Source organism: Bacillus sp. NS1 (genome assembly GCF_058248265.1).
This window is the reverse complement of sequence record NZ_JBZAZF010000002.1, coordinates 856,298-913,968: the sequence shown is the minus strand read 5'-3', so window position 1 is coordinate 913,968 and position 57,671 is coordinate 856,298. Positions and strand designations below refer to the sequence as shown.

Here is a 57,671-nt window from a genome sequence, read left to right as displayed (position 1 = left end):
AGAAATGATAAAAAGCCCTGGCAGTATAAACTGATGCGGAATAATGCTCAAAGCAAGGTTGACGGTTGAATTTACCGCTCCCATCGCCTCAGCTGCAGAAGCAAAAGCCCCTGCTATTATAAAAATGATAACCATAATAATAATATCAGGTTGTCCCGCACCGGAAGCAAACCATTCTATTTTCTGATTGAGCGATTGCTTTTGGTTAAATAAAAGCGCGAAAGCTGATGCTATAATAGCCGCAATCAGTATCGGCAATTTATAGAAATCTCCAGTCATTACACCAGAGCCGACAAAAAGACCTACAAATAAAAATAGCGGCAATAGCGCCCAGGGATTTCCATTTTGTTTCATCTAAGTAGCCACCTCTAATTTCAGTATCAAAGTCGTTAAACATAGTCTAAGCAACATTCCATACTTTAAAAGGCTACAGTAAAAAAGTCAAGCGGAAAAAATAGTCTAGTAATTATTAAATTAATAACAGAAAAGAAAGAAGAATTTTTCAAGGAGAGAAAAAATACTCTCATTATTTGGAAGGTTACATATTCAAATAACACTGTTTGATGAATGTGTTTAAGTGGGAATAACCAAAAAAAATTAAAATTTATTTTATTAAACTTCGACAGTGAAATTTCAGAGAAACGAGAATCATTTACAAAAAATACCTTTCAAATGCTAGTTTCACATTCTATCAAATCAAAAAATCCCTTGACACCAATAGTGACAAGGGATTGAAAGATTAATATTGAGACATATACTGTTCGCGCTCCCAAGGATGAACTTGTGTGCGGAACATATCCCATTCGATTTCTTTTGCTTCGATGAAGTGTTCGAATAGGTGCTCGCCTAGCGCTTTGACCATGACTTCGTTTGATTTGAATTCTTCTAGCGCTTCCGCAAGTGTTGCTGGAAGGTCAACGATTCCGTTTTCCATGCGCTCTTCTTTGCTCATGACGTAGATGTTGCGGTCGATTGGAGCTGGCGCTTCTAGTTTGTTTTTGATTCCGTCTAAGCCTGCAGCAAGCAATACGCTAAGTGCAAGGTACGGGTTAGCAGCTGGATCTACGCTCCGTACTTCAACACGTGTGCTGATGCCGCGGGAAGCCGGGATACGGATAAGCGGGCTTCTGTTTTGCGCACTCCATGCTACGTAGCAAGGTGCTTCATAGCCAGGAACAAGACGTTTGTAAGAGTTTACTGTCGGGTTTGTTACTGCTGTAAAGCTTGTTGCGTGTTTCACGATACCTGCAATGAAATGCTTCGCTGTTTCACTTAACTGAAGATCTGCGTTTTGGTCATAGAATGAGTTAACGCCATCTTTGAAGAGTGATAGATTGCAGTGCATACCGGAACCGTTCACACCGAACAACGGTTTTGGCATAAATGTCGCATGCAGACCGTGTTTGCGGGCAATTGTTTTGACAACCAGTTTAAACGTTTGGATGTCGTCACAAGAGCGGACCGCGCCAGCATATTTAAAGTCGATTTCGTGCTGGCCAGGCGCTACTTCGTGGTGAGACGCTTCGATTTCAAAGCCCATCTCTTCAAGCTCAAGAACGATATCACGGCGGCAGTTTTCTCCCAAGTCAGTTGGAGCTAAGTCGAAATATCCGCCTTTGTCGTTTAGTTCAAGCGTCGGCTCGCCTTTTTCGTCTAATTTGAATAAGAAGAATTCAGGCTCAGGCCCAAGGTTGAAATCACTGAAGCCGAGGTCTTCCATTTCTTTCAGAATCCGTTTTAAGTTGTTTCGCGGGTCACCTTCGAAAGGTGTGCCATCCGGATTGTAGATATCACAGATGAAACGTGCTACTTTACCTTTTTCAGCTGTCCATGGGAAGATAACAAATGTATTCAGATCTGGATACAGGTACATGTCTGACTCTTCGATGCGAACGAATCCTTCAATAGAAGAACCGTCAAACATGACTTTATTATCAAGCGCTTTTTCAAGCTGGCTTACAGGAATTTCAACATTCTTGATTGTTCCAAGAATGTCGGTAAATTGAAGACGGATATACTTCACGTTTTCTTCTTTTACTAATTTTACGATATCTTCTCTAGTGTACTTTGCCATTTCGTAAAACTCCTCCTCTAAAAGGTAAATGTATATAGCAAAACAGTTGCTAACGGATTAATGAAAGAAGCGGGACATATCGCCTTGACGGAATGTATTCCCTCTTTGAAAACGGCCGGCTTGCATGAGCTCGTTTTTCAGGAGCTGTCTCAGTTCGTCATCGGACAGATCATGTTTCATTGGTTTTTTCGTCTTCTCGTTTTGTTTTTGCTCCGGCTCGGCTTCCGCTTTCGCCAGAATTTGTTTAATTCCTGCCATGTTTACACCTTGTTCTATCAGGTGCTTGATTTCTAACAGTTTATCTACATCATGAAATGAAAATAATCGTCTATTCCCTTCGCTTCTGGCTGGAAATATCAGTCCATTCTCCTCATAATATCGAATTTGTCTTGCTGATAACTCAGTTAACTGCATGACAATTCCTATTGGAAATAAAGGCATTGAGCGGCGAATATTATCACTCATCTCAATTTCCTCCTTTTCTTAACTTAGTTTCATTATAGGTGATGTTATATTTTGTGTCAATACGATGTAAGGATTCTTAACATCAAATTCAGTGAAATTTTTAAAAAATTTAAATTAATTGCTTTTCCATTAGTAAATTCACCGCACTGCATATGGCATTCTTCACATGCGAATAGGTTAATCCACCTTGAACATACGCTACGTATGGTGGACGGATAGGGCCATCTGCTGATAATTCGATGCTTGCTCCTTGAATAAATGTGCCAGCCGCCATAATGACATCGTCTTCGTATCCCGGCATATAGGCCGGATAAGGCGTCACGTGCGCATTGATCGGCGATGCATATTGAATGGCCTGGCAAAAGGCAATCATCTTTTCCCTGTCAGAAAACTCAACGGATTGGATCAAATCTGTTCTTTTCGCATCCCATTTCGGGTTTGAAGTAAAGCCCAGTTTTTCAAGGAATCTTGCGGTAAACACCGCTCCTTTTAAGCTTTGTGACACAACGTGAGGCGCCAAAAAGAAGCCTTGATACATTTCTTGGAGCGAGTAAAGAGATGCTCCTGCTTCTCTGCCGATGCCAGGTGACGTCATACGATATGAGCAAGCTTCAATCCATTTCGCTTTTCCGACGAGATAGCCTCCTGTTTTCGCAAGACCGCCGCCGGGATTTTTAATGAGAGATCCCGCCATCAGATCGGCTCCGACATGGCAAGGTTCCAGCTCCTCCACAAATTCTCCGTAACAGTTGTCCACAAAGACGATCAGGTTTTCATTGATTTCTTTTACAAAACGGATCATTTCTTTTATTTCACTAATTAAGAAAGAAGGACGATTCGCATATCCTTTTGAGCGCTGAATGCCGATTACTTTCGTCTTCGGATTGATCGCAGCAGCGACTGCATCATAGTCTATTTTTCCGTCTTCCGTCAGATCAACCGCATTGTAGCCGATTTGAAAATCCTTTAATGATCCAGCGTTTTCTCCGCCTCTGACGCCTACAATTTCTTCTAGCGTATCGTATGGCTTGCCCGTTATATAAAGAAGCTCGTCCCCCGGTCTGAGTACACCGAACAAGGCAATCGAGATGGCATGCGTTCCTGAGATAATTTGCGGCCTTACAAGCCCCGCTTCTCCGCCAAACACATCCGCATAAATACTTTCAAGCGTATCTCTTCCGATATCATCATAGCCGTATCCTGTAGACGGCGTGAAATGAGTGTCGCTTACTTTGTGTTTTCTATAGCTTTCAAGCACTCTCCATTCATTGCGTTCGCTGGTTTCTTCTATTTGTTTATGAACGCCGGCAATGTCCGCTTCCACTTCCATTGCCGTTTTTTTCAATAATTCTCCGTGTGTTAATGTGTCAAACATGCTTTATATTTCCTTCCTACATATACTTCTTTAATTCACCGATGATGCTTTGCTCTTCTTGTACATAACCTGATATGTCGTACCGTTCATTTTCTTCATTAAAATAGAATCGGTCAACCATCGTTTCCGATTTGATTCTGGAAAGGAGCTTTCCTTCACTTGCCGGCACATGCGCTTCAAAAGACGTTAACAGCTCTTGGCGCAGATAGCGCTGAATCGCTTCTTTAAACGTATTAGCGTCTTCCTCAAATTTCGCACTGACCATGATGTGATCCCTTCCGGCGGACGGAATAAAATCAGGCAGCTTTTGATCACGCTTGTTGTAAGCCGTGAGCATCGGGATATCATCAGCTTCAAGCTCCTCTAGCAGCCGAAGCACCGTTTTTTCGTGTCCAGGGTAATCCTCATTTGAGGAATCAATCAAATGCAGGATCAAATCCGCTTCTTTTACTTCCTCAAGCGTTGATCGGAATGCAGCAATCAATGTCGTCGGAAGGTCCTGAATAAACCCTACTGTATCTGACAGGAGCACGCTGTAACCACTTGGCAGGACCATTTTTCTGGTCATTGGGTCCAGTGTGGCAAACAGGAGGTCTTCTTCATAGCTGTCAGCACTTGTCAGGCGGTTGAACCATGTTGATTTCCCCGCGTTTGTATATCCGACAAGCGCAATTTGAAGCACACCGTTTTTCTTTCGTCTTTCACGGTACCGGCTTCTATGGCGGATAACGGTTGAAAGCTGTGTGTTGATTTCGTGAATGCGATTTCTGATATGGCGGCGGTCGGTTTCCAGTTTCGTTTCCCCGGGACCTCTCGCCCCAATTCCTCCGCCTTGCCGGGAAAGATTGATCCCTTGTCCAGTTAGACGCGGAAGTGCATATTGCAGCTGAGCCAGCTCAATCTGAAGTTTGCCTTCTCTCGTTCTCGCCCGCTTTGCGAAAATATCTAATATCAATTGCGTGCGGTCAATCATCTTTACTTCAATCGCTGTTGCCAATGACTTCAGCTGACTTGGCGACAGCTCATCATTAAAGATAAGGAGATCAGCTTCAAGTTCTTCCACCAGTGCCTTTAGCTCCTCTACCTTCCCTTTTCCTATATATGTAGCGGCGTCAGCCCTGTTCCTTTTTTGTGTGACGCTGGTCAATACTTTTCCGTCTGCTGTTTTTGTCAGAGATGCAAGCTCTTCCATAGAATTTTCAAAATGCTCATCCGTGATATGCGGCAGCTGACATCCGACTAAAATAGCTTTTTCTTGTCTTGTTTCTTGTTCGTTCAAATGGATGTTCCTTTCTTTTGCATATTGGGCAGTAGTATTATCATACCAAACCCTGCATGTGTATACCACAAATCGATTGCTTTGAAAAGTAAGAAATACAAGCAAAAAACAGACCTCTCGAAAACTGAGAGGTCTATACAGAACCAGACGCTTCTTCTTTAATGGAAAGATCTTGGCTTTTAATGGTCATCAAATCGTTTTTTAAGTATTGATCGCCCATTAAAAGCCTCATGGCTTGCGCTCTGATCGATTTTTCGATCACATTCCTGACAAAACGGCCATTGCTGAATTTAATGGGACTTGTCGTGCTTTTGACTGTCATTAAGTAATCTTTCAATTTCCATTCCGCTTCTTGACTGAGCTGGTATTCCCTATCAGCGATCATGCGTTTCGCAATCTCCATGAGCTGGGTGACAGAATAATCCGGAAAATCAATGGAAATGGGAAATCTTGATTGGAGACCGGGATTTAATGAGAGAAAATGATCCATTTCCCGAGAATACCCGGCAAGGATCAAAATAAACTCATGCTGTTTGTCTTCCATATGCTTTACAAGTGTGTCGATCGCTTCTTTTCCAAAGTCCTTTTCGCCGCCTCTTGCCAGCGAGTAGGCTTCGTCTATAAACAAAATGCCGCCTAATGACTTTTTAATTAAATCTCTCGTCTTTTGGGCGGTGTGGCCGATATATTCGCCGACCAGATCAGCCCGCTCCGCTTCTATCAAGTGGCCTTTAGACAGGACATTCATTTCAAAGAACAGCCTGCCGATCAGCCGCGCAACCGTCGTTTTTCCTGTTCCCGGATTTCCTTTAAACATCATGTGCAGCGCTTGCTTTCCCACCTTCAAGCCTTGCTCCGCGCGTTTTTGGTTCACAAAAATCCAGGCGTATATTTCCTTGATGTTGCGTTTCATTTCCTCCATCCCAACCAGTGCGCTCATCTCTTTTTCGATTTCCTTCAAAATGCCGTGCTTTGCTTCGTTTTTTTGCAATGCAGCCTGATATTCCGCCTCTGCCTCAGCATTCGTCAGCACCTGCTTTTGCCCGTTAAGAATAATGTTGATCTGTCCGTTGTTTTTATATGTCACAGCGCGCTCCAACATTTTCACCTCTCTGTTCTCTCTATATGATATTCAAGCGGTTGCCGTTTGTGACAAACGCCTATCATGTGTCGAAACAATTGCTTTTTTCGGGAATGATAAGGAATCTTGCGCTTTCCCGAGAAATACTTTATTTCTTATTGTATTCAAGGACATGGTGTGGACAAACCAAGAGATTTTATTTTTAACAATTTTGTAAGGAACACTGGAGCTATGCCTTTGACATATAAACCTCATTATTACTATTATCTCAATATCAGAGTTCTATAATCCATTGACCACACTTCCTATATCGCTTTTAATAGCTTAAACGAATCTCTCAGCGGAAGATCCCACCCGAAGCTGTGTTCTTTGTCCGTTGCCCCCTGTTTGATATGATGCTTTCGGCTTCAAACAGGAATCAGCTGACGGTCACTCCCGCCAGCATATTGACCACGGTCATTCGTTTAAAGATACATTTCTTTTTCTTCTATTATTAAGGAGATGTCTTCAACGACACGTTTCCCTTGCCTTTTATTTCTCAGCATATGAAAGGAGCTAAACGTATTAATTTACGTTCCAAATGCCTGACACAGAGCCGAAGACCTGACGGAATCAGTGGTGGAAATAGGGCCGAACCCGTAATATTCACATACAAATGACATATTCACATTTTTATTTCAGATAGAATCTGCTGTCGCTTCATGTTGAATTGTGCGCTTTCCCGAGAAATAATTTCCGTATATGAAAGGGTTATTTCCTCATTTTTCAGACGAATGATAATCGTACAAGCAGGAGCCGTGTTTTTTCATATCCTGTAATGAGGTGATGAAGAATGGTTAAGATTTTTATTGATCCTGGGCATGGCGGGTCTGATCCAGGCGCCGTAGGAAATGGACTTCAAGAAAAAACGTTAACCCTGCAAATCGCTTTAGCTTTGCGTACGATATTGACAAACGAGTATGAAGGGGTTTCTTTGCTGCTGAGCCGGACAAGCGACCAATATGTCAGCTTAAGCGACCGGACAAACGCGGCTAACAACTGGGGAGCAGATTTCTTTTTGTCCATTCACGTTAATTCCGGGGGTGGGACAGGTTTTGAAAGCTATATTTACCCGGGTGTGGGAGCCCCGACGACGACTTACCAATCGGCAATTCACTCTAATGTGATACAAGCTGTCGACTTTGCAGACCGCGGCAGAAAAACAGCAAACTTCCACGTCCTAAGGGAGTCGGCAATGCCTGCCTTATTGACCGAGAACGGCTTCATTGATACCGTTGCGGATGCAAATAAGCTGAAAACAAACAGCTTTATTCAAAGCTTAGCGAGAGGCCATGCAAACGGGGTGGAGCAAGCCTTTAGCCTTAAAAAGACATCCAACTCAGGGTTATATAAGGTTCAGATCGGCGCATTTAAAGTGAAAGCGAATGCGGACTCACTCGCAGGCAGCGCCGAAGCGAAAGGCTTTGACACGGTTGTCCTTTTAAAGGATGGATTATACAAAGTACAGATTGGCGCATTTTCATCCAAAGACAATGCAGACGCTCTTGCTGCCAGAGCGAGAAATGCCGGCTTTGACGCTATTGTGATTCTCGAATCATAGTCTAGACGTGGACGAGCGTCTTATAAAAAACCCGGCTCCTCATCACGAGAAACCGGGTTTTTTTATTCAAGAATATCAACAACAAATTGTGACCATGTTTCCAGACGGTTATAGATGTCGTCCTGTTTTAATTCAGAGACTTTCATCCATTTTCCAGCAATTTGTTCTTTCTCCTTCACTTCCACTTCTGAGCCTGGCTTTAATTGAAGCGCAGAAAGTATACCGATATGTACTTTACCGACACTGTTTTCATCATCATTGATGAGTCCCAGTGTGACAATCGCTTGTTTATCTTCTTCATTTATTTGCAGTTCTTCGTCAAGCTCACGGTCTGTGTTCAGCTTTAAGACTTCAGCAAATGAGGCTGCTCCTTCAATCGAGTTCATATGGCCTCCAAAGCCGAGAGAAAGCTTATTGTGCAGACGTGATTCTCCGCCGCCAGCCAGCCGCTCGTAAAGGAAAACTTCATCTTCGCGCTTAATGACGACATAAGGAATCGGCTGCTTGAAATGCGGATCTTCTTCTGCGTCCCCCCTTCTCATTTCATGATAGCCCGCTTCGATTTGAGCCATGATTTCTGTTACTCTGCTATCTTCACTGCTCACACCCTGGAAGGTTAAGCTTTCTTTCTTAAACACGTCATCGCGCGGGGCGACCAAAATCATTTCGTCCATTTTTCCCATTGCTACTGCGTCCTCCTCATTTGAACCTTCAAGCCGAAAAGAGCAGATATTACATCTGCTCTTTTTCATCTCCAAAATAAAAGTCATCGTCTTTGAGCGGCTCAACTGTCGCCTTTTTATAACCGTTCCCCTTCATAGAGAAGAAGTCATGTGATTTTGTTTTTGTATTTAATCCATTTAAAACGATCGGATTAATATCTTCCTCTTCAAAGTATGGATCAAATCCAAGGTTCATCAGCGCTTTATTGGCATTGTAGCGGATGAATTTCTTTACATCGTGTGAGAGTCCGACTTGATCGTACAAGTCTTCTGTATACTCAAGCTCATTTTCATATAACTCATTCAGAAGGTCGATCGCAAATTCGCGAAGCTCTGCTTTTTTCTCTTCTGTCTGTTTATTGTAAATTTCCTGAGCAAGGAGACCCACATAAACGCCGTGAATCGCTTCATCACGAAGGATCAGGTTAATGATTTCACCGCTTTGCATCAGTTTTCCTTGTCCGTAGAAATATAATGGGTAATAGAAACCGCTGTAGAAAAGGAAGCTTTCCAGATAGACGGAAGCAACCATCGCCTTGAACAGTGAAATCTCGTCATCTTTTTGAATGGCTTTGTAAAGCCCGACGATGATTTGCGCTTTTTTCTGCAAATATTTATTTTGTTTCACCCATTCGAATACTTCATTAATCGTTTCAGTCGGTGCCAGGGTCATGAAAATATTAGAGTACGACTTCGCATGGACAGCGTTCTCCATCATCGCCATAAAGTTCAGCACCGCTTTCCGCTGGTGGCCTTCTACGTGTTCAGCCACGATCGGCATCCCCGTATTCCCTTGCTCTGTATCAAGAAGAGTCAGTCCGGCGAGTACCTTCATATAAGTGTCCTGCTCATTTTTTCCGAGATACTTCCATGTGAGGAGATCGCCGTTTAAAGCAATCTCTTCCGGAAGCCAGAACTGTTTCACATTTTGGTTATAGAACATTTGAGTAAAATCGTCTTCATGCTTTGACCAGTTTGCTGCGTCATAAATTTTTGTCACTATAAACTCTCCTTTAATCAAACAACACAAGAAAGGCAGCTGTCTTGCCCAGTATCTTTCGTTCTTGCATAGTAAATGGTTTTAATTCCTCTGTGATGTGCATACAGATCGATTCGGTTTAAATCACGAGTCGTCATTGTGTCTTTTAAGAACAATGTGAAGCTGATTCCCTGATCAATGTGCTGTTGGATAGTCGCGATCATATCTACAACCTTGAACATGTCCATATCGTAGGCTTCTTTATAGAAGAACCAGTTGTTAGATGCAAGCCCAGGCATTGGGTAGTACGTTTTTGAGTTGCCGTATGTTCTTTCTTCAATTCGTTCCATAATCGGCATAACAGACGCCGTGCTAGATTGAACGTATGAGATAGAGCCTGTCGGTGCAATGCATAATCTGTAGCTGTGATACATGCCGTGTTCAGCTACAAATGCTTTTAGCTTTTCCCAGTCCTCTGTCGTCGGGATATGCATGCCTTCAAACAAGTTAGCGATTTTTTCGTATTTCGGTGAGAAATCAGTTGAAACGTATTTGTCGAAGTATTCACCTGTCGCATAGGTTGATCCTTCATATTGATCAAATGTTTCGCCCTTCTCTTTTGCGATTTCCGCAGAACGCTGGATGGAGTAGAAGTTCACCATCATAAAGAACGTGTTTGCAAAGTCACGGGCTTCCGGACTTTCATACGCAATGCCGTTTTGCGCAAGGTAGCCGTGAAGGTTCATAGCGCCGAGACCGATTGATTTCATCGCTTTGTTTGCCCGTCTTACAGCAGGCGCATTGCGGATATCAGTCGTTTCAGACACGTGTGTTAAAGAGTCTGTCGCAAGCTTAACTGTCTTTTCGATTGATTTATGTTCCATGACGTTGAGAATGTTAAGCGAGCCTAGGTTGCAGGAAATATCCAAACCGATTTCATCTGCTTCATCATAGTCCGTGTATGAAGAAACCTGAGATGCCTGCAGGACTTCAGAGCAAAGGTTAGAAAATTTCACCTTGGAAATATGGTTATTCGCATGCACTTTATTCACGTTATCTTGGAACATGATGTATGGATAGCCTGATTCAGAACGAAGCATCGCCAGTTTTTCAAGCAATTTCCGAGGGTTGATTTTTTCCTTTTTCACCCGAGGGTTGTCGACAAACTTGTCGTACATTTCATTCATGTCCATCTCATCCATGTGCTGGCCGTACTCTTTATAAATCGTGTGCGGATAAAATACATAAGCCGCTTTGTCCTCTCGCGCCAACTCAACGAACTTATCCGGAATGACAACACCGATAGACAGCGTTTTGACGCGCACATCTTCATCGGCAGAAATCTTTTTCGTATCGAGAAAATCATTGATATCGCGGTGGAAAATGTTTAAGTACGCCGCACCAGATCCTTGTCTTTGTCCCATTTGGTCAGCGTAACGGAACGCGTTATCAAGAAGCTTCATCACGCCTACAACGCCTTTTGTGGCATTTTCAACATCTTTAATGGCTTCACCTTTCGCGCGAAGCTTGGACAGGTTAAGAGAAACCCCGCCGCCCAGTTTAGAAAGCTGCATGGAGATATCGATCGCTCTTGAAATGTCGTTTAAAGAATCATTGACTTCGAGCAAGAAGCAGCTTACAAGCTCACCGCGGCGTTTTCTGCCAGCGTTCAAAAATGTCGGTGTGCTCGGCTGATATTCCTGATTGATCATCAGGCGCACATATTCTTTTGCTTTTTCAGTGTCGCCGTTTGCGAAGAACAGCGCAACAATTGAGATCCGGTCCTCATAACGCTCGAGGATTTTTTTCTTGTCATTCGTTTTCAAAGCATAGTCATTATAGAATTTAAACGCACTCATGAAGGAAGGAAAACGAAACTTCTTAGCGTAAGCTGTCTTAAACACTTCTTTAATGTCTTCAAAAGAATAAAGGCTTAAGAATTCCTCTTCGTAGTATTGGTTTTCTATCAAATAATCCAGCTTCTCTTTTAAATCGTGAAAGAAAACTGTGTTTTGATTGATATAATCTACAAAATAGCTATGTACAGCCTCTTTATCCTTATCAAACTGGAATTTTCCATCTTTTTGGATCATGATTTCGTTATTTAACTGGATCCATTTTGGCACTTGATTTTGTGACAACTCTTTCTACCTCCTGAGTAAACAATTCAACGTCTTTAGATGTGCCGCTGAGTTCAAATTTGTGCAAGATCGGCACCTGATATTGTCTTGAAATGGTATCGGCGCTTTTTGCAAAGTTATCGCCCCATACTTTATTGCCGCTCGCAGCGACTCCTAATAAAAGATGGGCGTATTTTTCGAGAAATGATTGTGTTGATGCCGGTACCTGACCGAAGTTTGTCGTGTAGGTGACCAAAACAAACGGAGTGTCCAGGTGGTCAATTTCGTCCACCTTGCGTATCTGCTGAAAGCCTATTTTATTCACAAACCGCTGAACATTCCCTGTTTTCGAATCAAATATGATTTGTACCACGTTTTATCACGACCTATCAAAAAATATGAATCTCTCATCACTAACACTATATATAGTATACTATCCTCTGACAAAAACACAATATATAGATTTGTTTTTGTGAAAAATTCATATTTTGATCAAATCAGGCATATGGGCAGACTCATAAGGGCCCAAAAAAGAGAGCAGAACGAGAATCATCTCTCGTCCTACTCAGGGTGTCGTTTTTAAGCCGATGTATATCATAACATGAAAAAAAACTGCTTAGTAGTCTAGATTTTTTTTTCTTAAGCTATCACAGCATTTTTCGCTCTCTACTGTTTCTTCTATTTCAACATCCGCACCGATCTCTTCTAAAACCGCCTTCAAAGCGCTGATAATTGACGCTTCTCTGATTAATTCTTTTCCGTTCACAATGATGCTTGTTCCGTATTCATAGCAAGAATCATCTTCACAAATTTCTTCCCAATGATTCACGATCACTTTATGCTTCATTTTATTTCACCCTCTGTTTGATCTGTGTCTGTATTTAGTTTAGCGGGTAGCATCCGCTTTGTAAATTCGGATGCTTGTGAATTTTATTCAAGCTCATCATCCGAGTATTCTGTCTTCAGCTTTACCTCATTGCGGGACTCATTATACTCATAAATTTTGATATAGCCGTCCTCTACAACGCCAAAATGATTATGTTCAAGCGGGAACGAGGCTGGCTGTGGCGTTTCATAGCCTGAATTGCCGCTGTCTGTTTCAATGATGGTATCTTGATTCCCGCACGCTCCGAACAGCAAAAATACGGCTATCCACACAAGCGCAATCCTAATTCGTCTCAGTTCTTCACTTTCAAACAAGGTCGCGTCACTCCCAAATTCAGATTTTTACATGATATTCGAGTTAGTTTTGCATATGTTGATCTCATAAAAAAAGACCGTGCCTTGGCATGGTCAGCTTACTAAAATACAAAGCTTGGAATGAAAGTGGCTCAAGCTTAAAAAATGGCTGCCGGGATTCCCCCGACAGCCTCCCCATGCCTTGACATGGTATTTTTTGATCTATTCGAGTTCAAGCTGGACGTTTTTTTGCGGCGCAAACGTTGAGATCGCATGTTTATAGATAAGCTGCTGCTTACCTTCCGATTCCAGCAATACGGTAAAGTTATCAAAGCCTTTCACCTGGCCACGCAGCTGAAAGCCATTCAGCAAAAAAACAGTGACATACGTATTTTCTTTCCGGATTTGATTCAAAAACTGATCCTGAATATTAATCGGTTTCATGTTTCGTCCTCCTTGATTCTCTATATCATACAGTTTCGATTAAAGTTCGAGTTTTCCTGCTATATGTGTGAAAATTTCCTTTTTTTTCAGCTCCATATCAACGGGCGGTGTCATATCGAACCAGGTAACCTGCATTTTGTTGCGAAACCACGTCAGCTGCCGTTTCGCATACCGTCTTGAGTTCTGCTTTAGCTGATCGACGGCATCAGAAAGTGTCACAAAACCGTCAAAATATGCATATAACTCCTTATAGCCTATCGCCTGTATCGACTGACAGTCTCTCACGTTTTTGTCGTAGAGGCGTTTCACTTCGGGAAGAAGACCGGCCTCCATCATCATATCAACCCGCTGATTAATTCTTGCGTAAAGCGTGTCTCTATCCATTGTCAGTCCGATTAACACTGCATTGTACAGAAGTTCTCGTTTTTGCTCCTTCAAATGCTGTGACATCGTTTTTCCAGACGTGTGTAATATTTCCAGCGCACGAATAACTCTTCTCGTATTATTGGGATGAATCGCAGCTGCTGCCTCTGGATCTGCCGCAGCAAGTTTGGCATGAAGAAAGTCAGCGCCTTCCCGTTCAGCAGCCATTTGCAGGCTCTGTCGAAACACAGGATCGTTCGCCTCTTCCGTAAATGTATAATCGTAAAGCACAGATTGTATATAAAGCCCTGTACCGCCGACAATCATTGGAAGCTTTCCTCTTTTTGCAATCTCGCTGATTTTGTTTCTCACTAAGCCTTGATAATCGGCGGTGGAGAAGGAATCTTGGGGATCTAAAATATCAATCAGATGATGGGGTACTCCCTCCATCTCCTGTTCAGTGATTTTAGCTGTTCCAATATCCATTCCTTTATAAACCTGCATCGAATCTCCGCTGATAATTTCCGCATTCAAGGATTTAGCTAGCTGAATACTTAAATTTGTTTTCCCCACTGCCGTCGGTCCGACTAAAATGACAACGGGCTGCTTCGTATTATTCAATATATATCACTCTCTTTTATAAATCTCCCCCCATTATAGCATTCATCATGTGCAACCACCTATCCATTTTGCCCTTTTTTTGCACCGGTAAACATCCTTCTACCACCCGAGCGGCTCATTGCCGACGATTTCTCTCGTCTTTCCTTTCAGGGCATGGCGATGCGTTTTTCTTCCGTCATCTTTCGGATCATACACAACGCCTCCGTACCGGATCTTAATCGGCTCGTTATAGGCCAGATACGTCGTTTCTTCGATTTCGTGATAATGGGTGCCGTCTGCTAAGGGAATCGCAGGCCCTGAGATTCCGTAATACCGGTGAAAGTGGCCGTTTTCAAAAGAAGTGATCCCTGTAAAGTGATGTGTATGCTGATCGGTATTCGATCCATTAGCTGGCTGAGTAAATCCTTCAATGAGATGATAATGTCCCTGTTCTCTCGTTGTTTTGACGTGATAAGCATGTGCATGAGGCGGCGCTTTTGACCAGTCAGACGGATACAGGCCCAATGTGATCACATCCCTTCTTTTTCATCAAACGCCCAATCAAATCTAGGTAGGCTGAATACACTGCATCATCTACAATTTATTACAGGAGGAAAGAAAAAATGAACGAGATAGAACATTTCACTGCTGAAGACACAAGGATATTTGGAAGACCTTTCGGATTCGGAAGACCTGGATTCGGCTACGGGTTTGGAAGACCTGGATTTGGGTTTGGCCGGCCATTCGGTTTTTACGGGGGACCTTTTTTCGGCGGACTAGTTGGCGGGCTTGTAGGAAGCGCTTTATTTAACCCTTATTTTTATGGCGGATACCCCTATCCGTACGCCCCATTCCCTTACTACTATTAAACACACAAGGCCTCTTCAAAAGGGGTCTTTTTAAGTGACTGAAAATGAATCGCTTGACTCATACATAGCCATACACTAATATTTTTCTAGCTGAAGAACTTTTCTAATCTAAAATTACAGTTCAAGTGAGGAGAATGTACGATGTTGGTAGGATATATATTCCTCACGATTGCCATATGCTCGGAATCGATAGGAGCGGCCATGCTGAAAGTGTCTGACGGCTTCAAAAAGTGGAAGCCAAGCGCTTTGGTCGTGATTGGCTATTCCCTCGCCTTTTATATGCTGTCGCTGACCTTAAACCATATCCCCCTCAGCCTCTCGTATGCGACTTGGAGCGGTGTGGGCACGGTGCTGACGGCAGTGATCGGAGTGAAATGGTTTAAGGAAGAATTGAATGGCAAAGGGCTTATCGGGATTCTTTTATTAATATCAGGGGTCGTGTTACTTAACTGGCAGTAAAGGAGTGATAATGATGAAAGGATTGCTTTATTTGGCTCTTGCCATTGTATCTGAGGTTTTCGGGAGCACAATGCTGAAGCTTTCAGAAGGATTTACACAAGCCTGGCCCATTGTTGGAGTCATTGCCGGATTTCTTTCTGCTTTTACCTTTCTAAGCTTTTCTTTAAAAACAATTGACTTATCAAGCGCGTATGCGACATGGTCTGGCGTTGGAACGGCGCTTACAGCCATTGTCGGGTTTTTGCTTTTTGGCGAAACCATCAGTTTAAAGAGCGTGTTCGGGCTCACGCTAGTCATTGCAGGCGTAGTCGTGTTAAATCAGTCGAAAGCCCCTGCTAAAGATAAAAAACAGACGGTCTGTGAGTGACCGTCTGTTTCATTATTCGCCAGCCAGTTTTACGGAGGCTTCAAGCTGTAGCTCGACATTTCCTTGAATGGCGCGTGAAATCATGCATGACGACTCCGCCTTTTCACAAAGCTTGTGCGCCAGTGCGACATCTTCTTGTGAGGCGTCATGTTTGAGCACAACGGAGGGACGGTGGATGATCTTTTTGTATGTAAAGACTCCTTTGGTGACGTCGACAATGCCTTCTGACTCCATCTGCAAGTCGTCCTTTTCCAGCCCGCTTCTTTCCATCATCGCAGCAAGTGTAATAATGTAACAGGTTGCTGCCGCCCCGAGAAGCATCTCATCCGGGTTGGTCCCCTCTCCTGGTCCATCCATTTCTTTAGGAATTGAAATAGAGGTGATTAAGTTACCGCTTTCGATCGTACCGACATCATTGCGGTTGCCCGGCCAGTTCGCTTTTAAATAAAAATGATGATCTGCCATCGTAAGTTTTGCCTCCTTTTATGATTCTATTTCAGTCTACTGATCTTCTCTTATCTTGTCTTCTGATCTGCTTGTTACGAATACTCTTTTTCAAGGACACTTTTGATCGCACTCACATAAGCATAAAATTCACTGTTCTTTGTATATTTTCTATTTTTATAATAAAAATCATCGAAAAATGCTTCTCTCTGCTCGCGGCTGATTTCCAGCTGGATACTCAGCCCCGTTTCCCCTTGGTTGTTAATATTTTCGGCACTTAACCCAGCAAGACCGCTTTTAGACGACGCTAACTCAGCGGAAAATCCCCTTCTCTCAAGGGCTCTTACGATCATTTTCGCCCGCTTTCGGTCTGTGCCCCCAACAAGTGTATTCTTGTTCTCCCCTTTATATCCGTGAAAAGCCACAACATATTGATGCTCCTTGATTTTCTTTTCAGCCAATGGCTCATCAAAGTTGGTGCTTGTAATGTGAAGCGTTTGGTTATCGTGTGACTTCAACCCTTCAAACAGGTATGTAGAGAATTCACTATTGAAATACCGCACAAGCTCGCTTACTCCGCCTTCAATTCTTCCGCCGTGCGGAGACATAATTAACACTTTGCTTCCTTTTTTCTCACTATAAGAAATATCATAATCGGCTGGGCTCTCATTCTCTGCCAAGCTGCTGAAATTTGAATATGTATCTGGCTGATTAGATGGTTCGGGTTCTAATGAGTAATGAACATATCTCAGGAATAAGGCAATGGCTAAGACTAATATGACATTTAGTATAAATCTTCTCATGTTTAACTCCTTTCATAAGAATGGCACGGTTCATTATATGAGGTTTAGCCAATAGGTTTTATCTTACCATTGTATACGCTATATCATCAGTGAAAAAGTTCCCGGTTTCAAAAAATCAATTGATTGTCACGGTTAATAGCGGTTCATTTGAAATATGAGTGAAAAAAGATTGAGAGGAAAGATAAAAAAGGTAGGAATAACCTCACTTGGCAATTACATGTATAGAGGTTTAAGGAGGGTTTTATTAGCAGCTGCCCGGTTGCTGGACGGACAGCCTATTATCGGCCTGCCAAATAGAGGTTTTGTTTATTTGTTCTCACAAAGTCACAGGAAAGGATTGAATCCAACAAAAACGTTCTGATCTGTTGTTTCGAAAAACAAAACGCTTTGATTTGCGTTTTGCTTTTCTGTCTTACAATAATCGTTCTTTTACTAATCGTTCCGTCTTTCTTCATATATATAATGCTGATTGGTATTTGGCTTTCCAAAGACCGATGTAAGAAGAAATTCATATAGCTGCTCTCCCCTTGCCAGTTTGATATGACAACATTATAATACGAACAAATGTTCCTTTTCAATCCCCAATGATTGCCACGACTCCTGAATCTGATTCAAAAGATTCATAAAAACCAACTCTTGTCCGTCTCTTATAAAGGACAAACAAACTTACCAAACCTACCATCTGTTCATAGAGTATACAGAGAACCTTATAATAGGAGGAAAATACATGTTTGGGTACTCTATGGTACAAATGGTGAGAGCAAATGCTCATAAGCTAGATTGGCCGTTACGTGAAAGCGTACTACAGCTTTACAAGCCCTTCAAATGGACTCCTTGCTTCTTGCATCAGTTTTTCGAAACCAAATTGAAAAACAGAAAAAAAATGTCAGTCATTATTGAATTTGAGGAAGGCTGTCACGAGACAGGCTTTCAAATGGCTGGAGAGGTGCTGCAAAAAGAAAAACGCAGCAAGCTAAAAAGCCGCTTCAATAAAATCAATTGCTGCAGCGCGGAGGTTACTCCTTCAGCGTTACATTCACTTCTTTCTGAATGCAGCGATATTCGCAAAGTATATTTAAACCGCGAAGTCAAAGCGCTTCTAGACACGGCAACCGAAGCAAGCCACGCGAAGGAAGTCATCAGAAACGGGCAAACCCTGACAGGAAAAGGTGTTACTGTCGCTGTTGTCGATACAGGAATCTACCCGCATCCTGATTTAGAAGGCAGAATTATCGGATTTGCGGACATGGTCAATCAAAAAACAGAACCGTATGATGATAATGGTCATGGCACACACTGTGCAGGTGATGTCGCAAGCAGCGGCGCATCCTCCTCCGGCCAATACCGCGGACCTGCACCGGAAGCTAATCTAATCGGCGTGAAGGTACTGAATAAGCAAGGTTCAGGAACATTAGCGGATATTATTGAAGGTGTGGAGTGGTGTATTCAATACAATGAGGACAACCCGAACGAACCGATTGATATTATCAGTATGTCGCTCGGGGGCGATGCGCTTAGATATGATAATGAACAGGAAGACCCGTTAGTCAGAGCGGTTGAAGAAGCGTGGAACGCAGGGATTGTCGTCTGTGTTGCTGCCGGAAACTCAGGGCCTGATCCACAGACCATTTCAAGCCCGGGCGTGAGCGAAAAGGTGATTACAGTAGGTGCGCTTGACGATAACAATACCCCAAGCAGCGAAGATGATACGGTCGCTTCCTTCTCAAGCCGCGGACCGACAGTCTACGGGAAAGAAAAGCCCGATATTTTAGCGCCGGGTGTTAATATTATTTCCCTTCGCTCTCCGAATTCTTATATCGATAAGCTTCAAAAGTCAAGCCGTGTAGGGTCTCTGTACTTTACAATGTCTGGAACATCAATGGCAACTCCAATCTGCGCAGGAATCGCAGCTTTAATCCTTCAGCAAAACCCGGATCTTACACCTGATGAAGTGAAAGAGCTTTTGAAAAACGGCACGGACAAATGGAAAAATGAAGATCCGAATGTTTACGGAGCGGGCGCTGTCAACGCGGAAAATTCAGTTCCCGGCCAATAAACAGCACCATATAGCCGGCAATTCTCTCTGTAGAACTGCCGGTTTTATATTTTTAATTTTCATAATAATGGGATAAAATAATAGAAAATGGATGAAGGAAGTGGCAAAAGTGCCTTATTATATCTGCAAAACATGCGGAGTACAACATGCGCAGACTGTACATCCGCCGAATTCATGTCTGATTTGCGATGACGAAAGGCAGTATATTCCTCCGGATGGACAATCTTGGACTACCCTTGAAGACATGCGTGAGAAAAAAAACCTTCAAAACATCCTCAAAAAGGAAGAAGAGCATCTTTACAGCATCAAAACTGAGCCAGAGTTTGCGATCGGACAAACAGCACATTTGATCCAGCATGAGGGCTTCAACATGCTGTGGGATTGCATTTCATATCTTGACCAAAAGACAATTGACCACATCAAAGAATTAGGCGGCATTCAAGCCATCGCTTTGTCTCATCCGCATTATTACTCTGCTCAGGTTGAGTGGGCTGAAGCGTTTCAGGCCCCGATTTATATTCATGCGGATGACAAAGAATGGGTGAGGGTGACAAGGCCAAGCAATCACATTCATTTCTGGTCGGGGGAAACTCTCAACATGAAGCCGGGACTGGACCTTTACCGTCTGGGCGGACATTTTAAAGGCGGTGCCGTTCTCCATTGGAGCAACGGCAATGATGGGAAAGGCTGTCTATTGACCGGGGATATCATTGCAGTTGCGGCCGATCGGAACTGGGTCAGCTTTATGTACAGCTATCCAAATCTCATTCCCCTTCCCGCTTCCAAAGTTGTAGAAATAGCAGCCAAAGTGAAACCGCTTCAATTTAATCGGATTTATAATGCTTTTTCAAAAGTTGTCAAAGAGAATGCCGACGAAGCTGTCCAGCGTTCTGCCTTACGATATATCAAAGCTCTGAACAGCGAATTGTTTCATACATAGAGGGTGAGGCGGCTCTTTTTCGTGTAAAAGATGCAGCAATTGGGAATAGTATCGTGTAGATCAAAAGGAGGAATATTGATGGCACATACGAATACACAGCTTTCTCAATGGCTGGAATCAAAAGTCGGCCAAACACTTGATATTAGAAAAGGTGAATTGACCCATGATGAAGAGATTTCAGACTTGGACCAGATTGTTCTCCACCTTCAAAAAGTGGGTATACGCAGCACGAATCATCCTGATGACTATGTTGCAAATGAAGAACTTGTTTTAGAAGGCGAAGGAACAACATTCACTGAGGACGGCGACGTACCGCTTCCGCAAAATGCCTATGAGATTCCTTTATTAGGTGATATTCATATTCACCAAGAAAACGAAGGATTGAAGGTTGTAACAGATCGTGCAGTATATACAATTGATGTCCAGCACAGCTGACAGTCACTTTCATCAAAATAATACAGCTTAGCGCCTTTGAGCATTCATTCAAAGGCGCTGCTTTAGATAGAACCACTTTTTCATTTTTTTCGTTCTTCCCCCTATTGAATGACGCCTAAAATAGATATATAGTTTTAGAGACAGGATTAAGTTTCAAATAATTCTGTTTTTTGCAAGCTGGTTCTGCAACTTGTTTAACAGAATGAAATCATCTATTTACCCTATTAGGCGAGGAGAATGCACATGGAAAAATTGATGTTTCATCCGCACGGAAAAGAATTTCATCAAAATCCCTTTTCAGTTTTGGGCCGATTTAGAGAAGAAGATCCCATTCACCGATTTGAATTAAAACGGTTCGGAGGCACATATCCAGCTTGGTTAATCACCCGATATGATGATTGTATGGCCTTTTTAAAAGACAATCGGATTACAAGAGATGTTAAAAACGTGATGAGCCAAGAACAAATCAAAATGCTCAATGTCAGCGAAGATATCGATTTCGTTTCTGATCATATGCTGGCAAAAGACACACCTGACCATACCCGCTTGAGATCACTTGTTCATCAAGCATTTACTCCACGCACCATTGAAAATCTGCGCGGCAGCATCGAACAAATTTCTGAACAGCTTTTAGATGAAATGGAAGAAGAAAATAAAGCGGATATTATGAAATCCTTCGCTTCCCCTTTGCCTTTTATTGTTATATCTGAATTGATGGGAATTCCTAAAGAGGATCGGACACAGTTTCAAATCTGGACCAATGCAATGGTTGATACCTCTGAAAGTAACAGAGAGCTAACAAATCAAGCCCTTCGTGAATTTAAAGACTATATCGCCAAGCTGATCCACGACAGAAGGATACAGCCAAAAGACGATATAATCAGCAAACTCGTACATGCTGAAGAAAACGGCAGCAAGTTAAGCGAAAAAGAGCTTTATTCGATGCTGTTCCTGCTGGTCGTAGCGGGCCTTGAAACAACCGTTAACTTACTCGGATCGGGCACCCTCGCATTGCTTCAACACAAGGAGGAATGTGAGAAGCTGAAGCAGCATCCTGAAATGATTGCTACAGCTGTTGAAGAATTGCTGCGATACACCTCGCCTGTCGTTATGATGGCAAATCGGTGGGCCGTCGAGGACTTTACATACAAGGGGCATTCAATCAAAAAAGGAGACATGATCTTTATAGGCATCGGATCTGCCAATCGCGATCCAAACTTTTTTGAGAACCCGGAAACATTAAATATCAATCGGTCGCCTAACAGACATATTTCTTTCGGCTTTGGCATTCATTTCTGCTTAGGAGCGCCGCTTGCCAGACTGGAAGGCCACATTGCATTCAACTCGCTTCTAAAGAGATTTCCGGATATTGAACTCGCGGCAGCGCCTGATGATATCCATTGGAGAAAAAATGTCTTTTTAAGAGGGTTAGAAAGTCTCCCTGTGTTACTTTCAAAATAACATATTCAAAACGCCCCCTTCAAAAGGGGGCGTTTGTGTTTCTCAGCGCTTCACCAATTCATCTTCTTTTTCTTCTTTCGCTTCATGTTTTTTCCGGAAAGCCTTAAGGAAATTCGCGTTTACTACTCCCCTGTTTGAATAGAGCTTTTCGCAAAATTCTAACATGGCTATAGATGCTTTAGGTTCCGTTAATATCATGAAGTGGTTGCTTGATTCGACATCTATCAGGTTGAAATGGGGAATTTGCCGCTCCCATTCCTCCCAGTAGGCAGCTTGATCGAACGATGCTCTTTCATTTGAGAAAGTGAAATAAATGTCTAAATCCCCAAAGAAAGACCTGCTTTTATTGCGGAAGTAATAACATTTTACAGCCTCAGGGTCAGGCAGAGGCTGTACAGTGTACGATTCAACATCATAGGCACGCTGCGTTTTCATCATTTGCTTCGTCTGCGCACGTATTTGCTTTTCCGGTTTGTTTAATCCCCGTTTTTTTGCCAAGTCAATCAGCTCAGACAGGAATTCTTCATCCTCTCTGCTTGTGTCTACCTCTTCACGGCTGATAAGAACGTCAGTAAGTTTATCCGGATTCGCAATCGATGCCAGCAACGTATTGATTGTTTGCAGCATTGACGTTTTCATAGAAGCCTCATTTTCTTTCGTCTCAGGATTGTATGGAGAGTCAATCATCACCATGCTTTTGACAGATAGGCCTTGGCTTTGCAACTGGCGTGTGACTTCATATGCAATCATTCCGCCTAAGGAATATCCGCCTACATCATAAGGGCCTTCCGGCTGTATGGCTCGAATGATCTCTATATAATAGGAAGCCATTTGTTCAATTCCTTGTAAAGGAGCATGATCAGTCATAAATCCTCTAGCTTGAATGCCATAAAAAGGGCGCTGGCTTTTTTGTGCAAATTGCTGATAGATTTCAACGCCTCCTACCCCGCCATGAAACCAAAATACAGGGCGTCCCCGCTTGCCGTCATTTAACGGTATCAATTCCGGAAACGTGCGAGCGTGATCATTTTGTAAGGATGTATCCTCCTGTTTCTTTGCGATCAAGTCCGTCATGTCCTGCACAGTTTGGCATGCTTGCAGCTCCGCCAAGGTGATGAGAGGGTCAACCTTTGATTGCAATTGCTGTAATAACTGTATGCAAGAAATCGAATCAAATCCGTAATGTTGTAATGGCTTATGAGGATGCAGTTCTTCTGGAGCCATCCCTAATACATCAGCTAAGATATGATGATCGTTGCTGTGCATCTGCTCATCATGTGAAACGGAAGGCGTATACTCTATTGCTTGAAAGCCATTCCAGCAGCTTCTCTTTTCAAATGGATAGGTTGGCAGCGGTATTCTTCGGGCATCTTTTCCTTGATATAGCCGCTCCCACGGGATTTGCATCCCTTTTGTCCAGCAAAATGCAATCTTTTCAAGGTTGTTTTCAGACAACAGAGTCTCTATCACCATTTCTCTTAATGGACCATCGAGCAAAGCTTCGATATCTGACGAGCCCTCTTCCGCATTTCCGCTAAAGACAGGTACAGAGATTTTCGGCTTTTCGCCTTTTTCAGCAGCTGTTAAGCAGTCTTGCAAGCCGGTCACCAGCTCTTCTTTATTGCGGACAACCAGCGCCAGCCGGTCCCCCATCGCCTCTCGCCCGGTTTGAAGTGTAAAAGCATAATGTTGTAATGACAGTTCTTGTTGTTTGTTCACATAATCGAGCTGCTGTTGAATAACTGCTTTTAGCCTGTCTTGATTCTTTGCAGAAAGAACCACAATGTGAGCTTCATTCTTATTCACCGCTGCTTTTGGTGAAGGAATATATTCTTCTATAATGACGTGTGCATTTACGCCTCCAAAGCTATAGCTATTGATACTTGCTCTGCGCGGGATTTTTCTTCCTGATCCGTCCTTCATATCCTCCCACTGCTGGTTCTCCGCAGTCATCTGGAAACGGGTTCCACTGATTGACACTTGATCATTTAATGAAGAGAATCCTGATATGCCTGGTATTGTTTGATGCTTCATCGCCATGCTGACCTTCATGAGAGCAGCCATGCCGGAAACCAGTTCACCGTGTCCGATGCTCGGCTTTAAGCTGCTGATATAACATGGCGCCTCCTCCTCTACTTCCTGTGGAAGTTCCAATTCAAACTGGTTTAAGCCTGACTTTAACGCCTCTATTTCTATCGCGTCTGCCAATGGAGAGGCGATCCCATGCGCTTCTATATAGGCCACCGTTTTTGGATCAATTTGTGCTCCTTGATAAGCCTTCAGCATTGCATCCTTCATACCGGCCGGATTTGGTGCATGGAGTGACATTCCCCTGCCGCCATGCGATACACCTGTACCTTTAATGACCGAATAAATATGATCGGAATCCTCAATGGCTTTTTGCAAAGGTTTAATAATGAGAACCCCTGCCCCTTCACTTCTGACAAAGCCATTCGCATCTGCTTGAAAGGATTTCGCCTGTCCTTCTGCACTCAAATATCCCATTGAGTCGAAGCCAATAAAGCCTTTTGGTGAAAGCAGCAAGTTCACAGCCCCGACAATGGCTTGCTCACATTCGCCGTTTCGGATAGATTGTATGGCTCTATGCAAAGCCACAAGAGCTGAGGAACAGGCAGCTTCATAATATTCGCTTGGCCCTTTTACATCCAGAGCATAGGAGATACGGTTTGGAATTAAGGAAGGAATTACGGCTGTATCCGTATTGCCGGCTGCGACGAACACTCCAGTCGGCAGGCTGGATAAGGCCTGTCCTGTTAAGCCTGCATCTTCCATCGCCTTCCATGCATGTATCAAGAGCAGAAACTCCTGCGGATCCATATGTGCCGCTTCTTTAGGTGATATGCCAAAAAATAGCGGATCAAACTCACCTATCCCTTCTATAAATCCGCCCCATTGAAGGCTTGATTGTTCCTCTTTGTCAGCTGAAGCAAATTTACGCCAGTCCCAGCGTTCTTTCGGCACTTCAGAGATACAGTTCTTTCCGTGAATGATGTTATCCCAAAATTCCGTTACACTGTTTGCTTTTGGAAACTGTCCCGACATGCCGATAATGGCTATGCCATCGGCTGTATGTTCGATTGCTTTATCCGTCTTCATCTCATGTACCGGAATCTGTTTCATTTTGTTTTCGATTTGAGCTGGGCGTTCCTGCAGTTGATCGGCTTCACCAAACAGCTGGACAAATGATGCTTCATGTTTGTCTGCAAAAAATTCGATAAGCTCTTGAACAGTCGGATACTCAAAAAACAACGTCGGATTTAATTCGATTTTTGTTTCTGATTCTAACTCCCTTGTCAGCGCAACCAATTGAGAAGAATCGATCCCCAAATCCATAATATGCGCTTTTGAAAGAGACAGTTTTGACGGGTCGGCCATGTTTACTGCCAGTTTATCTGTTACATAGCTTTTGATACGGTCTTTTAGCTCGATGACTTTGATGGCCTGATTTTCATTTCCTCTTTGATTTGAATTACGCAGTTGCTTTAGCGAGTAGCCCGAATAGTGCAGCACTATTTCTGACGATTCATTGATCACGTCTACATCGAATAGCAGCATGTCACCTGTATTTTTAACCAATGTAATCAGAAGCCAGCAATCCTCTTGTATCGCATGTTTTGTAAATTGGATATCATTGATTCCAAATGGCAGGAAGCTGCCCTCAATGTCAAATTGCTCTAAGAAACTGAGGATAGCCAAGTAGGCGCTGTTTGTCATCAATGGGCTTACAGTGTAATGATGGTTTGCCAGACCGCTTTGAGGCAGGCGAATTTTTGCCAGTATCGATCTATTGTCTCTGTAAAGATGAGTAATTGTCTTAAATAACGCTCCCCACTGAGGGCCGTTTCCGGCTTTATACATCTGATCGATGTGTTGAAGCTCGGTTAATGAATGCTTTAAGCTCTCAATATTGACTTTTTTTGTTTCAAATAAACTATTTTGGCATTGCCCGATGGCAGCAGGCTTCCATGTATCAGAAGCCAGTTCGCGATACATGATTTGTAATTCTATGACATGATCTTTTCGAAGTGGCTTTGCCTGCAGTTCAATAGTCTCGCCTTGTTTGATGACAACTGGATTGATATAGCTTAATTTGCTGATGCGGCCGCTGGTTTCCTCAGGAAACATGTTAAAAAATGCATCAATGGCCAGACTGCTGTATGTTGCGCCGACAAGCACCCGTTCATTGTTGAAGACGTGGCCTTGCACGTAAGGCTCATCATATGTGAATTGATCTTGTATGACCGGATGATTGATATTGCTTTCGACAGCCGGTGGTTTCCCCTGCTCCGCCGGAAGATCGAAATGAAATGCTGTATGATGATCAAATGCATAGTGTGGCAGATGAACCCAGCCGGATCGGTTCCCTTGAGCTGCTTCTTTAAAATCAACGGATGCCCCTTGTGCCCATTGCTTTGCTGGGTTTGTTTCTCTATCCTTTTGGGCTGATCCAGCACATGGCTGTAAATCGAATGATGTATAAATACCTTGCTGGAGTGAGCTTTCTTTTGATGTACGGAACATCTTCAGTTTTTCGACCAGATCCTGAGTCGATGTTACTGTAAAAGCAGCCCTATGCTCTAAATTGTGATTCCTCCTGTGTAAAGCCTGTACTATTGGTTCAATATCCAGAGCAGCTTCCTTCTCTAAAAACAATTGCATGTTTTCAAGATAGCTGAGCAGGCTCCATTTTGTTTTTGCTGAAAAAACGGCTGTAAATTCCTGCTGGCGGTTCGCGATATGTCTCTCTGGAGCCGTCTCTATAAATTCTTCTATAATGAGATTGGCGTAGGCTCCCCCCGCTCCAAAGGAATTGATCATGCTTCTGCGGGGCAATTGCTTTCCAGTTTGAGGATCATTCAAGCGATGCCATGGCTCCGTTTGTTCCTGAAGATAAAAAGCCGTGTTTTCCAGTTTAATATTTGGATTGACAGGTGTTGCGTTAATTGTCGGCACCAGCGTGCCCTTCTTCATTTGCAGCAGCACTTTTGTCAGCTGAGAAATGCCGGAAGCCGCCTCCAAATGCCCCAGATTGGATTTGACAGAGCCTATCGCACAAAACTGTTTCTTATTTGTATATTGCTGAAACGCGTTTGTCAGTGCAATCACTTCAATAGGATCGCCAAGTGCTGAGCCATTTGCCGCTGATTCAATATAGCCGATAGTCTCCGGATCAATGCCCGACTGTTCAATCGACTTGGCGATTAATTTTGCTTGCTGCTTCGGATCTGGAGCTGTATACATCTGTCTTCCGCCGCTATGATTGGCGAAACTGCTTTTGATGACAGCATAAATATGATCCTGATCCTCAATTGCCTTCGATAGCGGTTTTAACAGAACAGCTCCGACGCCTTCCCCAGGAACAAGCCCTGTTCCTGTGCCAAAACTTTTGCTTTGATTTCCGCTTTCCAGCAGATTGGCTCGCTCCAAAGAATCATACTTTGAGAGATCGAGTGTTAAATTGACCCCTCCGGCAATTGCCATAGAGCAGCTTTTCAATTTCAGGCTTTCACAGGCAAGGTGAATGGCGTTTAATGAACTGGAGCATGCTGAGCTGACAGCGATACTCGGTCCGGTCAGGTTGAAAAAATGGGAAACGCGGTTTGCGATATGCCAGTCTCCCCCATTTGAGCTGAGGACCGCCTGCTCTAATGATGGGATATTCCAAAAATACTGGTTATACATATTCCCGATAAAGACGCCCACTCCGGTGTCGCCATCCCGCAGTTCATCCAGCCGGGTGCGGGTATAGCCGCCATCCTCAAATGTTTCCCAGACGGTTTCTAAAGATAAGCGGAGTTCCGGCGTCATTTCCATCACTCGGCTTTGCTCCATCTCAAAAAGCTGATGGTCAAATGCTTCAATATCTTGTAAAAATCCGCCATAACGCTTCTTATCTGCCGGCTGTATTGCATCTATTGATAATGTTTTCAATAACGATGTGCGCCATCTGGATTCCGGTGCCTCTGTAATACAATTGTCTCCAGCAATTAAATGCGCCCATAGCTCTTCTAAACTGTCAGACATCGGATAGCGTCCGCTGATCCCGATAATTGCGATATCTTCTGTACTCAGATCATTCGACCGCGCCACTTGGAAATTGCTTATCGTTTCCTTTTTTAACTCGCTATTTGATGCTTGCTGATTTTCTTTGACCTGCTGCTCTCCAGCAAAACGGCGTGTGGCAAAAGAAAACGGCTTACTAGCAGCTGCACGCTCCGTTTGAACAGGAACTTCGTTTTTGGCAGGCTGGGGTGTTTCTTTTAACAGTGCTGTCCGGAGCTTGCTTTCGTGCTCCTTTACTAAATAATCAACGAGTTCTTTTGTATTGTTATGTTCAAATAAAATGGTTTTTGGAAGATCCCCCGTCACTTTTTCTAATTCACGAATGAAATTCACCTGCAAAATCGAATCAATTCCATACTTCTCGAATGTCGTATCTTCATGAATACGCTCTGGTGATAGTTTGATTGATTTTGCCAGCGTATGCTTCACAAATTGAGCCGTTTGCTCAAAGAGAGAATCGTTTTCTTGTGAATGATCTTTTTCTGCATCTATTTGTAAATGGCCTGTATCTTCTTCTGTCTCAGTTTTCTTCTTTTGACGGACGACTCCGTTACTTTCAGCAGCAATGATCTGCTGGCCGAGCTTATGTGATTGTTCAGCCATAAAGGATACATAGCGATATCCCTCACTCTCAAGCACCATCTTCCAAGTGTCCGGATACAGGCCCGGGCAGCCCGGTATACGGAGGTCAGGATCCTCATACAGCCACCAGCCCTCTAAAAGGCCGAACGTCAAATGCGAATATATATTATGATCACTTATTTCATTTAAGAGGAGCAGCCCGTTCTTTTTCAAAACTGCTTTTGCATTTCGCAGCGTCTGCCGGATATTTTTCGTGGCATGCAGCACATTCGCTGCGATGACAGCGTCATAGCCTCCCGCATCAATATGCTGTTCAGACGCCGGCTCCTCCACATTAAATCGTTTATATGTCAAATACGGATTGTCCGGACCGTACTTGTTTTCTGCATGCATTAAAAATGCTTTCGACAAATCTGTATAGCAATATTCTTTTATATGTGTCTGCCAGGCTTTCAATTTTTGAAAAACAGTCGCGCTTGTACCGCCGGTTCCTGCTCCGATTTCTAATATTCGAATCTTCGCCTCAGGCTCTTGCTTCAAACGTGCTTGCAGGTAGGCCGCTAACGTGTCCGCCAGTACATCATTAAAATAGTCTGCGACTTGATTGTTTTTATAGACCCCTTCTACTAAATCCATAGATGAATTCGGAAACAGGATATCGGTGGCAGACGCCTTGCCGGTCAATATCTCCGGCAAGGCTTTAATTGCTGTCTCCACCAATGTCACCATGGCTTTCATATTATTGTCTTGAAGCAGGTCTGATTTTTGTTCATTCCATTCCTTCCACAGCTCACCTAGAGTCCCTATTGAGCGCGTTGGAACAAGTCCGTTCTCCGTTCTCTTGAGAAATTGATGCCGTTCTAAAATCGATTGGCTTTCTTCAAACCATCTGCCATAGAAATTCTCCAATACCGGCTGGGATTTACTTTCTGTGAAAAACCCTATGGACTGCAATTGTGCGAAAAGCATTTTACAGAGAATGTCTTCTGTATTCAGCATTGGCGCTTCCCTCCTATAACAGTTGTTGAATCTTTGTGCGGTCACCCGGGTGATAGCTTCGCAGCTTTTGAATGGCGGAGCCGTGAGTTTCCGGATAAACTTCAATTGTTTCTTCTGTCTGTTCCGCTTCATCATTCGTTTCGTTTGCCATTTTCATCATCACTAGCTGCTTCAGCGGTCCCCCGAGCAGCAATTCCAATGCTTCCATCGCTTCAGGGGCTTCAATAGAGCCAATGCCTGCCTGAGCCATTCTCTTCTGATATTCCGGTGAGGAAACCACACCTACACTTCCCCAATAACTCCAATTCATCACGGCTACTGTACAAGGCCATACTTGAGAAAGCCGCTGTGCAAAAGCATCCTTAAAGCTGCAGCCGGCAGCGTAATTGCTTTGTCCGGAAGCTCTCGCAAACGATTGTACGGAAGAGAAAAACAAAACAAAGTCCAGTGGTTCTTGCCGGAAAACTTGAGTCATTCGCACACTTACATCAACTTTTGCAGAAAGAACGTTTCTGAAACATTCCTCATTCATATTCATCAGGCTTCGGTCTTGTAAGACAATGGCCGAATGTATGATGCCGTTGATTTCTCGATGCATTTGTTTCGTTGTTTCATAAGCGCGCTCTAATTCCTCCCGGTTAGCCGCATCAGCTTGAATGTAAAACGGTGCAGGCCCCAGACGCCCAAGTCTGTCCAGCTTACTTTGTATAGCTGCATCCATTTTTCTTCTGCCAATCCAAACGATCTGCGCCTGGTATGTTCTGATCATATATTCGCTCCAGGCTTCGCCTATTCCGCCTGCTCCGCCTATCACGACATAAACGCCTCCGTGTTTATACTTCGTGTGCACCGGTTGATTGTTGTGCACCGGAATCAAGCGCAGTTTATGCCAGAGCTGATCTCGATAGGCCCAAGTGTTCCCTTCTTGATCAATTGGCAAGGAAAAGATCTCAGACACCGGCAAGTCCTCATGTTTCCTGACATCGATCAGCTTTGTCTGCCAATTTGGATATTCTTTTGCCATCGAACCGATCAGGCCGTGTACACCTGCATCGACCGGGTCGACAATATCATGCTGATCGACACATTGCGTGTCCTCCGTCACGACCGTCCAGCTCATTTCCTTCTCTCCATAGCCTAAAGAGAGCATTGCCTTAATGAGCCTGAACATTTGAATCATGCCTTGTTCTTGGGCTTCAATCATTTCATCGCCGACTTCACACTCTATCACGCGAGATGGAGACAGCCACACAATATGGTCAAACGATCCGAGAGTTTCAAGCTGGCTGGCAATCTCATAAATCGATGTGTTCGGCTCAATGTATAGCTCCTTGGCAAACGGGAACTGCCTCTGAACAGCTTTTCTGCTGTTGACGTCCCCTAAAATGACAACACGTTCATCAGCAGGCGGAATGCTGCTCTTCTCCAGTTGCACTTGATCCCATACCGGAGCCATAAGAAGCGCTCCATCAAGAGATGCCTTGATATCCGGTGATATCGGCTCATCTTGCGGATGTATGTCTTTTTCCAGCACCCTTGAGGAAATACCCTTGATTCGTACACACACTCGGCCTTGTTCATCACACAGATCCATATCCAGTCTCTGTATTCTGTCCTCATTTGGACGAGATGTAACAGACACCCACATTTTATTTGTACACGGACTGAATATTTTTAGCTCTTGCAGCGCAAAAGGCAGGGAAAGCTGTTCGTCGCCAGAATTTAGCTTCAGCCCGATCGATGCTTGCAAAGCAGAGTCTGCCATACTTGGATGAAGAACGAATTCGTTCACCGTGTGAGATACACCAAGAGGCAGGGAAAGCTCTGCCAGGGCTTGATTGTGGCCGATATAAAGCCGATCAATTCCTTGAAAACCAGGTCCGTAGTCAATGCCGATCGCCTTAAATAATTCATAACATTGCTTGTGTGAGAGTGTGCTTAGGCAGCATTGATCTTGAAGCTCGCTGATATCCTGAACTGGAATGTCTCCTGCCTCGCTGATTGCAGCACTGCCTTGACAGTGTATTTTCCGCCCATTGTACGCATCCTCTGTAAAGATGTTAAAAGCAATCTCACCGTCCTGCTGGGGATCCAGACTGATATCGACTTGAACAGGCTGGCCATACGCCACAATCGGCTGAACCCACACAACATTTTTGATGTGAATAACAGATTGTGTATCTTTGATTCCTCTCACTGCTCTCGTAACGGCAGCATGAACCATCTCAAGATATGCCACACCCGGCATGACCGGGCTTCCCTTCACCTTATGATCGGTGAAAAAGAACTCAGCGCCTGTAAAGGTCGAGCTGAAACGCTGCTCTGATAAGTCGGATGTGTTGGACTGTACTAATGGGTGCAAAGCTGCTGTTTCGACAATAGTTGCTGCATGATGTGTGACTGCTTCCTCTTTCATATCCGTTATCCAGTAGCGTTCTTTCGCAAATGGATAGGTTGGGAGGCTGATGCGTTTCGGCTGTTTGCCGCCATACAGTTTACTCCAATCTATTTCCATGCCTTTTATCCATAATTCAAGCAGTCTTTCATATATTCCGGGCTCCCAGCTGCTTTTGAGCGTTTTCTGCACTTCATCATCTGATCTCAATGTCTGTACGATCCCTCTGTTTGCTCTGCCTGACATGTACTTCGCACTTGCATGTCCGGCTATAAAGAGGTTCAGTTTTTCCAGCAAGTCCTCTGCCGAAACAGCGAGGATCCCTAATCTCTCCTCCATTGCATCACGCCCTTCTTGGAGTGTATAAGCAATATCAGTGAGATCACGAGATGTGATAGATTGGCTGGTGACAAAGTCTGCTAATTGCTGGGCCTGGTCTTTCAGGCGATCTTCATCCTTTGCCGACAAGATAAAGATCCCCGGGTGTTGTGCTGTCACGGCTGGCGCTTGTTCAGGATGAGTTGTTTCTTTTGGAATATATTCCTCAATGACTACGTGGGCATTGACGCCGCCTATGCCAAATGAACTGACGCCGGCGCGCCTCGGCAGCTCTCGGCCGGCTTCATCCTGCAGCGCCTTCCACTCTCTGGATTCCTGCACAATATAAAACGGGCTGTCTTCCAGTCTGATATATGGATTGATGGTTTCACTGTACAGGCTTTTTACAAGCGTCTTATGTTTTAGCTGCAATAATACTTTAATGACACCCGCCACACCGGCCGCCAGCGATAAGTGACCGATGTTTGTCTTTGCAGATCCAAGTCCACAATGACTGCTATGAACATCCGTGTCTCCCGTTTTTTCATACAGCTCTTTAAATGCTGCTTTCAGGCCGTTGATTTCTACTGGATCACCAAGCTCTGTCCCGGTTCCATGTGCTTCAATATAGGTCACGGTTCTTGGATCGATCCCCGCTTTTTCATATGCTGTTTTTACAACATCCGCCTGAGCCTTCGGATTGGGCGTCGTCAGAGAATTTGCGCGTCCTCCGTGATTTACGGCACTTCCTTTGATGACACCGTAAATATGATCACCGTCCCGTTCAGCCGCTGTCAGCTTTTTCAGGAAGAGAATGCCGGCACCTTCACTGACTGCGAATCCATCAGCTCTATCAGAAAATGTTTTGCATCTTCCTTCTTTGCTCAAAGCCCCGGCCTTATCATAGGCGATATGGCCTTGCGGTGTTACGACTGTGTTGACACCTCCTGCAATCGCCATTTCACAGTTTCCGTTTTCAATTGCGCAAACCGCATGATGAATGGCGACCAAAGAGCTTGAGCATGCCGTGTCAATTGGTTCGCTCGGTCCATGAATGTTCAGAAAATAACTGACTCTATTCGGTCCCGCAGAAGGGCTCATATTCGCAGCTGCTGCGCCTTCGATGTCTACATTTGACAAAAGCGAACTGTACCCCGTGTTTCCAGTCCCGATGTAGATGCCCGTTTTGGTTCCTGACAGCCTTCGCGCTGAGTATCCCGCCTCTTCTATCGCCTTCCACGCATAGGTCATTAAGAGGCGCTGCTGAGGCTCCATCTGCTCAGCCTCAAGCGGCGATATGCCGAAGAACAATGGATCAAAGTCCGCTACTTCATCAATAAAACCGCCCCATTTGACGTTTGTTTTATTCGCTTCTTTTAGAGGGTCTCCGTAATACTCCTGCCAATCCCAGCGGTCTTTTGGAACTTCTGTAATACAATCCGCGCCCGCTTTCAGGTTCTTCCAGTATTCCTCGATGTCCTTTGCCTTCGGAAAAACGCCGCTCATCCCAACAATCGCAATAGGCTCAGGCCCGTGATCATCTGCCTGTTGCACTGGCGTTACCGATGGCTTTGCAAAGCGGTTTTCAGCTGAAAATGTCATGTTTTTTATGTTTTTTTCTACAAGATGTAAAGGTTGCTCAGCTTCGACAGGCGTTTGAACTGTAAAGGCATTTGGATATTCTTCTGACAGATACGCTGCAAATGCATAAACAGTTGCGTGCTCGAAGAAGATTGTAGGCGTGAGATCCAACTTGTACTGCTCATTCAGTGTATTTGCAAATTCAGTCAATGTTATCGAATCAAATCCATATTGATTAAATTCCATATCCGGGTCAATCTCTTCAGGTTTGATTTTGAGCAATTGAGAGATTGCTTGCTTTAAAGCTTCTTGAATATGGTCAAACAAACTGTCTTGATCCATTCTTGCTTCAGATGTCACCGGTACCTGCACTGTTTTCACTGGAACATCATCAGAAGACGGCTTTTGAGTCAGCTTTTCCCTCATCATGTCTCTGATCCCTTCCATGACGATGACGTGATCTTTGCCAAATGCCAAACCTTTATACAGCGCCTGAATGCCGGTCTCGGTCCGCATTGGAGTCACACCTGTGTTTTTCAAAGTCATGTTTTCAATTCCTTTATTCGCCCGCATGCCGCCTTCTTTCCAGAGCGGCCAATTGATCGACAACGTTTGCCCGTGCCTGTACATGGCGGTCACAAGCGCATTTCGATAAGCTGCATAGCTGTCCATAAACGCGTTGGCCATCGCATAATCCGCCTGCCCCGCGCTGCCGGCAACACTTGATATTGAAGAAAAGAGGATAAAGAAATCTAACGCGAGATGCTCGGTTGCCTCATCAACATTCACAAGCCCTTTTACCTTAGGAGCGAAAACTTGTGTCAGCTCTTCATTGGTTTTGTTTATAAGATAGTTATCTTTAATCAGCCCTGCGCTGTGAATGACGCCATTTAAGTCTCCGTAATCAGACGTGATGCTTGTGATGAGCTCGGAGACTTCCTCTGCTTGTGTCACATTAACCCGCCTGTATTCTGCGTGAGCCCCCAAGCGCTGAAGCTCATTAAGCTGCGCCTGCTGATCCGCATTCAGCGCAGATCTGCCTGTCAGAATGAGCACAGGCTGTTCGGCTTGACGAGCAACCTCTTTTGCAAAAATAAACCCGAGTCCTCCTGCACCGCCCGTGATGAGGTATACACCCTTATCTCTCCACGGCAGGTCTACGTCCTGATCAGCCATTTGTATTTCACGCAAATCATTGATGTACCGTTTGCCAGTTTCATATTTAATGTGCTGATCTCCTGCATGTCTTTTATTCTCATTCAGTTTTTCTATCATACTTTCAATGTTTTCGTTTGAATCGATCTCAATGGTCTGGCCGATTAATTTTTTGTTCTCAAGGCTGGCGGTTTTAAGGAGCGCCGATAGCCCCGAGAATGAGTACTGTTTTCTTTGGGCAGAAGTTAGCAGTTGGACCAGGATATTGCCCTGCGGCTTGCTTTCGAGAAGGCTCTGTACCGTTTCAAGCGCTTGTTCGGCATAATCTTGGAACCTCTCTGCCAGTCCTTCGTGAAAAGACTCCAAAACGATGCATTCCGCTCCTATCATTCCTGATTCAATGCTGTCTTTTGAGAGGCCATTCATGTCACAAAGCATGACAATGTGCCGTTCGTAATGAGGCTCAGGATTTTCTTTTTCACAAGCCTTAGGCACCCATTGTTCTTCAAACATCAGGGTTTCCAGCGTTTTATCTGGTTTTGACGACCCAGAACCGCCTTCCGCTGCCCTGAAAGACAATCCTTTCATCCGTACGCAAACATTGCCATTCTCATCTAACATATCAATATCCCGCTTTTGCACCTTATCAGTTGCCTTGCTGCCTTGACTGTATCTTGCGTATACCCACATTTCTGAAGAACATGCTCCGAAGACTTCAAGCTCTTGGACCGCAAAAGGCAGCGTCAGCTGGTTATCCCCCGCGCCTGTCAAAATGCTTGACGCCTGCAAAGCAGAGTCCATCAGCCCCGGGTGCATGTTGTATTGGCTGAGCGTATCTAAAGCAGACGGATGCAATGACAATCTTGCTAAAACAAAATGTTCGGCTGTATAGATTTTTTCCACCCCGCGGTAAGCAGGACCGTATTCAAAACCGATCATTTGATAGGTGTCATATACTTCATTGACGCTGAAATGGCTTTCTTGACACTGCTCCCGCAAGGATTGCAGGTCAACCACCGGCAGGTTTTCAGCAGGACTCAATACAGCGCTGCCTTGGCTGTAGACGATTGGCTGTTCGCCCCCGGCTTCTGGATTACCGTAAATTTCATAAGAAATCTCACCATTTTCTTCCGGTAAAAGCCTGATGTGTACTTGCTTCGGCTGGTCTTCTACGACAATAGGCCGCACCCACACCGCGTTCTTTAGCTTCATGGTGTACGGAACACCTTGTACCTCTGCCGCCTGCTCAACGGCTGCCCGCGCCAATTCAAGATGCGCCACTCCCGGCAAGATCCGTCGGCCTTTGACAACATGATCAGCAAGGAAAAACTCTTCTCCCGTATAGATTGAGCTAAACCTTTGTTCCGAGAGGTTCGATGTGTTTTGATGCATTAACGGATGCAGCACGGCTGCGCCAGGGCGGGAGGTTTCTTTGTTTGCTTCAGGGCTGCCGCTTTTTTCGATATGATCAGAGACCCAATAACGGTCTTTTGCGAAAGGATATGTCGGCAAGCTGATGCGCTTAGGCACATTCTCGCCATACAGTTTCGTCCAGTCTACATCAAGCCCCTTTACCCATAATTCAAGCAGTTTTGCGTACTTTCCCCGTTCCATCCATTTTTCGACGGCTTCTTGAATCTCTTCGTCCTCTGTCAGCATTTGAAGTGTGCCTTTATCAATCCTGCCTCTAAATAAATCCTCGACATCGCTTTTGCCTGCTGCAAAGTCTTTTAACTTTTGCTGTAAATCCTCAATGGAACCCGAAATGATCCCAAGACGTTCTTCCATCGCGTCCCGGCCGGCTTGCAGTGTATAAGCGATGCGGGTGAGATTTACGTCACTATATGTTTCCTTATCAAGCGCATTTGCCAGCTGCTGTGCATGTTCTTTTAGCCTCGCTTCGTTTTTGGCTGATAAAACGAAGATACCCGGATGTTCAGGCGTGATGGACGGTATATTTTCATCTGCTGCTTCCGGAATATATTCTTCTATCACCACGTGGGCGTTTACGCCGCCGATACCAAATGAACTGACACCTGCCCGGCGAGGCAGCTCTTCTCCCCGTTCATTTTTCAGCGGTTTCCATTCTTCCGTTTCCCTTACGATATAAAACGGACTGTTTTTAAGCTGAATATACGGATTCACAGTTTCGCAGTGAAGACTTTTCACTAAGGTTTTGTGCTTTAGCTGCATTAAAATTTTAATGATCCCTGCTGCACCGGCTGCCAGCGATAAGTGGCCGATATTTGTCTTCACAGACCCCAGGCCGCAATAAGGATTGGCTAATGCATCTCCTTCATTCACACCCAGTGCTTTAAAAGCTGATTTCAATCCGTTAATTTCAACCGGATCTCCAAGCTCCGTCCCTGTTCCGTGCGCTTCAATGTAGGTCACGGTTTTCGGATCGATTCCCGCTTTTTCATATGCCGACTGAATGACATCCGCCTGCGCCTTCGGATTAGGCGTCGTTAAAGATGCTGCACGGCCGCCGTGATTGATTGCGCTGCCTTTTATGACACCGTAAATATGGTCTCCCGCTTCTTCAGCCGCCTTTAATTTTTTCAAGAACAGGATGCCGGCCCCTTCTCCATGGGCAAAACCATCGGCTTGATTTGAAAACGTCTTGCATTTTCCTTCTTTACTCAGTGCCCCCGCTTTATCAAAGCTGATATACACCTCAGGAAGGATAATCGTATTCACGCCTCCGGCTATTGCCATGTCACAAGTACCTTCCTCAATTGATGAGATGGCGTGGTGGATAGCCACCAATGAGCTGGAACACGCGGTATCAATCGGTTCGCTCGGCCCATGCAGATTCAGAAAATAACTGACTCGGTTCGGACCAACTGAAGGGCTTGTATTGGCCGCCGCTGAGCCTTCTATTGCCGAGTTGGCTTTGGACAAAAGGGAGCTGTACCCTGTATTTCCCGTTCCGATGAAGACGCCTGTTTTTGTGCCTGACAGACGTTTCGCGGAATATCCTGCATCTTCGATCGCTTTCCAGGCATAAGTCAACAGTAAGCGCTGCTGTGGTTCCATTTGTTCAGCTTCGCGTGGGGAAATGCCAAAGAATAATGGATCAAAATCTGCAATTCCGTCAATAAAACCTCCCCATTTCACGTTCGTTTTATTGACTTCCTTCGCCGGATCACCTTCATATTCCCGCCAATCCCAACGGTCTTTCGGAATTTCCGTCATGCAGTCTTTGCCCTCTTTTAAGATCTTCCAGTACGCATCAACATCTTTCGCCATAGGGAAAATCCCGCTTATTCCTACAATGGCAATTGGCTCATGCCCAGCATCACTCTGTGTGGCGTTTGGCAGCATGACGTGCTGCTTTCTGCGTCTTTTAGTTTTGACACGCAAGGTTTGCTCCGGTTTGGCAGCAGGTTGTATCTGGGCCGATGCAGCGCGCACAGCAAATGTCTTCGCGAACACTGCTTGATATTCTTCTGACAAATGCTTGCCAAACGCATGAATCGTCGGGTGGTCAAAAAAGACGGTTGGTGTCAGCTCTAATTTATAAGCGCGATTGATATGGTTGGTGAATTCCGTCATTGAGATAGAATCAAATCCATACACCGCCATCTCGGCATGATCATCAATCGTTTCAAGCTTAACCTTTAACAGCTTGGCGACCTCCCGCTTTAACATCGCCTTTACTTTATCCAGCAAACTGTCTTTATCAATGTTCTGTACTTGTTCAGTCATGCTCTCTGTTTCCTTCTTTTCCATAGGTGCTAAGGCGGTTTTTGCGGTCATGTTTTGTTTTATTTTCTGCACATCGCCTTCAATCACCATTACTTGGTTTGCTTCGGAATGAAACGCTTGATATAATGCCTGAATTCCTTTTTCTGCTCTCATAGGAACAATCCCGGCCATTTGCACAAGTCTTTTCTCTGTTTCTTGATCGACCTTCATGCCGCCCTCTTTCCATAACGGCCAGTTGACAGAAATCGTCTTCCCGTGCCGCTGGCTGAGATCGGCAAGCCTATTTCGATAGCCTGCATACATATCCATAAATACATTGGCTGCTGCATAGTCAGACTGACCGATGCTTCCTAAACTTCCTGAGAGAGATGAAAAGAGAATAAAGAAGTCCAATGGCAAATCCTTGCTCGCTTCGTCTAGGTAAACAAGCCCTTTTACTTTAGGCGCCAGTACATCGTGCAGGTCTTCGGCTGATTTATTGACCATGTAGTTATCTTTGATGATTCCCGCGCTATGAAGAATGCCGTCCAGACGGCCGTATGTTTTCTGGATTCCGTCTATGAGCTGGTAGACTTCAATCTTATCGGTAACATCCGTTTGCTGATAGGTGACCTCGGCCGCTTTGCCGTGAAGCTCTTTCAGCTTTTTGCTTTTGTTTTCGCTAAGAGGTGAGCGGCCCGTCAGAATGACTGTCGCATTCGTCGTTTGTTCCGCAATTTCGTTTGCAAAAATAAAGCCTAAGCCTCCGGCACCTCCTGTAATGAGATAAACGCCATCGTCTTTCCACGGCTTGCTGATGTCATGGTTTGCCGGTTTGATGTCACGCCAATCAGCAATGTATCGTTTACCGTTGTGATATTTAATATATGAATCGGTGCTCATTTGATTTTCTTTCAGTTTGCCAGCAATGCTTTCTCCACTTTCTTCACTGCTGACTTCAATCATTTGGCCGGTTAGTTTAGCATTTTCCTGCTCGGCCGTCTTCAACAGTCCAGTCAACCCTGAAAACAATTGCTGTTCTCCTTCGGCAGAGGTTACGATCTGAATGAGAATGCCGTCTTTCGGTTTCATGCGAATGATCTCTTGTACCTTCTTAAACACTTGTTCCGTATAAGAATGGAAACGCCCATCTACTGATGAAGGCCTTGCCTCCAAGCTATATACATGAACATCCTCGATGGCTGCTTCAATCTGCTTTCTGGTCTCATTGTCATATTCACATAGAAATACGAGATGCTCTGCATATTTCTTTGCAGCCTCACCTTCAGCTGCCTTTTGTTCTTGCCAAACAGGCTGAAGCAATAAAGTTTCGGCGTTTATTTTTGATGGTTCGGTTTGTATATCAGCCTCCATCACTCTCGTCGAAAATCCTTTCATCCGGACGTAAACCGTGCCTTGATCATCGCATAGATCAATATCGACTTTCTGTATCAGATCCCCCGGTTTGTTTTTCGCGTTGAATTGAACATAAACCCACAGGTCAGTCACGCATTGATGCAAGACCTCAAGCTCCTCCAAGGCAAATGGCAGTGCCGCCTTAAAGTCTTCACTGTCTGAAAGCTCCGCCCTAACGACGTTTTGTAAATATTCAGCCGCCTGTAACGCCCCATCCATTACACTTGGATGAAGAACATAATCATCTGACGTATGCATGACAGATTCCGGCAGTGATAATTTGGCAAGCAGCTGGCTGTCACCTTTATATACGGCCTCTACACTCTTGTAACCGGGACCGTAATCGGCTCCGATCATTCCTTTATAAAACAAGGAAGCGTCCATTCTGCTTTGATCACATCGGGTTTTGATCTCAGAAAGATCCAGCGATTTTTCTTGCTTTACCTGAATCAATTCAGCTACACCCTGGTTATATACAACGGGTTCTGCATCAACGGATTCCGGCTCCCCATACATCCGATAAAGAATGTGTCCGCCGTCTTCATCATAAAGTCCGATGTTTACTTTAACCGGCTCATTTCCTGCTACAACCGGACGAACCCACACGACATTTTTCAGTCTGATTCCGGTTTCATGATCCTCCAATCCGCCAATTCCTTGTTCTATAGCGGCTCTTGCCATTTCAAGCGTGACCGCCGCCGGCAAAATCGCCATGCCTTTAATGATATGCTCTGAAATAAAATACTCTTGTCCTGTGAAGATGGAGCTAAACCGCTGCTCAGACAGAACCGATGTATTATGGTGCACCAAAGGATGCAAACGCGGTGGTTCAATTGCTGTGATATCGCTGGTGCTGCTTTCAGGCCAGTACCGTTCTTCAGCGAAAGGGTATGTCGGCAAACTGATGCGGCGCGGCTTCGTATTTTGATAAAGTCTTCTCCATTCAACGTGAAAGCCTTTTGCCCACATCTCGGCAAGCTTTTTCAATTCTCCTTTTGATATCTGTGATGCAGCCAATTCTTCTGCTTCAGCGTTTCCAAGCAACTGTTCGGCGGATGTCATTCTCGTTTTTTCTCCTTGAATACATCCTTCTGCGAGCGGCTTTCCATCAACAAAATCTTCCACCTGCTGTTTCCATTCTTCCAGATCGTTCGCCATAAAAATGACCCTGCTGTCCATTGCTTCCCGGCCGATCTGGAAGGTGTATGCAATATCTCTTAAAGAGATATGTGCTTGCTCGTTATGACTGATATAGACCAGCAGTTCCTTCACATATGCTTGGAGCCGCTCTCTGTTTTTTGCTGAGACAGGAATGAGGCAGGGCAGATTGCCCTCGTTCTCGGCCCTCCCATCAGAGTGGTTTTCATATTGCTCAAAAATAGCATGGGCGTTAGTGCCGCCAAGACCGAATGAGCTCAGAGCCGCCCGATGGACACCTTCACTTTTCTCTAACGGCTTTCGTTCCCGGACAACATAAAAGGGAGAGCTTTCAAAGTTAATATTCGGATTCGGCTCCGTGCAGTTGATGGTCGGTGCAAGTTCATTATGGTACAAGCTCATCGCAACTTTAATGCAACCGGCTAACCCAGCAGCTGTATCTAAATGGCCGATATTCGTTTTCACCGAACCAATTCCACAAAATTGTGTTTTGTCAGTGTATTGCCTAAACACTTTATTTAAAGCAGACATTTCAATAGGATCGCCTAATTTTGTTCCCGTTCCGTGCGCTTCAATATAACTGACCGTTTCGGGATGAATGTTGGTTTTATCCAATACTTGCTGTATCACTTCTGTTTGGCCTTTTACACTTGGCGCATAGAAGCCGGCCTTATCTGCACCATCATTATTAATGTCTATTCCGCGCATAATGGCATAAATATGGTCTCCGTCTTTTACGGCATCCACAGCTTTTTTCAGCAGGATGACCGCTACGCCTTCACCTCCGGCCATTCCATCTGCTGAAGCATCGAACGCCTTAACATGTCCGTCGCTTGAAAAATTCAACCCGTTTTGGTGAACGTAGCCGATCGCTGATTGCGCGTGTAATGTTGCGCCTCCGACAAGTGCGTATTGAGATTCACCTGATGTCAAGCTTTTGTATGCCTGATACAAGCCGACTAGTGATGAAGAGCAGTTAGAATGAACAAAATAGCTTGGCCCCTTTAATCCGAGCTTATGCGAAATCATCGTCGGAATGGTTCCGCTTTGGGCTAAAACCCATGAGACATAGCCGTCTGGTGATTCATGCCCTTCTGTTGCCTCCTTCGGCAATAACGTTCTGTATGAATTGTTGCTTGCAGACATATATACACTTGTGCCCGGAATCTCCTTTGCCACATATCCTGCATCCTCAATCGCTCTCCAGGAATGCAGCAATAAGAGGCGGAGCTGAGGGTCCATATACTCAGCATCTTTCGGAGAGATTTGAAAGAAACCGGGATCGAATAAATCTTTCCCTTCGATCGCCGATTGCACAGGCACATAGTCAGGATGTTGAATCAATTCTTCCGGAACTCCGCTTTCGCGAAGCTCTTCTTCAGAGAAGAACTGAATGCTTTCTTTGCCTTCTTTGATGTGATTCCAAAAATCATGATGATGTTTCGCACCCGGAAACTGGCAGGATATCCCCACAATCGCAACACTTTCGTCAAAATAAGGCGGAATCGTCTGCTGCGGGTATTTTTCATCTCTTTTGACCTCATGATTGCCTTCATTTTGAGTCGCAGCTTGATCTGAGTTTTTCATCTCCAAAATGTATTGGCTGATCGCACGGATCGTGGAATACTCGAACAGCTCAGTGACACTAAACTCACAGTCCAGTTCTTTTTTGATTCGTTCAGCCACAGCTACAGCCAGAAGCGAATCGCCGCCAGCATCGAAAAATCCGTCTTCCGGCCCAAAGCCGCTGACCTTAAGCGTTTCCTCCCAAATACGAAGCACCTGATCCTCTATTTTCGTTAACTGCAAGTGATTTGGATTCTTTTTATTGAAAACGATGTCTCTTTTTTCCAGTTCTTTACGGTTCACTTTCCCGCTAGGCGATAACGGTAGCTCATCTAAGCGGATAAAGTGTGAAGGTATCATATATTCAGGCAGACTGGATTTTAGATGACGGCGCAACTCTTTTGGATCTGCAGGGGAATGTCCGCTTTCCTCTGTATAATAAGCAGCGAGCTGTTGATGGCCTTCCAGCTGCTTTACCACGACCGCCTGATCTAAAATGCCCGGATATTCACTTAGCTTTGTTTCTATTGCACCCAGCTCGACGCGAAAACCGCGTATTTTGACTTGGCTGTCAATCCGTCCTAAATATTCGATGTTACCGTCAGGAAGCCATCTTGCTAAATCACCCGATTTATAAAGCTTCGTCCCTGGTTCAAACGGATTGTCAATAAATTTTTCAGCCGTAAGCCTTGGCTTATTATAGTATCCTCTTGCCAAACCGGCGCCTGCGATGCAAAGCTCACCAGGCTGTCCAATCGGGGCAGGCTTCAAATGCTGGTCCACAATATAAATTTTCACGTTGGAGACAGGCTTTCCAATCGGAGTATGGTGACTAGCGATATCTCCTTTTCCGCACCCAAAATACGCAGCGTAAATGGAGGCTTCGGTAGGTCCGTAAATATTGTCAACACGGCAGTTTTTAAAGATCGATACCGCCTTTTTCACTAATTCTTTAGGGAAAGCTTCACCTGCAACCATCATATACTTGAGCGGTCCATTATCAGTTAACTGCTTGTTGTCTTTCGCCGTTTCTAAAAAAACATGGAGCATAGCCGGCACAAAATTAATGTGGGTCACTTTGTACTTTTCAATACAATTCATGCACTGCTGCGGTGATTTCTCTCCGTTTGGCGGAAGAATCACAAGGCGGCCATTTCCGATAAACCATCCGAATAATTCCGAGACCGATACATCGAACACATAGTTCGTCTTCAGTAAATATGCATCCTCAGCAGTCACGGGATAGTTGGATTCAAGAAAATTCAGGGTATTCATAATGCTTCGATGCTCTACCATAACCCCTTTAGGCTGTCCGGTGCTTCCCGATGTGTAAATGATATAAGCGAGATGCTCCGGGTTTACTTCTCGCTTTAAACCGCTGCTTTGCTGATTTGCATAACCATTTCGGCAAGCCAACTCGATATTGATTGCTTTTACATAGCTGCCGTTTAATCCGCTGATCGTATGATGAACGTTAGGTTGGGTCAGGACGATGGACGCCTGACTGTCTTTGAGCATATACTCTAACCGTTCTTGCGGGAAGCTTGGATCTAACGGCACATACGCTCCGCCGGCTTTCAGTATTCCTAAAATCCCGATGATCATATCAAATGAACGCTCTGCACAAATTCCAACAGGGTGTTCAGGCCCAACCCCCTGATGTTGAAGGTAGATTGCCACAGATGTACTTTTTTCATCTACTTCTTTATATGTAAGAGACCTGTCTTCGAAAATCACGGCAACCGCATCTGGGGTTTGTTTCGCCTTTTCCTCAAACACTTCATGTATACACTTGTCATTTGGCGTGTTTGTCCCTGTCGCATTCCACTGTTCCAGTAAACTATTCTGTTCTTGATTTAACTGCAAAGAGTAGGTTTCAAGCGGCAAAGACGGGTCCTCCATCATATGTTGCGCGAGCTTCATATAGTTCTCCATGATACTTTCAATGAAGGACAATTCATATAGATCAGGGTTGTATAAAAGATGAAGCACTGTTTCATTTTCCTGCTCGTATATTTCGAGTGCCAGCTCAAACTCTCCCTCTTGCCGAATATCCTCCATATATTCAATGCCAAGTGTTTGATATGATTCAAGCACTTTCTGCAAGCCTGTTGCCTGAAAGAAGTTTTGATACAGAAAGGCTGTTTGAAAAACCGGGGAAGCCGCAGCCGGTCGGTCTACATTGAGCTCTCTTACCAATGCAGGGAACGGATATGCCGCATGGTCCAGACCGTCAGCCATTGTCAGCTGAAGCTCCCGAATAAACGCTGTAAATGGCTGGGATCCGATATTCTTGCTCCGAACAGCCATCATATTGATAAAGTATCCGATAATAGATTCAAAGCTATCTTCAGGCCGTCCCATTGTCGGAACGCCGACAATGATATCCTTTTGTTTTGTATAGTGATGCAGCAGTACCTTGTAAATGCAGAGAAACACAGCCGATTCATTCACATGATAGGTGCGGGCAAACGATTTGATTTGATTTCTCAGGTGATGAGGGAGCAAGCTTTTATAAGCTTGCCCCTTGAATTTTCGTGCTGAAGATCGCGGACGGTCAGCAGGAAGATCAAGAACTGGCAGATTCCCAGACAACTGTTCTTTCCAGTAAGCGAGATGCTCTTCCCCTTCTCTGCTGTTCAGCATCCGGGTTTCCCAATCGACAAAATCGTAATAATCAGCTGTTAATGGCTGCAGCACAGGCTCAATCCCATTCAGCAATTGCTGATACGCCTCGAAAAGCGCCGATATCAATGTCAGCATCGACACACCGTCAAATATGATATGGTGAATCGTTATGAGCACAATGCATTCTTCTTTTGACCGATGAAAAAGATGTGTGCGGAATAACGGGCCAGCTTCCAAACGAAAAGGTTCTTTTGCTTTGTCTTTTAGAAAAGGCAATACCTCTGCTGATTTCATCGCTGATATATCCTCTTCCTCAAAATAAAGAGCCCCAGATGACTGAACCGTTTGAAATGGAATGCCATTCTCCTCTTGAATCACACTAGTTAAAACAGGATATTGTTTCTGTACAAACAGAAGGGCTTTCTTGAACGTCACTGCATGTATTGGTTTGCTGATGCGAAAGCATAAAGGAATATTATATGCACTCATGTCAGGAGACATTTTCTGAAGCATCCACAGCCCTTTTTGCCCTTCTGAAAGCGGACTTTTCAACTGCCGCTTCTTGCCTTGAAGATGTTCTTTTACTTCAGAAATGGTTAATTCTCCTGATCTGAAGGCATCGAGAATTTCTTTATGATTCATACGATTTACTCCCTTCTATGATGTTTTGCACACTCTTAAAATCCAATTTTCCTTGCGCCACCTCTTGCATCAATCCGATGATTTGCTCGTCTGAATACGTGCCCTTTGTTTGATGTGCTGCCGCGCTTTGATTGTGTCTTTCCGCTTTCAATGCCAAATGAGCAGATAGAGATTGAACCGTCTGACATTCAAGGATTTCCCGGCCGGCCATTTTCATCTGGGTGGTTTTTTCGATATGACGCATCAGTTTTCGGCCAAGAATTGAATCCATCCCATAATCCAAAAAGTTTCTTTTGAAATTGATGCGATCCTCAGATATGCCCAACTCTCGTGCTAAAAATTGAACAATGATCCTTTGTATGTGTTTTTCTCCATTAGGCTCGTCAACCTCTTTTTTCATGTCTTGTTTATGGGGATTAGCGGCCTCTTGATGATTGCCTGACGAAACCCAATACCGCTCCCTTGCAAACGGATAACCAGGTAAAGGAACCATCCGAACGTCAGCGCCTTCATGAAGGAGTTCCCAAGGAATCTGATATCCTTTGACCCAACATTCTGCAATGTTTTCCAAATTTCTTTCTTTTGCGAGTGCTTGCAGTAACGCTTCATCTTGTTCTTCTAACATCCCTTCCGTATGTCCTGTATAAAGGGATGCCTGTTGGCCTGATACCCCACCATTCTTCATCGCTTCCGCATATTCCTTCAATTTTCGCACCAATTGCTCCTGATTGTTCACAACAATCGCGAGCCTTGCTTCCATGGCTTTTCTTCCCGCCTGAAGTGTATATGCAACATCAGATAAAGAAAGGTTTTGATTCTGCTCAAGATACATAATCATGCGGTTGACAGCATCCTGTAGCCGGTCGTCATTTTGGGCTGAAAGCACGATGGCCTGCTGGATTTCATCTGATTCTTTATGCCGTTGCGTGATCGGCTGCTCATCCGGGATGTATTCTTCAATGACTGCATGCGCATTGGTGCCGCTGATCCCTGTCGTACTGATGGTTCCCATCCTCGGCTTCTGATTTTTCCTGAGCCATGGACGGTTCTCTTTGCATAGCACAAACGGGCTTTCTTTAAACTGAATATACGGGTTGTCCGATTCACAATGATGAGTAGCCGGAATCGTCTGATTTTTCATTGCCATCAGCATACTGATTAAAGCAACCACCCCTGATGCTGCAAATGTGTGCCCGATTAAAGGTTTAATCGAGCTCATCATGCAGAATTGCTTCTGCTTCGTATATTTGCTGAATACGCTCGTTAATGCTTGGACCTCAAGCGGATCTCCAAGATTTGAGCCGGTACTGTGTGCCATCACATATTGAATATCGAGCGGGTTGATTTCATTTTTTTCATAAATGTTTTCGATCAATTCCGCCTGGCTGAAAGGATTTGGTGCAGTAATGCCATTGGTTTTGCCATCGTAATTCACACCGCTGGCCTTTATGCAGCCATAAATATGATCTTTATCTTCAATTGCCTTTGATAATGGTTTCAGGAGAACAGCAGCTACTGCTTCTCCTGGCACCAGACCATTGGCATCCTGGTCAAACACTTTGCATTGTCCATTCGGAGAAAGCATTTCGGCTCTTGTCAGTGCTTCAAAAGACATTTGAGAAATATTCAGGCTGACGCCGCCAGCTAAAGCCATTTCGCAATCTCCTTGACGCAGGGCTGAACACGCTTGATGAATCGCCACAAGTCCAGATGAACATGCTGCTGTCAACGCCATATTAGGCCCTTTTAAATCTAATGCGTATGCGATTCGCGCAGCTAATGTGGCGTTTTGTGTTCCGTTAATGTAATCCGTATCTCCGGTTAAATGCGCATATTCCCCTTCTTCCACACCTACGTAAACACCACAGGATTTTCCTTTTATCCGATGTCCCATATAGCCAGCGTCTTCAAATGTATGCCATGCTTCCTCTAGAAAGATGCGCTGGCGCGGGTCCATGCTTTCAGCTTCTTTAGGCGATATTTGAAAAAACAGTGGATCGAACCGGTCTATTTCCTTCAAAAATGCACCCCATCTCGGCACTGCTTTTTCTGGATCTCTGTTAGCTCTCCCCCAGTCCGAGCGTTCTTTCGGAATCTCAGAGATACAATCTTTCCCGTTTTTCAGATTGTCCCATAGCTCATGAACCGAATCAGCTTGAGGAAACCTGCCGCTCATGCCGATAATGGCGATTGGCTCAGCGTGAGACGGCCGGACGCTTTTTTTATTGGTTTCTGGTTCTACAGAAACCGGAGCATCAGCTTCAGAAGGCTTTTGTGCCTCAGATGCATCATCCCGGTAAAATGCTTCGATCAGCTCTTTGTGATCCGTTAAGAAGAAGCGGATCAATTCTTGTAAAGTTGAATAGCCAAAAAATAAAGCCGGTGTCACTTCAATGTTGAAATGCTTTGATAATACATTCGAGAATTTAGCCAAATAGATCGAATCAAATCCGAAGTCGGCCCAATTTTTATTCAAATTCAGCTTGTCCTTCGAGATTTTAAGCAATGCGTGAATATGCTCTTTCAGATCATGTTCTAAACGTTTTTCTACGCTTAACGTTTTTATCTCTTCCCTTTTTTCTTGCGCCGCAGGAGCTTGAATGACCGGTTCCGGAATAGCTGGTTTAGTCATTCCTAAAAAGCGGCTGACCCGGCTGGATTGACCGGCAATCACGAGATGCTGAGCATCCTGCTGAGACAGAATGTGTTCAAACATACGGATGCCTTCATCGGCTTCTAAGAAACGCTGGCCGCTTGATTTCAGGTACATATCGGTTGTTTCTTCATCACCGATCTTCATTCCGCCATCCTTCCATACAGGCCAGTTGATGACAAACGTTTTGCCGCTATCAAGCTCGTTTCTATATTGTGCATAAGCCATTTGGAACCGATTCCCAATCGCATAATCACAACAGCCAAAATCTCCTAAAATCGCGGAAGATGAAGAAAAATAACAAATAAAATCAAGAGTTTCATTTTTAAGCCATTCATCAAGCGCTATCGTACCGTTGATTTTTGGTTCAATGATGCGCTGGAAGCTTTCGATCTCTTTGTCAAAAATTGCAGAATCGCTTTCGATTCCGGCTGCATGAATAACACCATTGATGGTACCGAATCGATCTTTCCCTCTTTTTACGCAGTCTCCCATCGCGATAGGATCTGAAACATCTGCCTCTGCATACATGGCTTCGCCGCCTAGATCCTTTAATTCTTTTATTTTCTTTTGCTTTTCGTCATTGAAAGGCGACCGCCCTGTCAAAATCAGGTTTGCGGCATAGTGTCTAGCCAAATGCTTGGCGAATAAATAACCAAGCCCTCCTAAACCGCCTGTAATCAGGTAGGTACCGCCAGACTTCAATTTACTGTTGTTCGGTTGTATCGTTGTCTGTTCAATGTGGCATACACATCGTTTCCCATTCTGATACAAAACGGTTTGTTCCGTTGAAGCCTGTAATTCCGTCCAGATTTTACTCGCCCAATCATCCATCAATTCTTGATCTGCCGGCTGAAAGATCCCAGTCACTTTTGTGTGTGGAAGGACAAGCCCGAGTGAACGTTCAAAGCCAATCCATGATTCCAGATAGCTCTGGTCAAGACCATTTTCAAAACGTCCTGCCAGCAGCAGCCGCGAAGGATGAAGCCTTGCTGCGGTCATCCCTTGTAATAGATAGACAATACAGGAATGTTCCTTTATACAGCTCGCGTCTTCTGCAGGCCACATATAGAGGATTGCATCTGGCTCTCCATGTTCCTCCTGAATGCTCTGGAAGGCTTTTTCAAAAGTGACGGGTTCCTCCCGTACAATCTGATAGCTGAACTGGGACTGTTTGCTGTACAACTCGCCCTGCGAAATAAAAATGACCTTGGTGTCTTGATCAACATTTTTCACAGATGCAGCGAAAGCGTTTTGCTTTTCTCTATCCGTCAGAAAACAAATGAGCGTTTTGAAGCGTTTCGATGTGAGAGTTGCCGGTTCTTCTTTCCACACCTCTTGAAAAGTCATAACCTCAAAATGTTCTTCTGTTTGCTGTTCATGATGCTGTTCTATAGGCGCTGGGACCTTTGCCTGGCCTGGTGCCCAATAACGTTCTTTTGCAAATGGATATGCCGGAAGACTGATCCGGACAGGCGTAATGGTTCCGTACAGCTTACACCAGTCAAAAGACAAGCCTTTCACCCAAAGATCCAGCAGTTTCGTGTATTTCCCTTTGCTCATCCATGCCTCTATGATTTTTTCTGTATCTTCATCTGCCGATAAGACCGCTAATGCTTTTTTGTTATCATCGATGCGATCCAAGTACAGGCTGTCTGCTTTGTTTTCGATAAAATCGTTCAGCTTTCTCCTAAGATCCTCTAATGATTCCGCTATAAAGCCCAGCCGTTCCTCCATTGCTTCACGGCCTGTTTGCAAGGTATAGGCGATCCTGATCAAATCTGTTTCGCTGTACCTTTTTTCGTGAATGGCTGTAAGCAGCTGCTCCGCTCTTTCTTGAAGACGTTCCCTGTTTTTCGCTGACAGCACAATCAGCGCAGGGGGATAAGATTCAGGAGTTTGCGCTTCTGTTCTCGGAATATATTCTTCCAGGATCATATGGGCATTGGATCCTCCGGCGCCAAAACTGCTCAATCCGGCACGTCTCGGCACCTCCTGCCCGTCAATCACCGGGCGTTTCCATTCACCAAGATGCTGCTGAACGACAAACGGAGTATGGCTGAATTCAATGTTTGGATTCAATCGCTCAGAATGCAAAGATGGGGCAATTTGGCCGTATTTAAACTGAAAAAGTATTTTTGTCAGTCCTGCAATTCCGGCTGCACTTTCACAATGGCCGATATTTGATTTGCTGGAGCCGATCGCGCAAAACTGTTTCTCTTGCGTATCTTCCTCAAATGCTTTTGTTAATCCCGCGATCTCAATCGGATCTCCTAATGCGGTGCCTGTTCCGTGAGCCTCCAAATAACTGATAGTTCGAGCAGGAATGTTGGCGCGCTCAATCGCTTCTTTAATCAGCTGTGCCTGTGCATGAGGATTAGGAACGGTATATCCATTTGTTTTCCCTCCGCTGTTAATCGCACTGGCCTTTATCACCCCGTAAATATGGTCGCCGTCTGCTATAGCTTGCTGCAATGGTTTTAACACAATGGCTCCTACGCCTTCTCCATCGACAAATCCATCTGCGTCATCGCCGAATGATTTACAAGTATCACTTGCAGAGAGCATATTCATGACAGATAAGTTCTGATAATGGACCGGGTCGACAACTAAATTGACACCGCCGGCAATGGCGCAATCGCTCGATCCGCTATAAATGCTTTCCAGCGCTAAATGAATCGCTGTCAGAGAAGATGAGCAGGCAGTATCGACTGCAAGGCTCGGGCCTTGGAAATTCAGCAAATAAGATATTCTATTTGCGATTGACCAATAACCGTAGCCGGTCGGATAATTTTTGTTCATGACTCCGGCAAATACACCGATTTTTCTGCTTGTACAGAGCGTGTTAGGTGTGTATCCCGCATCTTCAATGCTTGCATAAGCGGTTTGCAGAAATAATCGCTCCTGAGGGTCCATTCTTTCTGCTTCGAGCGGAGAAATTTGAAAGAATAATGGATCAAACTTGTCCATATCCTTGATAAATCCGCCCCATTTCGTATAAATCGACCCTTCCTTTCCTTTTTCTTTATCGTAATAGGTTTTCCAATCCCAGCGTTCTTTCGGGATTTCCTCAATACAATTTCTTCCTTCTTTTAGGTTGTTCCAAAAGTCTTCTGCTGTTTCTGCCTGAGGATAACGTCCGGAAATGCCGATAATGGCAACGTCACGGCTGGCAATAGCGTGTGCTGGCGTTTCTTTCTCCCTGCTGAAGCCAGGCTTGCGATAGCGCCTCTTTCCTTTAGCCGCATGTCCAGACTTCTGTGAAGATTCATTCTTGCTTGTGACCGGTGTCTGTTGTTGAACTTGACGGTCAAGACCTGTCAGTTTCATCAGCGCTTCTGTTTTTGTTTGGATTAGATGCTCCACTAATGCGTCAATGGTCTGGTACTCGAAAAATAAAGTACTGCTTACATGGTCGAATTCTTTACGCAAGGTATTTGTCAGCTGGACAACAACGATAGAATCAATCCCGTACTTTTCAAGCGGTTCAGATGACTCAATCTTGCTTGCAGGGATTTTCAATGTTTCTCCGATTAGTTTTTTCATATATTCTGTGCTTTTTTCTCTGAGGAGAGTATGATTTGATTGTCCGGCTTTCTCCGAATCTATGGTTTGTATATAGGCTGGCTCCTTATCAGACGCTGGAGACACATCCTTCTCTGGCAGGATCACATTTTTCATCATTATACGGCGAACCAGCCCGTTGCTTGACGCTCCGACAATCTGGTGACTGAGATCATGGTCCGCTTCGGCCGGGAAGAATACAGATTCAAAGCCTTCACTTTCTAGTGCCTCTTTCCAGTTATCGGGATATAATCCTGGGCAGCCAGGAATCCGTACTGCAGGATCTTCGTACAGCCACCATCCTTCCAGGAGACCAAAGGTGATGTGAGGGAACAGGCTGTTTCCCGCCATTTCATTCAGCAGCAGCATTCCGTTGTTTTTCATCACTGCTTTTGTATGCCGCAGGGTTTGACGGATATTTTTTGTCGCATGAAGGACATTAGCGGCAATGACGACATCATAGCCGCCAGCCTCGATTTCCTGCTGGTCAATCGGTTTTTCCACGTCAAAAAGCTGATACGTCAGGTACGGATTCTCCGCCCCATATTCCTTTTCTGCATGCAGCAAAAATGCTTTAGACAGATCTGTATAACAGTATTCTTTGATATGGTTTTGATAGGGTTTCAGTTTTTGAAAGATTCCGGCACTCGTACCGCCTGTGCCCGCGCCTATTTCCAGAATGCGAATCGATGCCTCAGGATCGTGTGTCAGCCGTTCATCCAGATAAGCGATTAATGTATCGGCAAGCACTTTATTAAAATAGTCTGCCACTTGGTTATGCTTATAAATGCCTTCCACCAATTCCATTGAGGAATGCGGGAACATGATATCTGTGGCAGGCACTTCCCCTGTCAAAATATCCGGTAATGCTTTCAGCATGGTTTCTGCTAATACAACCATCGCCTTTGTATCGCTGTCTTTGAGCCATTTTTCTCTTTTCGCATTCCATTCTTGCCAAAGCAGCCCGATATCCTCTGCTTGATCCTTCCTTATCAATGAATCTCCATCTTTCTCAAGGTAATCATGCTGCAGAAGGAATTCACTGCTTTGCTGAAGCCATTTTTCATAAAATTCGCGAGTCTTGTATTGTTGAAGGCGTTCAACTGATAATCTATGACCATCAAACAGCCCGGCCGTTTGAAGCTGGCCTAATAACAGCCTGTAAAGAAGATCGTCCAGCTCTTCATGTGTAACTCTTTGTACTTGTCCTGTTTTCGGCAATCGTTCCTTCAGGCTTTCAGTGTCTGCTGACGGGTGCTCGGGATAAAGGGTGATGAATTCATTCTGATTCACGCCTTCGACTGCTACAGGTTTTGTCGTATGAATGAAAGCCGTTTGGCTGACTGGCCCAGAAAGCAGTGCTTCCAGCGCCTTCATGCCTTCCGCAGGCTCAATTAAGCCTAGGCCAATTTGATTCATAAGCTGTACATACTGTTCATCCTCGGCCGCTTCACTGTTTCCCCAATATCCCCAGTTCATGACTTTTACAGGACAAGCCCAGCTTTGGGAAAGCTGGTGAGCAAATGCATCTGCAAATGCGCAGCCAGAGGCATAATGGCTTTGCTTTACGTTTTTGATATGAGCTACAAGCGAAGAGAAGAATAGAACAAAATCCAAACGTTCATATTGAAATACTTGGGCCATACGGACACTGACATCCACCTTGGCCGTCAGTCCGGATTTAAACTCTTCCACCGTCATTTTTTCCAGGCTTTGTTCAGATAAAACCATTGCAGAGTGAACGATCCCATGAATATGAGGATGACGCTTTTTCACTTGATCATAAGCCTGCTGCAATGAATGCATATCCGCTGCATCGGTAGCAATATAGTAAGGTTCAGGGCCAAGCGCGGAAAGACGGTCTACTTTTGCCTGGATGACATCATTGATCTGACTGCGTCCAATCCAAACAATTTGCGCCTGATAACGGCGGATCATGTACTCGCTCCATGCCTCCCCGATGTACCCGGCACCTCCGATGACCACATACACTCCGCCTTTTCGATATAGCGTGTCATCTGACGGTGAATGGCGGTATGGGATCAATTGCTGCTGATGCCATTGCTGATTCCGATAGGCCCAAGTGTGGCCGAGGCGATCAGCAGGGAGCGTAAACATTTGTTTTACTGGCCATGTGCAGCCTTCTTCGAGATCAAGAAGACGGATTTTCCAATTTGGATATTCCTTTGCAATTGTGCCGGCGAGTCCATGAATGCTTGCATGAGCTGGATGGATAGTTTCATGTTGCGTAACCGGCTGCGCTTGGACGGTCACAAGAGACCATTCTAGCTGATTCTCACCATAGCCTAATTGAAGACATGCCTTCACAAGCTTAAATGCCAGAAGAACAGCCTTTTCTTGTCCCTCACTAAACATATTCTCCGAGTATGACGGAGCAATCCACAATACATGGTCAATGTTGCCGCACGCTTGCAGTTTATCTGCTATTGCATCAATGTCATCTGCAGACCGGATATCGATAAAGGAAACCTGAGGATGATACTGCTTTATTAACGCCCGTTCACCTTCTGTACCACCGCATAAAACAGCACGCGTACCGATAAATGAGACATCGCTCTCCTTATTTGGAGAAACCGATTCCCAGACAGGGATCATCATCGTATGCCCTGTCAGCGAAGAATCAGCTGCTGTTTGAGGCTTGGTCAGCTGCTCTCTATCAAGTGCCCGCATCGAAGCGCCCTTCATTCGAACACAAACGTTCCCGTTCTCATCGCATAAATCAATATCATACTTTCTGACTTTGTCCTCTGCTTTGCTGTCTGGGCTGTATCGAATATAAGACCATATCTCCTCTGGACATGGGCTGAAAATGTCTAGCTCCTGCAATGCAAACGGGAGAGACAGCTGATGAGCTTGTATGTCAGCATTAACTGAGCTGACGATAAAACCGACTGTGGCATGGAAGGCAGAATCCATCAAACTCGGGTGAAGCATAAAATGCTGCTTGCCGTCTTTTAGAGAATCGGGCAAAGAGATTTTGGCAAGCAAATGATCTTGTCCGACAAGCACTTTTTCAATCCCTTGATAACCCTCGCCATAGTCAAGCCCAATCTTTCGAAACACCGTATAGCATTGTTCTGACATCACTGTATCCAGACTGCATGCTGCCTGGATTGATGCAAGGTCTACATCAGGAATGGCCGCTTCAGCTGAAATGACCGCACGTCCTTGACTGTGTATTATCGGGGTTTCTTCTTTATTTTCTGAATTGCTATAAATGTCAAAAGAAATGTCCCCATTATCCTCAGGATAGAGGCCAATATGTATTTCTTGTGGTTCACTTCCTATCGTGAAAGGACGAATCCAGACGATGTCCTTAAGCGACACAACTCTTTGTTCACCTTCCAAATCACCTGCAGCTTTTTCTGCTGCTTCCCTTGCCATTTCTAAGTAGGCAACGCCTGGCAGGGTTTTCTGCCCCTGCACAACATGATCAGATAGGAAAAATTCCTTGCCTGTAAAAATTGAGCTAAAGCGCTGCTCAGTGAAGTCTGACGTATTGCGGTGCACCAGCGGATGTAAGGTATGATCTACAGTGCACGTTTTTGTTTCAGGGGCCGGTATCCAGTAGCGTTCCTTGGCAAACGGATAGGTCGGAACACTGATTTTAATCGGCTTGCGATCGCCGTACAGCTCGTCCCAGATAATCCGATTTCCTTGAACCCATGATTCAGCCATTTTCTTCAATTCGCTGTCTGTTGATGTTGGCCCGATGGCCTCCTGATTCTCCTTGGCTTGTCCGGACCAGCAGCCGTCGATCTCTTCTTCACCATTTGCAAACGCCCGAAGTTTAGCCGTTAAATCCTTTATGTCCTTTACGATGAAGGCTGCCCGTTCCTCCATTTCCATCCGGCCTGTTTGTAATGTATAAGCTAACGCTACAAGATTGACGTCCTCGCTAAGAAAATCAAGGAGTTTAAGAGCGTAAGCCTGCAGCCTGTCTTTGTTTCTCGCAGACAATGGAATCATTACTTCTTCATTTTCCGCTAAAACCGGCTCTGAATGGCTCTCTGCCGGAATATATTCCTCCAAAATAAGATGTGCATTTGATCCTGAAGCGCCAAACGAACTTAAACCGGCGCGGCGGGGATATGTGACGTCCATGCCGTTTTCTGTCAATGAAGGCTGCTCCCATTTTTTCGTTTCATGCTGGACAAAAAACGGGGTTTGATCGAGCTGTAAATACGGATTTAGCTCTTCAGAATGCAATGACGGTACCAATGTTTTATGATGCAGCTGCAGGACAGTCTTAGTTAAGCCGCTGATGCCTGCTGCAGATTCGGCATGGCCAATATTTGATTTCACAGAACCGATTGAGCAGAATTGCTTGTCTTGTGTATTGCGGCTTAAAGCCTTCACCAATCCTTGTATTTCAATCGGATCCCCTAATGAGGTGCCAGTGCCATGGGCTTCAACATAGCTGATGGTGCGTGGATCAATTCCTGTTTTCTCCAAACATGCTTCGATAACATCAGCTTGAGCGACCGGGCTTGGAACTGTAATTCCGCTTACTTTTCCTACATGATTAATGGCACTGCCTTTGATAACAGCATAGATCCGGTCGCCGTCCTGTTCAGCTTTTCGGAGCGGCTTTAACAATACTGTTCCGACACCTTCTCCAGATACGTAGCCATCCCCGCCTTTGCCGAATGTATGGCAATAGCCGTCACTCGAATGCATCCCCACACTGCCGTAGCTGATATATTTAGCCGGATGCAGTGACAAATTGACGCCTCCGGCAAGCGCGGCCTCGCATTCTCCATTCCGGATGCTCTCTATAGCAAGATGAACCGCAGTTAATGAGGAAGAGCAGACCGTGTCCACCGCCATGCTTGGGCCGTGGAAATTACAATAGTAAGAGACCCTGTTGGCAATTTGCGCATAATTGAGCGATAAAGGAAATGGATTGTGCTCTGATAGAGCCTCCGCTCCTATAAGGGAGTAGTCTTTATGCATAACACCTGCAAATACGCCGACATGCTGCCTATTATTTTCCCCCTGCCGTGAAGAAATTGTTTCTGGTGTATATCCCGCATCTTCAATAGCTTCCCAGCACGTCTCTAAAAATAAGCGTTCCTGAGGGTCCATGGTTTCCGCTTCACGT

The 57,671-nt window shown here is 44.7% G+C and carries 29 protein-coding genes (2 of these 29 running past the window's edge); 8 read left to right on the top strand and 21 right to left on the bottom strand.

Annotated features, from left to right (window positions below):
- The 6 genes from AC4CV5_RS09900 to spoVK all read right to left on the bottom strand — a co-directional run.
- A protein-coding gene (locus tag AC4CV5_RS09900; protein WP_490922655.1) for a Na+/H+ antiporter NhaC family protein crosses the window boundary here: on the bottom strand, positions 1-354 show its 5' portion. The gene continues 936 nt to the left of window position 1, outside the view; the window shows 354 of its 1,290 coding nt (coding positions 1-354); it begins with the start codon at positions 352-354; the stop codon falls past the left edge of the window.
- Between the two features lie 385 nt (positions 355-739).
- On the bottom strand, positions 740-2,074 hold the full coding sequence (gene glnA / locus AC4CV5_RS09895; protein ID WP_166852585.1) for a type I glutamate--ammonia ligase: 1,335 nt from the start codon (positions 2,072-2,074) through the stop codon (positions 740-742).
- Positions 2,075-2,131: 57 nt separating this feature from the next.
- Positions 2,132-2,539 carry a transcriptional repressor GlnR gene (gene glnR / locus AC4CV5_RS09890; RefSeq protein WP_003238341.1) on the bottom strand — a complete coding sequence of 136 codons (408 nt, stop codon included), beginning with the start codon at positions 2,537-2,539 and terminating at the stop codon, positions 2,132-2,134.
- A 109-nt stretch (positions 2,540-2,648) separates the two neighbouring features.
- Positions 2,649-3,914, bottom strand: coding sequence for a methionine gamma-lyase family protein (locus tag AC4CV5_RS09885; RefSeq protein WP_373923628.1), 1,266 nt, complete (start codon positions 3,912-3,914; stop codon positions 2,649-2,651).
- A 16-nt stretch (positions 3,915-3,930) separates the two neighbouring features.
- Positions 3,931-5,193 carry a GTPase HflX gene (hflX, locus tag AC4CV5_RS09880; protein ID WP_166852668.1) on the bottom strand — a complete coding sequence of 421 codons (1,263 nt, stop codon included), beginning with the start codon at positions 5,191-5,193 and terminating at the stop codon, positions 3,931-3,933.
- Positions 5,194-5,326: 133 nt separating this feature from the next.
- Positions 5,327-6,295: a stage V sporulation protein K gene (gene spoVK, locus AC4CV5_RS09875; protein ID WP_166852671.1), complete on the bottom strand. Its 969-nt coding sequence runs from the start codon at positions 6,293-6,295 to the stop codon at positions 5,327-5,329.
- Between the two features lie 811 nt (positions 6,296-7,106).
- Between spoVK and AC4CV5_RS09870 the strand changes: the two genes are divergently transcribed.
- Complete coding sequence (locus AC4CV5_RS09870; protein ID WP_490922654.1) at positions 7,107-7,874, top strand: N-acetylmuramoyl-L-alanine amidase; 768 nt, start codon at positions 7,107-7,109, stop codon at positions 7,872-7,874.
- Positions 7,875-7,936: 62 nt separating this feature from the next.
- Here the strand turns inward: AC4CV5_RS09870 and AC4CV5_RS09865 are convergent, their stop codons facing one another.
- The 9 genes from AC4CV5_RS09865 to AC4CV5_RS09825 form a co-directional block, all read right to left on the bottom strand.
- Positions 7,937-8,557 carry a hypothetical protein gene (locus AC4CV5_RS09865; RefSeq protein WP_166852676.1) on the bottom strand — a complete coding sequence of 207 codons (621 nt, stop codon included), beginning with the start codon at positions 8,555-8,557 and terminating at the stop codon, positions 7,937-7,939.
- A 49-nt stretch (positions 8,558-8,606) separates the two neighbouring features.
- Positions 8,607-9,596, bottom strand: a complete 990-nt coding sequence (gene nrdF / locus AC4CV5_RS09860; RefSeq protein WP_490922652.1) for a class 1b ribonucleoside-diphosphate reductase subunit beta — start codon at positions 9,594-9,596, stop codon at positions 8,607-8,609.
- A 17-nt stretch (positions 9,597-9,613) separates the two neighbouring features.
- Complete coding sequence (nrdE, locus tag AC4CV5_RS09855) at positions 9,614-11,716, bottom strand: class 1b ribonucleoside-diphosphate reductase subunit alpha (RefSeq protein ID WP_166852682.1); 2,103 nt, start codon at positions 11,714-11,716, stop codon at positions 9,614-9,616.
- Positions 11,676-12,068, bottom strand: coding sequence for a class Ib ribonucleoside-diphosphate reductase assembly flavoprotein NrdI (nrdI, locus tag AC4CV5_RS09850; protein ID WP_003221104.1), 393 nt, complete (start codon positions 12,066-12,068; stop codon positions 11,676-11,678). Before nrdI ends, nrdE begins: the two co-directional genes overlap by 41 nt.
- Before the next feature lie 243 nt (positions 12,069-12,311).
- Entirely contained in the window at positions 12,312-12,542 is a 231-nt protein-coding gene (locus tag AC4CV5_RS09845; protein WP_003238362.1) for a hypothetical protein, read from the bottom strand.
- 83 nt (positions 12,543-12,625) lie between these two features.
- Positions 12,626-12,895 (bottom strand): YmzC family protein, encoded by a 270-nt coding sequence (locus AC4CV5_RS09840; RefSeq protein ID WP_166852685.1) that lies wholly within the window; start codon positions 12,893-12,895, stop codon positions 12,626-12,628.
- A 201-nt stretch (positions 12,896-13,096) separates the two neighbouring features.
- Positions 13,097-13,318, bottom strand: a complete 222-nt coding sequence (gene hfq / locus AC4CV5_RS09835) for an RNA chaperone Hfq (protein ID WP_003221097.1) — start codon at positions 13,316-13,318, stop codon at positions 13,097-13,099.
- 39 nt (positions 13,319-13,357) lie between these two features.
- Positions 13,358-14,302 (bottom strand): tRNA (adenosine(37)-N6)-dimethylallyltransferase MiaA, encoded by a 945-nt coding sequence (gene miaA, locus AC4CV5_RS09830; RefSeq protein ID WP_166852688.1) that lies wholly within the window; start codon positions 14,300-14,302, stop codon positions 13,358-13,360.
- 99 nt (positions 14,303-14,401) lie between these two features.
- Positions 14,402-14,815, bottom strand: a complete 414-nt coding sequence (locus AC4CV5_RS09825) for a YmaF family protein (RefSeq protein WP_326220419.1) — start codon at positions 14,813-14,815, stop codon at positions 14,402-14,404.
- An 89-nt stretch (positions 14,816-14,904) separates the two neighbouring features.
- On the opposite strand from AC4CV5_RS09825, the gene AC4CV5_RS09820 reads away from it, so the two are divergent.
- From AC4CV5_RS09820 to ebrB, 3 genes are all read left to right on the top strand, one after another.
- Positions 14,905-15,150 carry an inner spore coat protein YmaG gene (locus tag AC4CV5_RS09820; protein ID WP_248602712.1) on the top strand — a complete coding sequence of 82 codons (246 nt, stop codon included), beginning with the start codon at positions 14,905-14,907 and terminating at the stop codon, positions 15,148-15,150.
- A 141-nt stretch (positions 15,151-15,291) separates the two neighbouring features.
- Positions 15,292-15,609, top strand: coding sequence for a multidrug efflux SMR transporter subunit EbrA (ebrA, locus tag AC4CV5_RS09815; RefSeq protein ID WP_166852696.1), 318 nt, complete (start codon positions 15,292-15,294; stop codon positions 15,607-15,609).
- Positions 15,610-15,622: 13 nt separating this feature from the next.
- Positions 15,623-15,976 (top strand): multidrug efflux SMR transporter subunit EbrB, encoded by a 354-nt coding sequence (gene ebrB / locus AC4CV5_RS09810; RefSeq protein WP_456521007.1) that lies wholly within the window; start codon positions 15,623-15,625, stop codon positions 15,974-15,976.
- Positions 15,977-15,988: 12 nt separating this feature from the next.
- On the opposite strand, the gene AC4CV5_RS09805 is transcribed toward ebrB, so the two are convergent.
- From AC4CV5_RS09805 to AC4CV5_RS09795, 3 genes are all read right to left on the bottom strand, one after another.
- The gene (locus AC4CV5_RS09805) at positions 15,989-16,441 is read right to left on the bottom strand and encodes an OsmC family protein (RefSeq protein WP_166852699.1); all 453 of its coding nucleotides are present in this window, start codon (positions 16,439-16,441) and stop codon (positions 15,989-15,991) included.
- A gap of 74 nt (positions 16,442-16,515) precedes the next feature.
- The gene (locus AC4CV5_RS09800) at positions 16,516-17,223 is read right to left on the bottom strand and encodes a poly-gamma-glutamate hydrolase family protein (protein ID WP_490922649.1); all 708 of its coding nucleotides are present in this window, start codon (positions 17,221-17,223) and stop codon (positions 16,516-16,518) included.
- A 278-nt stretch (positions 17,224-17,501) separates the two neighbouring features.
- The gene (locus tag AC4CV5_RS09795; protein WP_166852705.1) at positions 17,502-17,735 is read right to left on the bottom strand and encodes a WYL domain-containing protein; all 234 of its coding nucleotides are present in this window, start codon (positions 17,733-17,735) and stop codon (positions 17,502-17,504) included.
- A gap of 215 nt (positions 17,736-17,950) precedes the next feature.
- On the opposite strand from AC4CV5_RS09795, the gene aprX reads away from it, so the two are divergent.
- The 4 genes from aprX (at position 17,951) to AC4CV5_RS09775 (ending at position 22,115) form a co-directional block, all read left to right on the top strand.
- Complete coding sequence (gene aprX, locus AC4CV5_RS09790) at positions 17,951-19,279, top strand: serine protease AprX (protein ID WP_490922648.1); 1,329 nt, start codon at positions 17,951-17,953, stop codon at positions 19,277-19,279.
- 109 nt (positions 19,280-19,388) lie between these two features.
- A complete protein-coding gene (locus tag AC4CV5_RS09785) occupies positions 19,389-20,219 on the top strand; it encodes an MBL fold metallo-hydrolase (RefSeq protein ID WP_490922712.1) in 831 nt (276 codons plus the stop codon).
- 78 nt (positions 20,220-20,297) lie between these two features.
- Positions 20,298-20,654, top strand: coding sequence for a protein YmzB (gene ymzB / locus AC4CV5_RS09780; protein WP_166852711.1), 357 nt, complete (start codon positions 20,298-20,300; stop codon positions 20,652-20,654).
- A 243-nt stretch (positions 20,655-20,897) separates the two neighbouring features.
- A complete protein-coding gene (locus AC4CV5_RS09775) occupies positions 20,898-22,115 on the top strand; it encodes a cytochrome P450 family protein (protein WP_490922646.1) in 1,218 nt (405 codons plus the stop codon).
- Positions 22,116-22,157: 42 nt separating this feature from the next.
- On the opposite strand, the gene AC4CV5_RS09770 is transcribed toward AC4CV5_RS09775, so the two are convergent.
- The 3 genes from AC4CV5_RS09770 to AC4CV5_RS09760 all read right to left on the bottom strand — a co-directional run.
- The gene (locus AC4CV5_RS09770; protein WP_490922644.1) at positions 22,158-29,780 is read right to left on the bottom strand and encodes a beta-ketoacyl synthase N-terminal-like domain-containing protein; all 7,623 of its coding nucleotides are present in this window, start codon (positions 29,778-29,780) and stop codon (positions 22,158-22,160) included.
- 13 nt (positions 29,781-29,793) lie between these two features.
- Entirely contained in the window at positions 29,794-46,200 is a 16,407-nt protein-coding gene (locus AC4CV5_RS09765) for a non-ribosomal peptide synthetase (RefSeq protein ID WP_490922711.1), read from the bottom strand.
- A 118-nt stretch (positions 46,201-46,318) separates the two neighbouring features.
- Positions 46,319-57,671, bottom strand: partial view of a type I polyketide synthase gene (locus tag AC4CV5_RS09760; RefSeq protein WP_490922643.1) — the 3' portion only. 1,424 nt of this gene lie beyond the right edge of the window; 11,353 of the gene's 12,777 nt are visible here — the last part of the coding sequence; its start codon lies beyond the right edge, outside the window; its stop codon occupies positions 46,319-46,321.

What these genes read in the sequence shown, in the direction of transcription:
- AC4CV5_RS09845 (WP_003238362.1), bottom strand. Translation starts at nt 12,542, where the DNA reads ATGAAGCATAAAGTGATCGTGAATCATTGGGAAGAAATTTGTGAAGAT.
- AC4CV5_RS09795 (WP_166852705.1), bottom strand. Translation starts at nt 17,735, where the DNA reads ATGAATTTCTTCTTACATCGGTCTTTGGAAAGCCAAATACCAATCAGC.
- ebrB (WP_456521007.1), top strand. Translation starts at nt 15,623, where the DNA reads ATGAAAGGATTGCTTTATTTGGCTCTTGCCATTGTATCTGAGGTTTTC.
- ebrA (WP_166852696.1), top strand. Translation starts at nt 15,292, where the DNA reads ATGTTGGTAGGATATATATTCCTCACGATTGCCATATGCTCGGAATCG.
- AC4CV5_RS09775 (WP_490922646.1), top strand. Translation starts at nt 20,898, where the DNA reads ATGGAAAAATTGATGTTTCATCCGCACGGAAAAGAATTTCATCAAAAT.
- aprX (WP_490922648.1), top strand. Translation starts at nt 17,951, where the DNA reads ATGTTTGGGTACTCTATGGTACAAATGGTGAGAGCAAATGCTCATAAG.
- AC4CV5_RS09865 (WP_166852676.1), bottom strand. Translation starts at nt 8,557, where the DNA reads ATGGGAAAAATGGACGAAATGATTTTGGTCGCCCCGCGCGATGACGTG.
- AC4CV5_RS09765 (WP_490922711.1), bottom strand. Translation starts at nt 46,200, where the DNA reads ATGCTTCAGAAAATGTCTCCTGACATGAGTGCATATAATATTCCTTTA.
- glnA (WP_166852585.1), bottom strand. Translation starts at nt 2,074, where the DNA reads ATGGCAAAGTACACTAGAGAAGATATCGTAAAATTAGTAAAAGAAGAA.
- AC4CV5_RS09885 (WP_373923628.1), bottom strand. Translation starts at nt 3,914, where the DNA reads ATGTTTGACACATTAACACACGGAGAATTATTGAAAAAAACGGCAATG.
- AC4CV5_RS09820 (WP_248602712.1), top strand. Translation starts at nt 14,905, where the DNA reads ATGAACGAGATAGAACATTTCACTGCTGAAGACACAAGGATATTTGGA.
- AC4CV5_RS09800 (WP_490922649.1), bottom strand. Translation starts at nt 17,223, where the DNA reads ATGAGAAGATTTATACTAAATGTCATATTAGTCTTAGCCATTGCCTTA.
- spoVK (WP_166852671.1), bottom strand. Translation starts at nt 6,295, where the DNA reads ATGTTGGAGCGCGCTGTGACATATAAAAACAACGGACAGATCAACATT.
- ymzB (WP_166852711.1), top strand. Translation starts at nt 20,298, where the DNA reads ATGGCACATACGAATACACAGCTTTCTCAATGGCTGGAATCAAAAGTC.
- AC4CV5_RS09770 (WP_490922644.1), bottom strand. Translation starts at nt 29,780, where the DNA reads ATGCTGAATACAGAAGACATTCTCTGTAAAATGCTTTTCGCACAATTG.
- hfq (WP_003221097.1), bottom strand. Translation starts at nt 13,318, where the DNA reads ATGAAACCGATTAATATTCAGGATCAGTTTTTGAATCAAATCCGGAAA.
- AC4CV5_RS09805 (WP_166852699.1), bottom strand. Translation starts at nt 16,441, where the DNA reads ATGGCAGATCATCATTTTTATTTAAAAGCGAACTGGCCGGGCAACCGC.
- glnR (WP_003238341.1), bottom strand. Translation starts at nt 2,539, where the DNA reads ATGAGTGATAATATTCGCCGCTCAATGCCTTTATTTCCAATAGGAATT.
- AC4CV5_RS09870 (WP_490922654.1), top strand. Translation starts at nt 7,107, where the DNA reads ATGGTTAAGATTTTTATTGATCCTGGGCATGGCGGGTCTGATCCAGGC.